At 62.7% G+C, this 43,444-nt stretch carries 36 protein-coding genes and 1 pseudogene; 25 read left to right on the forward strand and 12 right to left on the reverse strand.

All coding sequences use genetic code 11. From position 1 onward, the window contains the following. Positions 1-36: 36 nt before the first annotated feature. From K288_RS45845 to K288_RS45850, 4 genes are all read left to right on the forward strand, one after another. Positions 37-324, forward strand: a complete 288-nt coding sequence (locus K288_RS45845; RefSeq protein ID WP_051334597.1) for a hypothetical protein — start codon at positions 37-39, stop codon at positions 322-324. 204 nt (positions 325-528) lie between these two features. Continuing rightward, positions 529-1,899: an MATE family efflux transporter gene (locus K288_RS0118530; RefSeq protein ID WP_051334601.1), complete on the forward strand. Its 1,371-nt coding sequence runs from the start codon at positions 529-531 to the stop codon at positions 1,897-1,899. Beyond that, positions 1,899-2,372, forward strand: coding sequence for a DUF2867 domain-containing protein (locus K288_RS0118535; RefSeq protein WP_027580909.1), 474 nt, complete (start codon positions 1,899-1,901; stop codon positions 2,370-2,372). Before K288_RS0118530 ends, K288_RS0118535 begins: the two co-directional genes overlap by 1 nt. A 173-nt stretch (positions 2,373-2,545) precedes the next feature. Beyond that, the gene (locus tag K288_RS45850) at positions 2,546-3,469 is read left to right on the forward strand and encodes an ankyrin repeat domain-containing protein (RefSeq protein ID WP_160168983.1); all 924 of its coding nucleotides are present in this window, start codon (positions 2,546-2,548) and stop codon (positions 3,467-3,469) included. A gap of 44 nt (positions 3,470-3,513) precedes the next feature. On the opposite strand, the gene K288_RS0118545 is transcribed toward K288_RS45850, so the two are convergent. The 4 genes from K288_RS0118545 to K288_RS0118565 form a co-directional block, all read right to left on the reverse strand. Next, on the reverse strand, positions 3,514-4,107 hold the full coding sequence (locus tag K288_RS0118545; protein ID WP_064737333.1) for a c-type cytochrome: 594 nt from the start codon (positions 4,105-4,107) through the stop codon (positions 3,514-3,516). 78 nt (positions 4,108-4,185) lie between these two features. Beyond that, positions 4,186-5,898, reverse strand: a complete 1,713-nt coding sequence (locus K288_RS0118550) for a PQQ-binding-like beta-propeller repeat protein (RefSeq protein ID WP_027580911.1) — start codon at positions 5,896-5,898, stop codon at positions 4,186-4,188. A 386-nt stretch (positions 5,899-6,284) separates the two neighbouring features. Continuing rightward, positions 6,285-6,803: a septal ring lytic transglycosylase RlpA family protein gene (locus tag K288_RS45855; protein ID WP_027580912.1), complete on the reverse strand. Its 519-nt coding sequence runs from the start codon at positions 6,801-6,803 to the stop codon at positions 6,285-6,287. A gap of 304 nt (positions 6,804-7,107) precedes the next feature. Then, the gene (locus tag K288_RS0118565; protein ID WP_027580913.1) at positions 7,108-8,226 is read right to left on the reverse strand and encodes an FUSC family protein; all 1,119 of its coding nucleotides are present in this window, start codon (positions 8,224-8,226) and stop codon (positions 7,108-7,110) included. Between the two features lie 129 nt (positions 8,227-8,355). On the opposite strand from K288_RS0118565, the gene K288_RS0118570 reads away from it, so the two are divergent. Beyond that, the gene (locus tag K288_RS0118570; protein WP_027580914.1) at positions 8,356-9,726 is read left to right on the forward strand and encodes an MmgE/PrpD family protein; all 1,371 of its coding nucleotides are present in this window, start codon (positions 8,356-8,358) and stop codon (positions 9,724-9,726) included. Between the two features lie 7 nt (positions 9,727-9,733). On the opposite strand, the gene K288_RS0118575 is transcribed toward K288_RS0118570, so the two are convergent. After that, positions 9,734-10,618, reverse strand: a complete 885-nt coding sequence (locus K288_RS0118575; RefSeq protein WP_027580915.1) for a hypothetical protein — start codon at positions 10,616-10,618, stop codon at positions 9,734-9,736. Between the two features lie 4 nt (positions 10,619-10,622). Then, complete coding sequence (locus K288_RS0118580) at positions 10,623-11,984, reverse strand: MBOAT family O-acyltransferase (protein WP_027580916.1); 1,362 nt, start codon at positions 11,982-11,984, stop codon at positions 10,623-10,625. Positions 11,985-12,158: 174 nt separating this feature from the next. Between K288_RS0118580 and K288_RS0118590 the strand changes: the two genes are divergently transcribed. The 11 genes from K288_RS0118590 (at position 12,159) to K288_RS45870 (ending at position 28,891) form a co-directional block, all read left to right on the forward strand. After that, on the forward strand, positions 12,159-13,076 hold the full coding sequence (locus K288_RS0118590; RefSeq protein WP_027580917.1) for a pirin family protein: 918 nt from the start codon (positions 12,159-12,161) through the stop codon (positions 13,074-13,076). A gap of 65 nt (positions 13,077-13,141) precedes the next feature. Then, on the forward strand, positions 13,142-14,056 hold the full coding sequence (locus K288_RS0118595; protein WP_027580918.1) for a phosphoribosylaminoimidazolesuccinocarboxamide synthase: 915 nt from the start codon (positions 13,142-13,144) through the stop codon (positions 14,054-14,056). A 170-nt stretch (positions 14,057-14,226) separates the two neighbouring features. Then, positions 14,227-15,027 (forward strand): crotonase/enoyl-CoA hydratase family protein, encoded by an 801-nt coding sequence (locus K288_RS0118600; RefSeq protein WP_027580919.1) that lies wholly within the window; start codon positions 14,227-14,229, stop codon positions 15,025-15,027. Positions 15,028-15,947: 920 nt separating this feature from the next. Beyond that, positions 15,948-19,049 (forward strand): AAA family ATPase, encoded by a 3,102-nt coding sequence (locus K288_RS45860; RefSeq protein WP_051334599.1) that lies wholly within the window; start codon positions 15,948-15,950, stop codon positions 19,047-19,049. 416 nt (positions 19,050-19,465) lie between these two features. Then, positions 19,466-20,782, forward strand: coding sequence for a cytochrome P450 (locus K288_RS0118610; protein ID WP_160168985.1), 1,317 nt, complete (start codon positions 19,466-19,468; stop codon positions 20,780-20,782). Between the two features lie 78 nt (positions 20,783-20,860). Further along, positions 20,861-23,110 carry a hypothetical protein gene (locus K288_RS0118615; protein ID WP_152535579.1) on the forward strand — a complete coding sequence of 750 codons (2,250 nt, stop codon included), beginning with the start codon at positions 20,861-20,863 and terminating at the stop codon, positions 23,108-23,110. Next, positions 23,107-23,934 carry a hypothetical protein gene (locus K288_RS0118620; protein WP_027580922.1) on the forward strand — a complete coding sequence of 276 codons (828 nt, stop codon included), beginning with the start codon at positions 23,107-23,109 and terminating at the stop codon, positions 23,932-23,934. Before K288_RS0118615 ends, K288_RS0118620 begins: the two co-directional genes overlap by 4 nt. Before the next feature lie 234 nt (positions 23,935-24,168). Beyond that, a complete protein-coding gene (locus K288_RS0118625; protein WP_027580923.1) occupies positions 24,169-26,376 on the forward strand; it encodes a SulP family inorganic anion transporter in 2,208 nt (735 codons plus the stop codon). Between the two features lie 162 nt (positions 26,377-26,538). Next, the gene (locus tag K288_RS0118630; protein ID WP_027580924.1) at positions 26,539-27,420 is read left to right on the forward strand and encodes an alpha/beta hydrolase; all 882 of its coding nucleotides are present in this window, start codon (positions 26,539-26,541) and stop codon (positions 27,418-27,420) included. Positions 27,421-27,498: 78 nt separating this feature from the next. Then, positions 27,499-28,110 carry an HD domain-containing protein gene (locus tag K288_RS45865; RefSeq protein ID WP_201449693.1) on the forward strand — a complete coding sequence of 204 codons (612 nt, stop codon included), beginning with the start codon at positions 27,499-27,501 and terminating at the stop codon, positions 28,108-28,110. 232 nt (positions 28,111-28,342) lie between these two features. After that, entirely contained in the window at positions 28,343-28,891 is a 549-nt protein-coding gene (locus K288_RS45870) for a hypothetical protein (RefSeq protein ID WP_244443176.1), read from the forward strand. Between the two features lie 539 nt (positions 28,892-29,430). Here K288_RS45870 and ftsZ read toward each other — a convergent pair. The 4 genes and pseudogenes from ftsZ to K288_RS0118655 all read right to left on the reverse strand — a co-directional run. Beyond that, positions 29,431-30,486 (reverse strand): annotated as a pseudogene (gene ftsZ / locus K288_RS0118645) (cell division protein FtsZ); the annotation flags it as partial. A gap of 83 nt (positions 30,487-30,569) precedes the next feature. Continuing rightward, positions 30,570-30,731 carry a hypothetical protein gene (locus tag K288_RS53655; protein WP_160168986.1) on the reverse strand — a complete coding sequence of 54 codons (162 nt, stop codon included), beginning with the start codon at positions 30,729-30,731 and terminating at the stop codon, positions 30,570-30,572. Positions 30,732-30,996: 265 nt separating this feature from the next. After that, positions 30,997-32,493, reverse strand: a complete 1,497-nt coding sequence (locus K288_RS0118650; protein WP_027580926.1) for an NAD-dependent succinate-semialdehyde dehydrogenase — start codon at positions 32,491-32,493, stop codon at positions 30,997-30,999. A 179-nt stretch (positions 32,494-32,672) separates the two neighbouring features. Then, a complete protein-coding gene (locus tag K288_RS0118655; RefSeq protein WP_027580927.1) occupies positions 32,673-32,993 on the reverse strand; it encodes a hypothetical protein in 321 nt (106 codons plus the stop codon). A 303-nt stretch (positions 32,994-33,296) separates the two neighbouring features. Here K288_RS0118655 and K288_RS0118660 point away from each other — a divergent pair, with 303 nt between their 5' ends. Continuing rightward, complete coding sequence (locus K288_RS0118660) at positions 33,297-34,490, forward strand: serine hydrolase domain-containing protein (protein WP_027580928.1); 1,194 nt, start codon at positions 33,297-33,299, stop codon at positions 34,488-34,490. Positions 34,491-35,358: 868 nt separating this feature from the next. On the opposite strand, the gene K288_RS0118665 is transcribed toward K288_RS0118660, so the two are convergent. Next, positions 35,359-36,360, reverse strand: a complete 1,002-nt coding sequence (locus K288_RS0118665) for an adenosine kinase (RefSeq protein ID WP_027580929.1) — start codon at positions 36,358-36,360, stop codon at positions 35,359-35,361. A gap of 87 nt (positions 36,361-36,447) precedes the next feature. On the opposite strand from K288_RS0118665, the gene murJ reads away from it, so the two are divergent. From murJ to K288_RS0118705, 8 genes are all read left to right on the forward strand, one after another. After that, on the forward strand, positions 36,448-37,989 hold the full coding sequence (murJ, locus tag K288_RS0118670) for a murein biosynthesis integral membrane protein MurJ (protein ID WP_027580930.1): 1,542 nt from the start codon (positions 36,448-36,450) through the stop codon (positions 37,987-37,989). 66 nt (positions 37,990-38,055) lie between these two features. Beyond that, positions 38,056-39,108, forward strand: a complete 1,053-nt coding sequence (gene trpS, locus K288_RS0118675) for a tryptophan--tRNA ligase (RefSeq protein WP_027580931.1) — start codon at positions 38,056-38,058, stop codon at positions 39,106-39,108. 92 nt (positions 39,109-39,200) lie between these two features. Next, positions 39,201-39,695 (forward strand): universal stress protein, encoded by a 495-nt coding sequence (locus K288_RS0118680; protein WP_027580932.1) that lies wholly within the window; start codon positions 39,201-39,203, stop codon positions 39,693-39,695. A gap of 116 nt (positions 39,696-39,811) precedes the next feature. Continuing rightward, positions 39,812-40,381 (forward strand): NifU family protein, encoded by a 570-nt coding sequence (locus tag K288_RS0118685; RefSeq protein ID WP_027580933.1) that lies wholly within the window; start codon positions 39,812-39,814, stop codon positions 40,379-40,381. 175 nt (positions 40,382-40,556) lie between these two features. Next, positions 40,557-41,255 carry a tRNA (adenosine(37)-N6)-threonylcarbamoyltransferase complex dimerization subunit type 1 TsaB gene (gene tsaB, locus K288_RS0118690; protein WP_027580934.1) on the forward strand — a complete coding sequence of 233 codons (699 nt, stop codon included), beginning with the start codon at positions 40,557-40,559 and terminating at the stop codon, positions 41,253-41,255. Continuing rightward, the gene (gene rimI, locus K288_RS0118695) at positions 41,252-41,737 is read left to right on the forward strand and encodes a ribosomal protein S18-alanine N-acetyltransferase (RefSeq protein ID WP_027580935.1); all 486 of its coding nucleotides are present in this window, start codon (positions 41,252-41,254) and stop codon (positions 41,735-41,737) included. The genes tsaB and rimI overlap by 4 nt, the downstream gene beginning before the upstream one ends. A 52-nt stretch (positions 41,738-41,789) precedes the next feature. After that, positions 41,790-42,239 (forward strand): Fur family transcriptional regulator, encoded by a 450-nt coding sequence (locus tag K288_RS0118700; RefSeq protein WP_027580936.1) that lies wholly within the window; start codon positions 41,790-41,792, stop codon positions 42,237-42,239. Positions 42,240-42,298: 59 nt separating this feature from the next. Next, positions 42,299-42,973 (forward strand): HAD family hydrolase, encoded by a 675-nt coding sequence (locus K288_RS0118705; protein WP_027580937.1) that lies wholly within the window; start codon positions 42,299-42,301, stop codon positions 42,971-42,973. A 171-nt stretch (positions 42,974-43,144) separates the two neighbouring features. On the opposite strand, the gene K288_RS0118710 is transcribed toward K288_RS0118705, so the two are convergent. Then, positions 43,145-43,444, reverse strand: a 300-nt coding sequence (locus tag K288_RS0118710) for an IS5/IS1182 family transposase (protein WP_027580938.1), incomplete at its 5' end; no start/stop codon positions are given.

Below are 43,444 nucleotides of genomic sequence, written 5' to 3' on the forward strand. Positions count from 1 at the left end.
CGTTGCACTGCCGGTTCCCCACAGGCAGGTGCGTCCATGCGCGTTCGTCTGCCCAGATTTCTCCAGATCACCGGCGGCGACGCCGCCAGTCTCACCATTGCCGCGGCAGCCGTCGCGGCGCTGACGATTTCGCTCTGGCTCGCGCACGGCAACGAGAACCCGGGCGGTATCGCGGGCATCCCGGTCGTGATCCCGCACCATTCGGCAGCGCTACTGACCAGCGAGCCCGCCCACGTTCGCGACCCCCGTGTCGGACAGATCGCCGACGGCATCATCGAGGCCCAGCAGCGCGAAATCATCGCGATCAGGCAGGGCAAGCCGTAGCCCCAGACGTAGCCCGGGTGGAGCGAAGCGCAACCCGGGGACAGTCGCACCAGTACTCGCGGGCGGTTCCGGGTTACGCTTCGCTCCACCCGGGCTACGGCATTCGCGTTCCGGCTATTACAGTGGCCGTTCCGCCACCTTTTGGGCGCGTGGCGGTGCTAATCCGGTTCCATGACCTCAACCGAGAACATCGAACGCGCTTCGATGGCGCCACGCGTGGCCGCGCGTGCGCCTTCTCACCATTTGCGCGCCGAGCTCGCTGAGACCCTACGCCTTGCGGTGCCGATGGCGCTGACGCAACTCGGCCAGATCGCGATGATGACGACCGACCTCGCCTTCATCGGCCGGCTCGGCGACGAGGCTGTTGCCGCCGCGGCGTTGGCGGGCACGGTCTACTTCGTTAGCTTCACCTTCGGCATGGGCCTGATGTCCGCCGTCGCCCCGCTGGCGGCGCAAGCCTTTGGCGCTCGCGATCCGCGCATGGTGCGGCGCTCGCTTCGCGTCGGGCTGTGGGCCGCGCTGTTCATCACTTTGCCGCTGATGGTGCTGCCGTTCCGCGGCGAGCAGATCCTGCTCGCGCTCGGCCAAGCCCCGACGGCGGCGCAGCTCGCGCAGCAATATCTGTTCGGCCTCGCCTGGGGCATGCTGCCGGCGCTGTGGTTCATTGCAATCCGCGGCTTCATGAGCGCGGTCAACCGGCCCGAGCCGGTGCTGTGGATCACGCTCGCGGCGATCCCGGCCAATGCGCTGCTGGTCTATTTCCTGCTCTATGGCGCGTTCGGCGTCCCGCCGCTCGGACTGTTCGGCGCCGGCCTTGCCACCTCGATCGTCAATCTCGCGACCTTCCTCGCCGGACTGTGGTTCGCCTACCGCCGCCCGCCGTTCAGGAAATACCAGGTGCTCGGCCGTGTCTGGCGTCTTGACTGGCCGCTGATGCGGCAGCTCGTCATTGTCGGCGCACCGATCTCGGTCTCGTTCCTGCTCGAATATGGCCTGTTCGGCGCCGCGGGATTGTTGATGGGCCTGATCTCGACGGCCGCACTGGCCGCGCATCAGATCGCGCTGCAGATCGCGGCCATCCTGTTCATGGTGCCGTTCGGCATCGGCATGGCGGCGACCGTCCGTGTCGTTCATGCCGTCGGACGCGCCGATGCGCCCGCGGTCAGGCGCGCAGGGCTCGTTGCAACCGGGCTCGGCATCGCCTTCATGTCGGTGATGACGCTCCTTGTCATTCTCGGGCGATTCGCGATCGCCGAGATCTTCCTCGGCGAAGCGGCCGAGGCGACCGCGCAATTGACGGCCTCGCTGCTCCTGGTCGGCTCGACGTTCTTCATCGCCGACGGCGTGCAGACGGTTGCGGCCGGCGCATTGCGCGGCATGAACGATACACGCCTGCCGCTGGTGTTCGCCACGATCAGCTACTGGCTGATCGGGTTCACCTCCGCGTGCCTGCTCGGCTTCCTGACCACGCTCGGCGCAGTCGGCATCTGGATCGGGCTATCGGCCGGCACCGCGGCCTATGCGCTGCTGCTGATCTTGCGTTTCCGCCTGCTGACCAGCAGACTGGCCGTGTGATGAAAGCGCGCGAGGTCACGCCCGACATCGATCCCGGCCCGTTGCTCGCCGGCGCGGAGTTCATCGACGCCTTTCGCATCGCCGTCGACGGCACCGCGCTCGATGCGCGCAAGGCAGCCGAGAAGATGTTTGCGCGACGCCAGCGCTGGATTGAAGCGCTGTTGCGATTGCGCAATTTGATCGTCGCGCCGTTTGGCCTGAAGACATCGGGCGAAGCCGATAGGGCATCGCATGGCATGGTCGGACTCTTTCCGGTGCTCAGCGAGACTCCGGAGCGGCTGGTGGCGGGCTTCAACGACAGCCACCTCGATTTTCGCGTGGTCGTTGATGTCACCGCCCATGGCGGCGGCCAGGAGGTCACCACCACCACGCTGGTGCGGACACATAACTGGCTCGGCCGGATCTATCTTGCGATCATCCTGCCCTTTCACCGTCTGGTCGTAGCCGCGATGCTGCGGCAGGTCGCGCTTTAGCTTCAACGCAACCGCGTTGCGCGCCAGGCGCCTTTCTTCAGCAGAACACCTTCATCGCTCGGCCACGCGTAAGGATTGGGTAGCGAAAGTCGCTATTGGGACTGAGGCGGCTCAATCCACTTGGCATAGGCTGACCAACATGCCACTCTTCCAAAACATGCGGGAGAAGAGTGTTGCGCCGCCATCTCATTTTTTTATCCTCGGTGGTGTTCGCAATATTGATTGCCACTCCGCAAGGTTTCTCTGCCGAGTCTGAACGGTGCCTGGAGCTGGCTCGCCAGTTTCAAACCACGCAGCCGCAGATCACAGCCCCTGAGGTATCGCTGGCTCTGTTTTCTGCGGCGGATGCGAATTGCCTTGCGCTTGCGACGCAGTTGTTAGACTTCGGTGCTTCTGCCGATGCGCGTGACCGGCTCGGCGCAAGGCCTCTTAGCCATGCGGCAAGGTTCGGCCACCTCGAAATGGTCGATCTTTTTCTCTCACGCGGCGCTCCGATCGATGCACGCAATCTCTCGGGGGCGACAGCTCTGTATTTTGCTGCGGAGCGCGGCCACGCCGAAGTCGTGCGCCGACTCATCGAACGCGGCGCCGACGTCAAGCTTACGGGGCGCAGCGGGCTATCTCCCCTCGCCGCGGCTGCCTACGCCGGCAGCGATGCAGCCGTCGACGCCTTGCTGGCGCGTGGTGCAGACGAGCGCTTGCCAGATGCAACAGGCAAGCCGCCAATCCTCTATGCCGCTGCCGCCGGCCACCTCGACATCGTGAAGCGGCTGCTGGCCCGAAGCATCGACGTTAACGCCCGGTATCCCAACGACCTCACGCTGCTGATGTGGGCAGCCGGAGCCGACGAAAAAGTCGAAGAAGCGGAAGTCGTCAAGGTTGTGACCTATCTCCTGGACGGCGGCGCACATATTGACGACAGGGATGTGCGTGGGCGCACAGCCCTGATGACCGCGGCGGAGGGGGGACGCGCGGCGGTCGCTACCCTGCTGCTCGCGCGAGGCGCCGATCCATCGATAAAGGACAAGACCGGCAAACGGGCCGCGGACTTGACCGTATTGACATCGCTACGTGAAAAACTGGCGACACCTCATTGAGCTCTAACCCGCCGCCTCCGGTATCCATTTTTCCGGATCATGCTCTAAAGACCGGCCAGGTACTCCGAAAGTGCGGCGAGATCGTCGGTTGGCGTGGCGATCATCAGGTCGGACATACCGGGATTGTTGCCGCGTGCGCGTGTGCGGAAGTCGGCGATCGTCTTGGCGAGATATTCGCGGCTCTGGCCGGCAAGACGTGGCGTGGTGCCAGTGCCCTGAAATTGCTCGAGATGGCAACCGGTGCAGCCCACGGAGTGCTCGGCATCAACGGCCTTGCGCGCCACGTCCTTGGGCGCTCGCGGCTGGCCGAGATCCGGCCACGGCTTCTGAGAGAAGTAAGCCGCGATTGCCAGCATGTCGTCTTTCTCAAAGGACGAAGCGATCGGTTGCATGATGTCGCTCTTGCGATCGCCGCGCTTGAAGTCGCGGAGCTGAATGTAGATGTAGCCTTCGAGCTGTCCCCAGATGACCGGCGTCGCCTTGTCGACTGGCTTGCCGTTCGTACCATGACAGCTGGCACAGATTTCGACCTTCTCGGCGATTGTCTCTGCAACTGTGGGCGTGACGCCAACAGGAATTCCCAGGATAGTTCCGATGAGCAACCCGCTTGTAATCAACCAACGCAATTCGACGCCCATTAACACGATCCCATAAGCCCCAACGAAAGCGGGGCCGCGACCGGCCCCGCTGCGTGTCAGGATATGACGGTGGCACGCTCAATCAAGCGTAAAGGCGATGATGTTGTTGCCGCGCTTGAAATTGACTTGAGTGTTGCCGCCCGCGCCGACCACGATGTATTGCTTGCCGTCCACCATGTAGCTGGACGGCGGCGCATTCACGCCGGCCCCGGCGCGAAAGCTCCACAGCTCCTTGCCGTCGGACGAATTGTAGGCCGCGAACTTGCCATTGCCTTCGCCCGTGAACACAAGGCCGCCGGCCGTGGCGAGGATGCCGCCGATCATCGGTTCCGGTGTCTTGACCTGCCATTTGATCTTGCCGGTGTCGTAGTTCACCGCCGTGATGTTACCGGACTGCTTCTCACCGGGGATTGCGGTGAAGGCTCCGCCGAGCCACAGCTTGCCGTTCGGATAAGGCGAGTTCTCCACACGATAGGTCATGGGCTGGTGGAGGTTGATGGCATAGGCGAGCGCCTGACCCGGATCAGTGGCGATCGGCGACCATTCGACACCGCCATTTGCACCGGGAAGCATGCGAGCGCCTTCCTTGGTCGGGAGCACCCACATGTTCTCCTGAGCGACCATCGCCTCGGAGAAGCGGATCAGGCTGCAATCCTTGCGATCGTGCACGTAGATATGCCCGGTCTTGCCGGCGTGCAGCACGCCGGGAACCGTCTTGCCGCTCTTGTCCTTCACGTCGACCAGAACCGGCGGACTGACCGCGTCGAGGTCCCAGACGTCGTGGGCGATATACTGGAAGTGGCAGACATACTTGCCGGTGTCGAGATCGAGAGCGACTAGCGAGTTCGTGTAGAGGTTGTCGCCAGGCCGGTTCGAGCCGTCGAGGTCCGGTGAGGGATTGCCGACCACGAAATAGATGCGGTTGGTGGCCAGGTCGACAGCGGGGTTCTGCCAGACGCCGCCGCCGAGCTTGGCGAAGGGATCGCCGTTCTTGGCGAGTACGTCCTTTTCGCTCGCGATGTCGCGATGCATGTCGCGGCCGGTTGCGTCCTTGGTCGCCCAGACGCCGACCGAGTTTTCGGGAATCGTATGGAAGTTCCAGATCTGCTTGCCGGTCTTGGCGTCATAGGCGCGCACGAAGCCGCGGATGCCGTACTCGCCGCCGTTCGTACCAATCAGCACCTTGTCCTTCACGACGGTCGGCGCCATCGTCTCGCTGTAGCCAAGCTCGGGATCAGCGATGTCGGTCTTCCAGACGACATCGCCAGTTTTCGCGCTCAGTGCCACCAGCTTGGAATCCAGCGTTGCGAGATAGACCAGGTCATTGAGGACCTGGACGCCGCGATTGTTCGGACCGCAGCAGTAGGTCGTGATCGGCCCCATCTTGTGATTGTAGTGCCACAGCTCTCGGCCGGTTTTGGCGTCGAGGGCATAGACATGACTGAACGACGTCGTCACGAACATCACGCCGTCGACCACGATTGGCGAGGTCTCCAGTGACTCCTTGACGTCGGTCTGGAAGATCCAGGCGACGTGGAGGTTCTTGACGTTCTTCTGATTGATCTGCTTGGCCGGGTAAAACCGGGTCTGAGCATAGTTGCCATTGGTCAGCAGAAAATTGGTCGCACTCTTGTCGGCTGCGTTGAGCAGGGCCTGCGTCACCGGCGTGACCTTGGCCTGACCAACCGGGCCAATCGCGTCCTGCTTCACTTCCTGTTGCGCGAAAGAGGTGCCTGATAACAAGTAGGCGGCACCAAACAATGCGGCGTATCCGCTCGAAAATCTATTCATTCGTTCCGCCCCAATTTTTTCTAACCGGCCAAAGGTCGCGCGGTGTGATGGAACTCTGACTCGGGATGGGCCGATTTGACAAGAACTCAGCGATCAGCCGAGCTATTTTTTTGAAGGTGCACCGACCGTTCGCAGCCGCGAGAGAGGAGCCGCGCTGCATTGCAAGATTAGGCAACGCCTTTACGAGTACACGCCCTGATCTTCGGCCGGCTCCCTCGCCGCCGCCGACGTCTCCGACCACTCGCCGGCGACGCGATCGAGATCGAGCAGGTTCTGCCGCATCTGCGCCCGCGAGAATCCGAGCGCGAAGAAGCGCTCGCCTCCTCAGAACTGGTGGCAACGCAAATTGCGCCGGCCGGCGCCTTGCCGCCAGAGGCGGCATCGCCTCAAGAATCAGCGGCGAGGAGGCCATCGGGGACCGGTCCGGGGATCCAATCGTCCCCTGCGAGCGGCTTAACCGTTACGCCACTAATGACCCCGAGTTGCAGGCTTGGATCGAAGTGGCGCATCGTCCGCTCATTCAGGTCAATGATACGACCAGGCGTCAGTGGCCCCACGTCATTTATCTTGACGATGACCTTCTTTCCTACAGCCTCGACGAGGGCAAACTTCGGCCTCGCGCCATATTGGACCCCACCGAATTTCTGACGCAAGCTTGTCTTGATGGCAGCCGCCCAGACAGAGGGATCATAGCGCTCGCCGGAGGCAGTGTTCGGGCCGCCCTCACGCCATCCGGGCCGGAACGGATTGTACATGGAGGCTGCGCCAACGATCGCATCTCCAGAAGCGGCATCGATGACGGCGCTTGAATGAACTACGCTGATTTCACTGCGAGCAACGGTAACAGAAATGGCAAGTGCGACTAGGGCGCCGCAAATTGCGGCGCTCGAGCGGAAGAGCATCATAACTCCTTGACTGATTTTCTTCGATCGTTCGGTTCCCGATCCCGCAAGGCATGGACAAGCGAACGCGGAGGCGTTGACGGACTCGTGCCAATTTTTTGCGGATTCGTGCCGATGCTGGCGATGGAACCGTTGTGGGAACCTAGGCGGTCCTCACACAGTGTTTTTAGTTCTCACCGACTAAGCCAGAGATTGCGTCAGCAACATGACTGAATAGGGCTTCTTTGATAGCGCGTTGGAGCAAGCGTTCTGGCCGATGAGCCGACATCTACGCCTTTAGACATCTACGCCTTTATGAGTACACGCCCTACTCTTTGACCGGCTCCCTCGCGGCCTCCGACCTCTCCGACCATTCGCCGACGACGCGATCGAGATCGAGCAGGTTCTGCCGCATCTGCTCCAGCGAGAATCCCAGCGCGAAGAAGCACTCCGCCATGCCGCCGGGAAGGCCGCGGATCAGGCCTTCGCTGCGAACGGCGGCGACTTCTCCCGCATAACGCTGCAGGGCGGCATGAACAGGCGCGATCGCCGGCGCGCCCGCGCCCGTGCGCAACGCTGCGGCTGCCGAACGGAGATAGAGCGTGATCGTCTTGCTGACTTCGGACAAGGGCCCGGCAAGCCGCGCCTGCACATTCGCCGGCAGCGGCACCACGGTGGCGCGACCGATCATCACGACATCATGGCGCAGCCGCAAAATGGTGCGCAGTAGCGGCCCGGTGTCCGGGCCGGACGATAGATGGGCGGAGCGCTCGCGCTCGGCCTCTGCACCGATCGCGTCCAGCCCAACCAGCGCGGCGCCAATGCCGTCCTGGAGGCGGTGGAGGGCATCATTGTCGCGCCCGCGCGTCAGGCCGGCGAGCAGTTCGGCGAAGGCGGCCGCGATCAATTCCAGCACCCGCGCCGCGTTGACGCGAATCTGGCTCACGGCGCGCGATGGCAGCACCAGGAACGACACCAGAAGCCCGGTGACCGCGCCGACGGCGACCTCGCTGACGCGATCGATTGCTGATGCCAGCGGATCGGCGTGATGCAGGGTCGGGACCAGCAGCACGATCACGGCGGTGACCGTCGCCGCGCTGAGGCTGGGATTGATGGCGGCGATGAAGGCCAATGGCGCAACGGCCAGCACCAGCAAGCCGAGCAAGCCGCCCTCCCCGGAATACGGGATCAGCACCGCGATGGCGCCGCCATAGATCGCGCCGCCGATGGTCCCGAGCATGTAGTCGCGGGTCGCCTTCAGCGACCGGCCGACACTCATCTGGGTCACGATCAGCGACGTCAGCACCGCCCAGAGCGGCAGCAGGAGGTGCAGCGCGACGGCCACCGCATAGGCGATCGCGGCCGCCACCGTGACCCTGACTGCCAGCGCCAATTGGCCCTTTCGGCTACGAATCCAGCCGAGCACATGTTTCGCAACGGCTGTCATGCGACCGAATCTCTGCTGCTCACGACGATCCTATGGCTGACGTTCGGCATGGCTGGTGCCCGCGGCGTGACGGCGGCTTGAAACCTGAAACCGGCCCGCCTACCCTGTGAGCCAATACGAGGAAACACGATGGCCAACGAAACCGCAACGCTTGCCGCCTATGTCGCTAACCTGAAATTTGCAGATATTCCACCGGAAGTATTGCAGCGCGCCAAGGTGCTGACGCTGGACTTCCTCGGCAGCACGATCCGGGCGCGGCGCGAAGCCGAATCGACTCCCTCGCTTTTGAAGATGCTGGAAGCGCTGGCGCTGGACGGCAAGGGCGAAGCCACCGTGTTCGGCGACGGCAAGACCTGGACGCCGGCGGTCGCGGCACTGCTGAACGGCGCGCTTGGCCATTCGCTCGACTTCGACGACACGCACGCTGATTCCTCGCTGCATCCGAGCGCACCCGTGGTGCCGGCCGCATTCGCGGTCGGCGAGATGGTCGGCGCCTCCGGCCGCGACGTGCTGACCGCGATCGTCGCGGGCTATGAGGTCTGCTGCCGGCTCGGCAACGCGCTCGATCCGACCTCGCATTATGCGCGCGGCTTCCACCCGACCGCGACCGCCGGCACCTATGGCGCCGCGGCGGCGGCGGCGAAACTGTTCGGCTTGCCGAAGGAGCAGATCATCGCAGCCTTCGGCGTTTCCGGCAGCCAGGCTGCGGGCTCGCTGCAATTCCTCGTCAATGGCGCCTGGAACAAGCGCTACCAGGTCGGCGCCGCCGCGATGAATGGCGTCATCGCCGCAACGCTGGCGCGCAACGATTTCGTCGGCTCGGTCGAATCGGTGGAGGGCAAGCATGGCCTGCTCGTCGGCTACAGCGACGATGCGCACCCGGACAAGGCGATTGCGGGACTTGGCAGCATCTTTGAAACCATGAAGATCGGCGTCAAACCCTATCCGAGCTGCCGCTACACCCATGCCGCGATCGATGCGCTGATCGCGATGCGGCGCGAGCACAATCTGACGCCGGACCAGGTGAAGCGGGTCGAGATCGGCCTGCACCGCAACGGCATCACCCTGACCGGCGATGCCGCAACCAAGCGGCACCCGACCTCGATCGTCGGCGGCCAGTTCTCGATGTTCTTCACCGGTGCGATCGCCCTCGACCAGGGCCGTTTCGGCTGGGACGATTACGGCCGGCTTGGCGATGCCGCGATCGATGCGCTCGCCGACAAGTTCGACGTGGTGCAGGATGATCGGTTGGAGATCGGCCGCACGCACCCGTTCGGGGCGCGCGTCAGCATCACCACCGAGGACGGCGTGCATGAGCGGCTCAATGCCGATCCCTCCGGCGAGCCGACCTCGTTCCCTGATGCCACGGCGATGCAACAGAAATTCCTCACCCTGGCCCGCCCGGTCCTGGACGGTCGCGCCGACCAGTTCGCCGATGCGATCCTGTCGCTGGAGCGTTTTGACCGGGTGGAAAAGGCGACGCAATTGGGCCGGCAGTAGTGTCGCGTCAATTGGCGATCTGCCTGAAGCGTTCATCCAGGTAGCGGCTGACCAGCACCGCCGACCGCGCGTCGAGGTGCACGCCGTCGTCCCATCTGAGTTCGCTGCGGTCGACGTCGATCGGCAGCCAGCGGCTCTGATCCGGAAACGCGCGATGGACCATCTCGCGCGTGGTCCTGACATAGAGCGATGTCTCTATCGGCGCGGCGTAGGGCATTTCCATCAGCAGCACACGGGCGCCGCGCTGTTCCAGCACCTCGATCAGCCGGCCGATCGCCTCGATATTGACCTTGGTGGCGGCGCTCGGGTCTTCGGACTCCATCTCTCCGATCGCCCGCTGCAGATAGACGTGGTTGTCGAAATTGCCCGGCGGCTGCGCGAGCAGGCTTTTCAGCCGGGCCGCGATCTGGGCATGGGTGACCGGGGCATGCACCCGGTTCTCATATGCCGCAACTGCAGTCCGGATCGGGCGCAGGAACAGCGCCTCGTGTCCCTCCTTGGTGGAGAAGCGCTTCACCAGATCCGCATCCGGTGCCCGGGACAAGATGTTGATCTCGACGACGATCAGCTTGGGGAGCTGCCGCTGATTGGCGAGGATCTCGAGCGCGGTGACGGGCGAGCCGCCGGCGAATGCCAGATTCCGCACGCGCGGCGTTTCGAAATATTCCTCCCGGAGCCGGAAGGTCAGCGAACTGCCCACGAGCACGACATCCGGAACGGGATTGTCGACATAGCGGTTCACAATGACGAGCGCGCCATCGCGCGCGGTCGTCGCCGGCAATTGCAAGGTGTGTCCGAACCGCGCGGTCGCGATGCCGCAGGCGATCAGCAAGAGCGCCGCCGCAACGGCGCTCTTGATCAACCAGGCGGTGGGTTTCTGCTGCTTTTCCATGCGATCAGAACTGGAAATAGATGAACGCGCTCTCCGGCCCCGCCTCAAGATAGGCGAGCGCAACCAGCGCTCCATAGGCATACGGCTCCCACCGCGTCAGCGCGGTCTCGAACAGCGACGTGATGCGCATATGCTGCAGCAGGACCGGAAGCGCGTAGAGCAGCGCAAGATTGTAGAACAATTTTGGCGGATTCGGGTTGGTGGTCGGCGTGAACATGCCGGTGAGATAGGCGAGTGCATGCTCGAAATTCGGCAGCTTGAAGAAGATCCAGGCCATGGTGACGCAGAAGAACACCACGCCCATGCGCAAGAGGCGCAGCGGCACGGAATCGATCGCCTGCAGCACATGCAGGAACGGCCGCTCGATCACCAGGAACAACCCGTGCAGCACTCCCCACGCCAGATAGCTGAAGCCTGCGCCGTGCCAGAGGCCGCCCAGACCCATCACGATCATCAGATTGAGATAGGTTCTGATACGTCCATGCCGGTTGCCGCCCAGCGGGATGTAGAGATAGGTGCGCAGCCAGGTCGACAGCGAGATGTGCCACCGGGTCCAGAATTCCGAGAACGACAAGGACGTATAGGGCAGATCGAAATTGATTGGCAGGCGGTAGCCGAACAGAAGCCCCAGGCCGATCGCGATCGCCGAATAGCCGAAGAAGTCGGCATAGATCTGGTAGCCGTAGAGGAAAACGAGCAGCCAGCGGTCCTGCGTCTGCAGCGTCTCGTAGAGCGGGAAGTCCATGTAGGCCGTCATCTCGTTGAGATTGTTGGCCACATAGAGCTTGAAGAAGAAGCCCGCGATGATCCATTTGGTGGCTTCCACGAACGGCACGTCGGCAAGCTGCTTCGGCACGATCTGCGGCATGAACATGCCGGCGCGCGTGATCGGCCCGGAGACGAGCTGCGGAAAGAAGATGATGTAGAGGAAGACGTCGGCCAGAGGCGGCCGCAATGCCTTGCTGCGGGTGAGATCGACCAACAGGCTGATATTGTGGAAGACGAAAAAGGAGATGCCGATCGGCAGCGGCAGCCTCAAGAGGAAGTCGATCGCCGCATTGTCGACCAGTGCCGGCGCCTTCGGATCGAGAAACAGGAATTTGTATTTGAAGAAGGCGAGCAGCGCGAGGTTGAAGACGATGCCGGCCGGCAGCCAGCGGCGGTCGTGCAGCGAAAGCACCAGGAACAGATAGGTCCCGCCGACCGCGACCGCGAGCAGCGGCAGCAGCTCGGGCTGGCCGTATCCATAGAAGAACAGGCTCGCGACCACCAGGAGAAGGACCTGGAACCGCCGGACCGGCGGGAGGTAGTAGGTCACAAATACGATCGCGGCAAACAGGCCGAATTGCCACGACGTGAAAGTCATGTTCCGGGAGCCTCGCAGGAACCTTGGAGCCCATGCCATGCCCCATCGGCGATTCCCGAGTCAAGCCACGATGACGCAAAACGCCGGCGGCTTGCAGGGCGGCACGGCCGGGATGATGGCGTGCAGGCGGCGAATTCCTGCTATCATTAAGGCCACGAAATAAGGAGTCCCCTCATGAGCTGGCTTCCCTCCAACGATCCGATCCTCGGCGATCCCAAGACCTGCGACGCGCTGGAGCTCGTCATCGTGCCGCGCACCCGCGATCTCGGCGACGGATTTGCCGTGCGGCGCGCGCTGCCGCATGGCAAGCGGCAGATGGTCGGCCCCTTCATTTTCTTCGACCATTTCGGGCCGGTGCAGTTTCTCGCCGGCAAGGGCATGGATGTGCGGCCGCATCCACATATCGGGCTTGCCACCGTCACCTATCTGTTCGACGGCAGCATCATGCACCGCGACAGCGAGGGCAACATCCAGGAGATCCAGCCGGGCGCCATGAACCTGATGACCGCGGGCCGTGGCATCGCGCATTCCGAGCGCACGCCTGATGTCCAGCGCCGCGACGGCCAGAAGATGCTGGGACTGCAGAGCTGGATCGCGCTGCCTCAGGCCAGGGAGGAGATCGCGCCGTCGTTCCAGCATTACGCCGCCGGCGACCTGCCCATGATCACCGAGCGCGGCTTCACCGCGCGCGTCATCGCCGGCTCGTCGTTCGGGATCTCCTCGCCGGTCGAGATGGTCTCGCCATGGTTCTACACCGAGGTCACGGCAGAGGCCAGCACCAGCGTGCCGCTCGACCCGGATCACGAGGAGCGCGCGATCTATCTCGTCGACGGCGAAGTCGAGATCGCCAACGAGCGTTATGAAGGTCCGCGCCTCCTGATCTTCCGGCCCGGCGACCGCATCACGGTGAAGGCGATCCAGCCGACGCGGATGATGTTCCTGGGCGGTGACGCGCTGGAAGGCCCGCGCCACATCTGGTGGAATTTCGTCTCGTCCAGCAAGGAGCGGATCGAGCAGGCCAAACAGGACTGGAAAACCGGACGTTTCGCAGCCGTTCCGCAGGAACATGAGTTCATTCCGCTGCCGGAGTGAGCTATCTCCCAGTCGCTTTATGCCGCCCGCAATGTCGTGGGCGGCTGCTTTGAAGGTCTGACCAGATGAATGCGATGCGCGCGAGCGACCTGCCCTTGCCACGGATCGGCCGCGGCAAGGTCCGCGATATCTATGCCGTCGGCGACGACCGCGTGCTGCTGCTCACCACCGATCGCATCTCGGCGTTCGACGTGGTGATGGCCGAGACCATCCCGATGAAGGGCGCGGTGCTGACCCAGATCAGCGCATGGTGGTTTCGGCAGCTCGAGAGCACCGTGCCGCATCACATGATCAGCGCCGATGCCGATGAGATCATCCGCGACGTGCCCGCGCTGAAAGACCATCGCGCCGAGATTTTGGGCCGCGCGATGCTGTGCCGCCGCACCACCGTCTTCCCGATCGAATGCGTGATCCGCGGCTACATCTCCGGCTCGGCCTGGAAAGAATACGCAGCGCACGGCACGCTCGCCGGAGAAAAGCTACCGGCAGGCCTGGTCGAGAGCGCCAAGCTCGAGCCGGCGATCTTCAGCCCGGCGACCAAGGCCGAGACCGGGCATGACGAGAACATCACCGTGGCCCGCGTGCGCGAGATCGTCGGCCGCGAGGTCGCCGACACGCTGGAGCAGATGGCGCGCACGGTCTATGCCTATGGCGAAAAGGTCAGCCGCGAGCGCGGCATCATCATCGCCGACACCAAGTTCGAATTCGGTCGCGACCAGGACGGGCGGATCATCCTGATCGACGAGGTGATGACGCCGGACTCCTCGCGCTTCTGGGCCGCCGATGTCTACAAGACGGGCCAGCCGCAGCCGAGCTTCGACAAGCAGCCCTTGCGCGACTACCTCGACACTGAACGCCACGCCGGCCGCTGGAACGGCGACGCCCCGGCGCCGCCATTGCCGGCCAGCGTGGTGGAGGCGACCAGCAAGCGCTACCTCGAAGCCTATCGGCGCGTGACGGGGGCCGACCTCAAAATCTAGCCTATCGTCATTGCGAGCGGAGCGAAGCAATCCATCTCCCCGCTTGTGGAGGCATGGATTGCTTCGCTCCGCTCGCAATGACGCTTGTGGCACGCGCGCTGCTCTTGTTGCATCAGAGGTATCCCCGGTGCCAATCTCCTCACCAGACAAAATCCCGGGAGGAGCGAAACATGAGCGAGGCCGACAGCGTGCTGGTCGAACGCGATGGTCCGGTGACCATCGTCTCCATCAACCGTCCGCATTGCCGCAACGCCGTCGACGGTGCCACGGCGCGCAAGCTCTATGACATCTTCCTCGCCTTCGATGCCGATGAGACTGCGTCGGTGGCGGTGTTCACCGGCACCGGCGGCACGTTCTGCGCGGGCGCCGACCTGAAAGCAGTTGCCGCGGGTGATCCCGAGCGGAAGCGCGAGATCGGCGGCCATCGGTCGATCGCGCCGATGGGCCCGAGCCGGTTGCGTCTGTCAAAACCCGTCATCGCCGCGGTCGAAGGATTCGCGGTTGCCGGCGGCCTGGAGCTGGCGCTGTGGGCCGACATGCGCGTGGCAGCGGAAGACGCGACGTTCGGTGTGTTCTGCCGCCGCTTCGGCGTGCCGCTGATCGATCTCGGCACAATCCGCCTGCCGCGCCTGATCGGCCATTCCCAGGCGATGGACCTGATCCTGACCGGGCGCGCGGTCGAAGGGCCGGAGGCGTACCGCATGGGCCTCGCCAATCGCCTGGTGCCCAAGGGCGAGGCCCGCACGCAGGCGATTGCGCTCGCCAGGGAAATCGCGCGCTTCCCGCAACAATGCCTGCGCGCGGACCGCCTGTCGGCGCTGCGGCAATGGGACCTCGAAGAGGAGGACGCAATCATCAATGAAGTGCGCGGCGGGCTCGAAGTCATCGCGTCAGGCGAGGCGCTCGCCGGCGCCACCCGCTTCGCCTCCGGCGCCGGCCGCCATGGCGCCTTCGGCGGCGAGGACGATTGACCCTGGCGCAACCCGGGACAGCTCGATCCGCCGGCAAGACAACCCCCGGATTGCGCGTCGCGCCATCGGGGTTAGCCGTCACTGCAAGGAGCGAGGCGACGATGATTTCGGCGCCGGCAGGCGCGATTTTGCAGAATAACGCTAGAGCGTTTTCAAGCGAAGTGGACGCCGGTTCGCGTGAAGAAAACGCGTCAAAACAAGAATCTAGAGCTTCGGTTCTGATTCAATCAGGACCGAAAATGCTCTAGCCGGTTCAGGCTGGCACCAACCGGCCTTGTGATGGGGGCTTGGTGCCGGTGGCCAGGCCGCCAGCAACACGGTGCCCGGCGACATTTATCAACCCAGGGCTGGACGTCGTGTCCGGCCAAATCTACACTATCGAAAGCGCGGCCGGGGCGATGGGGCGGGCGTTGGCATGTCCGGTCTTCCAGTGACAAAGGGGAGCGGGTCTGGATGGCGAGCGCGGCGTGAGCCGGAAGCCGCTGCTCCTCGTACGGCCGGCATGCTCGACCACGTCAGACCCCGCCCTGAGGCGCATGCTGCGTGTATCGTCCAAGCTCTGCTTCTATCGGCAATTGGCACGCCTGCTGCACTGATTAGCACCTACGAATTTTTCTATCGAGCGTCGAGCGATGAGCGAGCCAATACTACGGCTCGGCCGGAATTGGCTATCGCCGCCATTACTCATCAAGAGTGCGAGTCGGGTTCACCCCAAGATGAGATTTCGCGAAGATAGACCGCCAGGAACTGAAACCGAAACTCGCTGTCCTTCGTGCGGTACGGCACATCGGCCAGATGCGAAGTTTTGTTCGGAGTGCGGCCATCGCTTGAGCGGAAATGGTGCCCAGAAGCTGACCAGGACTCCAGCTGACAGACTGTCGGCGTCTTTGCAGATCGGTGGATCAATCCAGCGAAGACAGATGACGATCATGTTTTGCGACCTTGTCGGGTCGACGGCGCTTTCTCTTCAACTCGATCCAGAGGATTTGCGCGAGGTCATCGATACCTGCCATCGCTGTATTTCGGATGTGGTAGCGCGGTTCGAAGGAGTCGTGGCCCGTTATATGGGCGATGGTGTCCTCGTATATTTCGGTTATCCGCAGGCGCACGAAGATGACGCGGAACGCGCGATCAGAGCCGGGCTGCAGGCCGTGGATGCGATATCCGGGCTTACACTGCTGTATGGCTACAAGCCTCAGGTACGGATAGGAGTAGCAACGGGTCTGGTTGTCGTGAGCGATCTGGTGGTCGATGGCACGCCACTCAGCCAGGAGGTTGCGGGAGAAACGCCAAATCTTGCCGCACGTCTGCAAGCCCTGGCTGAGCCCGACACGGTGCTGGTCTCGTCCAGTACACACCACCTCGCCGGAGGCGTGTTCGAGTACAGGAATCTCGGGCTCCGAGCGATCAAAGGCTTTGACGACCCCGTTCAGGCCTGGCAGGTGGTCGGCACAAGCGACGTTGAGAACCGTTTCGAGGCCAAGCGCAAGGCAGGCATATCACGGCTGGTGGGGCGCGAGGGGGAGTCGGAGTTTCTGCTGCGATGCTGGCAGCAGAGCAAGGCGGGTCATGGCCGCGTGGTGTTGCTGACGGGCGAAGCCGGCATCGGAAAATCGCGCATCCGACGCGCCTTGCAGGAGCAATTGGCCACCGAACAGCACATTCTCCTGGACTATTATTGCTCACCCTACCACCAGGATAGCGCCCTGCATCCGATTATTGACCAAATTCAGCGCGGGGCTGGCTTATCCCATTCGGACACGCAAGACGAAAAGCTCGTCAAACTCGAAAGGGTCCTCTCTGGACTCAACGTCGGGCCGGCAGACGTTGATCTTGTCGCCGAAGTCATGTCGCTGCGGAACCATCGGCGCGCATCCTCGGCGGAACTCAGTCTGGAGCAGCGTCAGCAGAGAAGCATGGAAGTGTTGCTGGATCTGGTTGCGCGTCATGCCGCAAAACAACCAGTTCTGATAGTGCTCGAAGATCTCCACTGGATCGATCCAAGCTCATTGGAGCTGGTCGGGATGCTGGTGGAGCGCGTAGCACGCCTCAGGGTGCTTGTGATCTCCACTGCGCGTCTTGAATTTGCTGCCGACTGGTCCAACTATCCCAGCGTCACGGTCATGCCGCTCCGCAAACTGAGCCGCGGTGCGTCAGCCGCCCTGGTGGAGCAAGTGACGGGCGGCAGAACACTGCCGGATGAACTGCTGGATGAGATCCTGGATCGCACCGATGGCGTGCCGTTGTTCGTTGAGGAGCTGACGAAAACCGTCCTTGAGAGCGGTCTAGTTCAGATGCAAAGAGGGTCCCTCGTGCTGGAGAGGCCTGCTCGACAAGCAGCAATTCCATACACCCTGCAGGATTCTCTCGTGGCCCGGCTGGACCGACTTGGCGAAATCCGTGAGATCGCCCAAATCGGCGCTACCATAGGCCGCGAATTTTCAGTCGAAGTCCTGGGTGCGGTATCCGGACTGTCAAACGCTCAGCTCGAGGACGGATTACAGCAACTCCTGCGCTCGGAATTGATCGTCCGTCGCAATGACCCCTCCCAGGAAATATACGCTTTCAAGCACACTCTCGTAAGAGATGCAGCGTACTCGACATTACTTCGGAGCAAACGCCAAGCATGGCATGTTCGCATCGCCAACATACTCGAAGAGCAATTCCCTGCCATTGCAGAGCAGCAGCCGGAGATGCTCGCCTATCACTGCAGCGAGGGCGGGCTGATAGAGAAAGCCATCAACTACTGCGAAAAAGCCGGTCGGATGTCCGCCGCGCGATACGCGAAGCTCGAAGCGATTTTGCAACTGAGTAGAGCGCTCCATCTGTTGTCAAGCCTGCCGTCCAGCGCAGACAATCTGCGCCGGGAGCTGGGACTGCAGTGCGCTTTAGGGAGGGCGTTGATAGTTGCGAAGGGCATCGGAGCACGGGAAACCGGCGAGGCTTACCTGCGCGCTCGCGAACTGTGCGAGCATCTTGGCGACACCTCGATGTCGCTCCGGGTGCTGGGTGAACTGGCTCGATATTATCTGGGCAGAGGCGAGCATATCAAGGCGTGCCAAGTGGCCGAGGATTTAATGCGTGTCGGTCACTCGCAGCATGATCAGTTCAGTGTCGTATCTGGCCACCTGTTTAAGGGCATCAGTCTTTTTTGGATCGGCGAGTTTCTGCAGGCCAAGGACAATCTGGAGAGTGTCCTCGGCTTTTCGGCCCCCGAAGAATTTCAGTCCAACGCCGCCATTGCGGCCTGGGACATGAAGATAGGCGCCTCGTCCTATCTTGCTCTTGTTTTGTTCGTCCTTGGCCACCGCGAACGAGCCCTATCGACAAGTGGGGAGGCGCTGGTTCGCAGCCGCGCCCTGCGTCCGCCGCAAATCTTGATCCGTGAATTGACTTTTGCTGCTTTGGTGAACCTGCTGTGCGGTGAGGAAGGGACAGCACTCGCGCGCACGGAAGAAGCAATTTCATTGGCAACCGAGGAGAGGTATCCCTTCTGGCTTGAAGTGGCGCATATGTTGCGCGGCTTTATTCTGGCGGCCGATGGCGATGCGGCAGGAGGACTGCAGCTCGCCCAGAAGGCGCTAGCCGATCTTGCCGCGACCGGATCAATTGGAAATCACACTTACTTCCTGGGCCTGGTTGCCCAAATATGTGAGCGGGCCAATCGGATCGAAGAAGCGCAGGCTCTGGTCAGCAGGGCCCTGGATATGACCGAAGAAACCGGCGAAAGGTGGTTCGAGGCCGAACTGAGCCGACTTAAGGGACGCTGGCTGGTCGTACATCATGGAGCGCGGGAAGCTGAGGCGGAGCAATGCTTTCGCCACGCCCTGGCTGTCGCAAAGCGGCAAGGTGCAAGAACCTGGGAATTGCGGGCAGGGATCGATTTGTGCCGGTTGCTCGACCAAAGCGGCGACCGAGAGCAAGCACGCCAACTCCTTGTGCCAATTTTCGAACGATGCCTGGAGGGCTGTGGCACAGCAGAGCTCACGGAAGCGAAGATGTTGCTCGAGACCTGCACCTAGAGCATTTTCGGTTCTGATTGAATCAGAACCGGCCGGTTCGTTTCACCTCTCCCGCTTGCGGGGGAGGTCTGCGCCTGGCGCCGGGTGAGGGCTCTCTCCCCACGGCAAGTCCCATCGCGGAGGCACCCTCACCCCAACCCTCTCCCGCGAGCGGGAGAGGGAGTGCAGCTTCCGTCGTGAATACATTTCGACCTGATCTCATCATGCTTTGGGGCGTTCTCGAGCGAAGCGGATGCCGATTCGCTCGAAAACGCTCTAAGCCACGTTCGAAGACTGTGAACTGGTTCACATGCGAGGAAACTTAATTGCAGTAGGTTAATATCCGAGAAGTTCGGTCAACACTGGGAGCGCGTCGTCGTTCGGGCAGGCCGGCTGTGCTTCGGTCCGTTCTACGATTTCGCGGGGCGGACATGGCGATGAGCGAGCTGACAACCGAGGCTGCGACCGAGCCGGTCGTACGCGAATCCCTACCTGGTCAATTCAATCTGCAGGATCTCCAGCCTACCGGCTGGTCCAAGTGGCTGCAGTGGATCTACGATGAGCCGCATTGGCTCTTTTGGTTGCTGAGAGAATTTTGGCCCATCCCGCAGCTCAAGGGATGGGCTTTCGTTACGCGATACGATGATGTCGCAGAAGTTCTCGAGAACGATGTCGTTTTTCAGGTACCGTTCGGGGACAAGATACGGAAGCTTAACGATCATCCAGGACCCGGCCCTAACTTTCTGTTGGGTATGCAGCGAGGCGACGACTACTGGGAGTGCCAGCGTCAGGTGATGCAGGCTTTCCAACGTGATGATGTGGCGAAAATTGTTACGCCGCTCGCCGCGAAATTCTCGAACAAGATCGTTGCCGACGCCGCGAAAATCAACGATCAGACGATGGAGCTCGATGCCATCGAAGGGTTGATCACGCGCGTCCCGATCCTGATCTGCAGGGATTACTACGGCCTTGAGATTCAGCAGCAAGAGGAGATCGATTTCGGTCGCTGGCTGATAGCCATGAGCCTGTACACGTTCGGCAATCCGCTCGACAACCCTAGCTATGAAAGAGCTGCGATTGCCGCCGGGATGCGCGTCCGGGCGATCGTCGACAGGTCGATCCAGCGCGCCCGAGCGCATTCGCGAGCACCTACCGTGCTTGCCCGGCTGCTTGCGATGCAACACAAAGAGCCAACTCTCACCGACAAGGTTATCAGCGCGTACCTTATCGGCATGATCACAGGCTTTGTCCCGACCAACACAATGGCGGCCGGGCATATGCTGGTCATGCTGCTCGGTCGCCCGAAGTTCATGGATGCAGCAAGAGAGGCAGCGCGCGCTGGCGATGACAAACGGCTGACGCGTTGCCTGTTCGAGGCCATGCGTTTCATGCCGCTCAACCCTGGGCCGTTCCGGATCTGCGCCGAAGATTATGTTGTTGCCGCCGGAACCGCGCGCCAAACGACGATCAAGAAGGGAACGAAGCTGCTGGCGGGAACGGAATCGGCGATGTTCGACAATCGCCGCGTGGTGCGACCGCGCAGCTTCAATCCGGACCGGCCGCAGACCGACTACATGCTGTTTGGCCACGGGCTTCATTGGTGTGTTGGTGCCTACATCGCTGAGGCGCAGATCACGCAGACCTTCAAGGCCCTGCTGGTGCAGAAGCGACTCCGGCTCGCCGACGGCAGGAATGGCAAGCTGAAGACGCTAGGGCCGTTCCCGTGGCATCTATCGGTCAAGTACGACGTCTGAACCCAGAAAAGGGGAAGTGCCGTGCCCCACTCGTTCGTAACGATAGCAATTCCATTCGATGTTCGTTGGTCGGACGCCGTGGAAAAATACCTGGACACGATTGGCGCTCCCCTTTTGGAGGACCACGTGACGTCCGCGCTTTCTCCGCGGCAGGCAAACGGCGGCAAGAGCATACTGCGTGCCGGGCTCGACGATACTCAGATCATCCATTTTTTGAGCATCACCGTCGTGCGCGGCGATGACGCGCGAAGCATCGGGGTGCAGGGAGAGTACCGGCAACCCGAGAACTCCTTCATCATCATAGAAGCGAGTGTCGATGGGGGCACGGATCGCGCTATCGATGCAATTGCAGCGGCGATGAGGACAGAACTTGAAAAAATGCTGACGGAAGCCAAGGTGCCATACAAGGGCGTCTCTGAGCTTCTTCGCAAGCACCATCATGATGTCGGCCAGGGATGGTTCTCCACACCCGGCCTGAACTATGACGGCACGCCCGGAATGACTGTTCAACGTATCAAGCAAGAAGCGGCGCTGGCAGAACAGATAGAGGATATGCTCCAGAACAGGCCCCGCGGAAGCAATGCCTTGAGCGTGATCGAGAAGGTACGTTCAAAGCTTTGGGACACAGGCGAGAAATGGGCGTTTGTCGAAGAGCCGGCTCCCTGCCTCCAGGCAAACGGATTCAGCAGCTGGGGCTACTACTGGGGTTTGGCCAAGTCCGCGATTGCCAGTCTGGCGTGGCCATTTCTGCTGGTTCTCGCCGTCCCGGCTCTGATCTTCCTGCTGTCGCTCGCAATGCCCGAGTTCAGGGCGCGCTGGTACGAACATATCCTGACGACGGGCCTGATCACGCTCGCTCTGTTTGTCATTGTGCTTGCCGCAGCGGCCGCCGGCTATGCCTGGCTGCGCCGTCGCGAGAAGATCGACGTTTGCGACGACATCGCACCGACGACAGAGCACGTCGAAAAGCTCATGAGGCGTGAAACCTTCGGCGCGCAAAATCACCTGGCGGCGTCCTCGATCATGAAACCTGGCTGGTTCCGCTGGCTGACGCTAAGAATCGGATTTTGGGGGGCCGGCGCCATCGCGACGTACGGCTCCCGGCCGAGCTTTCTGGGATCGACAGGCGTCATTCATTTCGCACGCTGGATTCTGCTGCCCGGAACTAACAAGCTGCTTTTCATGTCGAACTACGACGGGGCTTGGGAAAGCTATTTGGAGGACTTCATCGAGAAGGCACACGATGGAGTGACCGGCATATGGAGCAATACGCAGGGATTCCCAAGAACCGAGAGACTATTCTCAAAGGGCGCAACCGACGGCGACCGGCTCAGGCTGTGGACGCGCCGCCAGCAACATCCCTCCTGGTTTTGGTACGTTGCCTATCCGAAGCTGTCGCTGGCCAGGATCCGCACCAACGCCGCCATCCGCCAAGGCATCGCTGCAGCCCGGACCGAAGCCGACGCCGCCGATTGGCTGTCGTGTTTCGGATCGTCGCCACGACCCGCGAATGCGCTGCAACTTGAGGAGATATCAACCCTCATTCTCGGCGGGCTGGGCCGACTGCGCTTCGGTACATGCCTGTTCCTGCGACTGCCGCATGACGAGGAAGAGAGTAGAAAATGGCTCGCCGGCGTCAGCAATGACATTAGTTATGGCGACCATCGGAACGCATCCAACGCGCTGGTGGTAGGGTTCGCGCCGAGCGGACTGCGGAAACTCGGTCTGACCGGAGAACATCTGGCAACATTCCCGGTGGCTTTTCAGCAAGGGAATGCGGCACCCTGGCGCGCGCGTACCCTCGGCGATATCGGCGTTGATGATCCCGAACACTGGCTTTGGGGTGCGGGCAATCAGAGCACTGATAGAACCGCGGCAATGAGCGCCGGCACTGACGCCGGGAAGCAGGTCGATGCCGTGATGCTGATCTATGCGCGGGACCCGGAGCAGCTGCGTAAGCTCGAGCAGGAGCGCATTGATCAAATCGAAGGACACCATGGGCGCGTTGGTTTCCGGATCGGATTCAAGGAGATCCCCGAACCGAAAGCCGCCGCGCAGCGGCTGCAAAGAGAGCCGTTCGGCTTTGCCGACGGTATATCGAATCCCATTATCCGCGGCACCCGACCTACAACATCGGAAGACGCTCCGCACCTGGTGGGTCCGGGTGAGTTCATTCTGGGCTACCCCGACAACCTCGGGTACACTCCGCCATCGCCTACGGTTGCTCCCGGCGACGATGTATTCTCCCCAGCGCCGGCGCGAATCTGCTGCGACAACGTCCGGACTTTTCTGAGCCCTCGGCAACGGACCGGCACGACCTGGGGATGAACGGTACGTTTCTTGTCGTGCGGCAGCTCGAACAGGATGTCACCGAATATCACAAGTTCCTTGACGCAGCCGAGCAACAGCTGATCAGCAGCAGGCGCGAGCCGACAAACATCTCCGCAACGCTTCGCGAGTGGATCGCCGCAAAAATGGTGGGCCGGTGGCCCGATGGGACGTCCCTGGTACGCTATCCGGACGGTCCCGGAACGACGGCAGGCGCCTCGCGGTCCAGAGGGCGAGGTGGGCGGGCGGATAACGACTTCAGCTTTCGTATCGAAGATCCGAGCGGGCTGCGATGTCCGCTCGGCGCTCACATACGCCGCGCCAATCCGCGCGACAGCTTTGTCGAAAAGGAGCCTGAGGGAGCCACAACGGAGCAAGTCCAGCAACAATTTGCCGAGCAGATCAACGAGCAGCTAAGAATCGTAAATCGCCATCGCATTCTCCGCGTGGGACGCCCGTATGAGGAGCAAGGCGCGCTGGACAAGCCCGGGCTTGTATTCATGTGTCTGAATGCTGACATCGAACGCCAGTTCGAATTCATCCAGCAGAGCTGGGTGCTGGGGCCGAGCTTCCACGGTCTTCAGAATGAGATCGATCCCCTGGTCGGGAATCGACAAGGGTCGGAGATTTTTTCGATCCCCACGCCGGACGGCCCCATGTGGATCAAAGACATCCAGGACTTCGTCAGGGTCCGCGGGGGCGGCTATTTCTTCCTGCCTGGCAAGCGAACCCTTCGGTTTCTTGCCAACCTGCAAGAGCCTGGAGAAACAGCACGTGGCGATGGCGCTGCCCCGGAGAGGCTCCCTCAAACTGTCGGCTCCTGAAACTGGAGCAAAGATCGTCCCGGCCTTGCGCGCGCCTCGGCGCAGCCAGGGAGCCGGACCTATAACCACTCCTGCACACTGCTTGAGCGCTGATGCTCCAGCTTCGCGCAACATGACCGCCTATGGTTATGAGTTCCCGCTTTCGCGGGAACGACGAATGCACGCATTGACACAAAAATCCTGTTGTAGCGCCGTGCTGCGCTCGTCTACCACTGCGGTGGCTGTTGAGGGCAAATGCACGGCGTGGTTCATCGATCCATCAATCTCGGTCCGCGGCTTGGTCGCGCGTTCAGCGACGTTCTTGGCGGCGGCGCGGCCAGCGTGCTCTCGATCACCTTCGGCCTGTCCTATGCGCTTCTGATCTTCGCGGGGCCGCTGTCGCCGTATCTCGCCTACGGCGTCGCCGCCACCTTCATCTCATCCGCGGTGCTGGCGCTGGTGATCGCGCTCGGCAGTTCGCTGCCATTTGCGATCGCGGGTCCGGAGAGTTCCACGGCGGCGATGACCGCGATCCTCGCCTCCGCGCTGGTGGAGCGCGTGGCGGCCGCCGATCCGGCCGCGCCGATGCTGGCGCCGGTCCTGATCACGCTCGGGCTTGCCACCATCGTCACCGGCATCGTGCTGTGCGGCTTCGGCGCGACGCGGATGGGCCGCGCCATCCGCTACGTGCCCTATCCCGTCGTCGGCGGCTTTCTCGGCGCCACCGGCTGCCTGCTCGTGCTCGGCGCCATCAGAGTCATCACCAGCCTGGAACTCCGGTTTACGACGCTGGCTCACTTCGCGAACGTCATCACCATCGCAGAACTGTCGGCCGCCTGCGCCATGGCGCTGATCCTGTACCTGACCTGGCACCGCTCGCGCAGCCCGTTCGGGCTGCCGGTGATCCTGATCGGTGGCGTGCTCGTCGGCCATCTCGCATTCTGGATCATCGGCCTCACGCCCGCCGAGGCGCAGGCCGCGGGCTGGACCTTTCAGCCGCCGCCCCCGACCAGGTTCATGCTGCCCTGGAGCACGCAGAATTTCGCAAATTATCCCTGGTATGCCGTACCGGACCTGCTCGGCAACCTCGTCGCCGTCGTGTTCGTCACGGCAACCAGCACCCTCTTCAACACCACCGGCATCGAGGTCGCCGCGCATCGCGAGGCCAACCTGGAACGCGAGCTCAATATCACGGGCCTCGCCAATATCCTGACCGGCGCCCTGGCCGGCTACGCCGGCTGTATCTCCACCACCCGTTCGCTGCTCAATCTGAACAGCGGCGCCACCGGCCGCCTTTCCGGCATCACGGTTGCGCTCGTCTCGCTCCTGATGCTCGCGGTCGCGCCGGAATTGCTGGGCTATATGCCGAAATTCGTGCTCGGCGGCCTGTTGATCTATCTCGGCGCCGACCAGCTTCACAAATGGATCGTCGAGTCGCGGCGGCGGCTGTCGAAGACCGAATATGTCTCGCTGCTCGCGATCATCCTCATCATCCTGCAATGGGGCTTTGTCGCGGGGGTCTTGATCGGCGTCGTGATCGGCTGCGCCACCTTTGCCTTCAGCGCCGCTCGGATCGAATCGATCAAATATGGCTTTGACGGCACCGAATATCGCAGCTCGCTGGACCGCTCGCGCGACGACCTGGAACTGCTGGCGGATCATGGCAGCGAGATCCAGGGCCTGAACCTGCAGAGCTATTTGTTCTTCGGCTCGGCCAACCGGCTCTACCAGCACGTCAAGGCGCTGCTCGCCCGCCATCCGGAATGCCGCTATCTGGTGTTCGACTTCAAGCTCGTCACCGGCATCGATTCATCGGCGGCTTACAGCTTTGCGCAGATCAAGCGCAGCGCCGACGAGCGCGGCGTCAAGCTGCTGCTGGTGCATCTGGCCCCTGGCGCCGAAAAGACGTTGCGCTCGAGCGGTTTCATTTCCGGCGAGGTCAGGATCGAGCCGGAGCTCGATCATGCGCTGGAATGGTGCGAGAACGAGATCATCGCCGAGCACCGTGGGCTGGAGCAGGAGGAAGCGAGCCTGCGCGACTGGTTCGCCGGGATGCTCGGCTCCGAGCGGGAAGCGGGCGCGCTGATGCGTTACTGCGAGCGTGTCGAGGTCGATGCCGGAGAGACCATCGTCCGCGTCGGCGACGCCGCCGATTCCATGCACTTCATTCTGGACGGGCGCGTCGGCGTGATGGTCGCGGCCGACGATGGCCGCCCGACCCGGGTGCGCAGCCTCGGCCGCTACACCACGGTCGGCGAGATGGGCCTGGTCTCGCAAACGCGGCGCAGCGCCACCATCCAGGCCGAGGTTGCGAGCGTGCTCTACGTCCTGAACACGCATCAGTTCGAAGCGCTCAGGGACGCCGACCCCGCGCTCAGCCACAAGCTCCTGACCTATTTCGTCTCGATCATGGCCGAGCGGTTGAGTTTCGCCAACCGCACGATTGCGGTGCTGCGGCGCTAGACAGCCAGGGCGCTACGATCCCGCAGGTGGGCTGCAACGAAGTTTTGATTACGCCAGCGGCCCGGCGGCGTCCCCTCACGCATACTTTGATGGACAATGCCGGCACAGGCCGTCTGATGCGCCGAGACAATCAACTCCCGGCACCCTGCTCCAGGAACCTGAATGCGCGCGAAACTCAACGGCACCGAGATCTATTTTGATGTGGACGGCACAGGCCTTCGCACAACAGAAAGGCCTTTCACGGAAAAGCCCGTGATCGTCGCACTTCACGGCGGGCTCGGTTTCGATCACGGCTACCTCCGGCACGGCCTCGGACCGCTGCGCGACCATGCTCAGGTGATCTTCGTCGATCTGCGCGGCCAGGGGCGTTCGGGGCGCCCGGATCTCGCCTCGTGCACGCTCGAACAGATGGCCGACGACGTGGCCGCTCTATGCGATTCGCTCGGTATCGACAGCGCCTTCATCTTCGGTCATTCCGCCGGCGGCTTCGTCGCCCTGCATGCGGCGTTGCGCCATCCGTCACTCGTTGCAGGCCTGATTCTGTGCGGCTCGTCGCCGGCCATGCGGTCGTTGCCCGACGATGAAGGCGACCCTGCGCCCAAGCTGGACGCTCGCGCGACCCCGGACGAGCTGGCGATCGCGGCGCGCATCTTCAGCGGCGACATCACGCTCGAAAACGTCACCGCATTCATCGACCGGATTGGACCGTACCATTTCGCGCCAATGCACATGCACCTGTCAGATCAGGTGCTCAAGGCGTCGAGCTTCACGATCGAAATGATGCAGCATTTCATGAGCACGATCGCGCCGTCCTACGACCTGCGTGCTTCGCTCGCGCAAATCAAGGCGCCGACGCTCGTGATGGTCGGCCGTTACGACTGGGTCTGCCCGCCGCGCGCAAGCCGCGCGATTGCGCGCGGCATACCCGGTGCGCAGCTTGTCGAGTTCGACGATGCGGGGCACTGCGTCTTCTCGGAACAACCTGCACAGTTTCTCGAGGCGGTGACGCACTTTCTCGCAGCCCACGGCTCGGCTCATCGATAAGCACGCTGCACATCATCGGCAGAGCCGTAGGGTGGTCGCCTGATATCGCCGCCTGCGGAATCAAGATCGCGAGGGTGAATGGCTCCTGAAATGCTCGAAGTCCCGGTCTGCCGCCGCCTGGAACGGCGTGTCCGCGACCTGGTGGAGGCTGACCAACAGTCGGTTGCGCACCGGATGGATCACTTGAACCGCGTGGCGCGCAACGCAAAGGCAATCCTGGAGTTCTACCCCGAGGCGGATGCCGAAATACTCTATCTCGCAGTGCTCCTGCATGATGTCGATCAACCGTTCAACGACAAGGCAAATCATGTCGCGCGGAGTGCCGCGCTGGCCGAGCGGCTCCTGACCGAGATTGCCTACCCGCCGGCTCGAATTGCGCGCGTATTGGATGTGATCCGCGAGCACTCGACCGAGCATATCGGCACGGTCCAGCCTTCCACCATCGAAGCCAAGATCCTGTTCGACGCCGACAAGCTGGATGGGCTCGGAGCGTTTGGCATCCTGCGGGTGTTCGCCCTGTCACGGCAGGTGGGAAGGTCACTGCCAGACACAATCCGCTGGTATCGAAGCAAGATCGCGGTTGCCACGCCGAACGTCCAGACCCCGGAAGGGAAGGCAATGATGGAAAATAGGCTGCCGCTGGTGGAGGCCTTCCTGTCCGACCTGGAATCGGAGCTCGAAGCGGGCTGATCAATTCAAGTGAGGCTTCCGCTCTCGTCCGGTGGACACCGTTACCTCAGATATTGGAAATTAATCACTTGTTAACCATACGGTCGCCTAATGCGAAATGATTTGGAGGGAATTTGGATCCACCGCCCCCGGGCGACGCGAGCGAAGTCGGTGCCTTTGTAGGCCGATCTTACTGTTCGTTCGTTTGCCTGGCTGACGGTTCGCGCTACGGCTGTCTTACGCGGAGCAAAAAATGTCCGGAGAGAACGATCTAGTGGACACTCTCAGCCGCGATCTCGATCGCGCACGCGGAAAACGCGACGCACTTGCATCCGATGTCACGACACTGACGGCTCAGATCGCCGAAATCGAGGCCCGGCTTTCCGAGGAAAGAGAACGGCGCGAACGCAATCACGTTCTGGGCGAAATCGAAGCGATAAAAAAGCGAATCGCACAAACTGGCAAAGCGTTTACACCTGTCGTCAGTGAGCTGTGCGAGGCGACCGAACTGGCGGCGGCAGTCGTACCCGAAGCTCGCGAGCTTAACAATTTTCTATCTTCCGTCGCGAGCGAAGTCGAAGCCGTGATCGATCCCTTATTGCGCGAACTGGACCGACGCGCGGATGCAGTGCGAGCCGGCCACGCAGCACTGGATCTCCCGCGCCTGGCCAATGGGGCGCCGAGCGAGCTGCCGAAAGACCATAATGATCGCCTGCTTGGCTTGCTCCGTCTTCCAGCATGGCTGGCGCGCAGCAAGGAGATTGGAAAAGAAGCGGAGAACCCGGACAGCACGGCAGCGTAGAACATCGGCGCGCTGCACACCCCAAAGAAGACCCTCGACGCTCGTGCGACGGACTTTTTGCAATCGCGTCGCACCGCCTACTTCCGGCACCTGGAGCATGACGAGATTGGTCGAAATGTATCCACGACGGAAGCTGCACTCCCGTTCCCGCTTGCGGGAGAAGGTTGGGTTGAGGGTGCCTCCGCGATGGGACTTGCCGTGAGGAGAGAGCCCTCACCCGGCGCCAGGCGCCGACCTCTCCCGCAAGCGGGAGAGGTGAAACGGACCGGCCGCCGATTCAACCAGACAACATCGCGCTCTAGAGAAGAGCTGTTCTGGTTCCGACGAGGTCCTCAGGTGGCCTTGCGACGCAGGAAGGCCGGGATATCGAGAAGATTCTCCTCGATCAAATTCCGCTCGGCAGAGGAGCGGCCGTACGGATCGAGGCCTTGCGGAGCGGCATGGCGCGCATGTTCCGAAATCGGCGCTGCCGGTCGCCCTTCAGGGTGGCGGGTCGCCGGGCGGAGCGGCGGGCTGTCTGATTGAGGCGCCGGTGCACTGCGCTCGATCCCGTTGGCAACGCGACGGTTGTCGTTCCGCAGCCTGCCCGCGAGTTCGGTAAGCGCGCTTTGCGCCGGTTGGGTTCGTTGCGCCGGGCCAAGATTATCGATGCCGGTCGCCACCACGGAGACGCGGACGATGCCTTCCAGGCTTTCGTCGAAAGTGGCGCCGACGATGATGTTGGCGTCCGGGTCGGCCTGTTCGCGAATGCGAGTAGCAGCTTCGTCGACCTCGAACAACGTCAGGTCCCTGCCGCCAGAGATGGAGATGATGAGGCCACTGGCGCGCTTGATCGAGGGGTCCTCGATCAGTGGATTGGAAATCGCGGCCACAGCGGCGTTGAGCACGCGCTTTTCGCCGGAAGCCTCGCCCCTGCCCATCATGGCTTTGCCCTTCTCGCGCATGACCGAGAGAACGTCGGCAAAATCGAGATTGATCAGACCTTCCTTGACGATCAGGTCGCTGATGCATGCCACGCCTGAATAAAGCACTTGATCGGCCAGGACGAAGGCATCGGCGAATGTCGTTCTCTCGCTGGCGACCCGGAACAGGTTCTGGTTTGGGATGATCAGCAGCGTGTCGACTGCCTTCAGCAGTTCGGCAATACCTGCTTCGGCAACGCGCATGCGGCGCTGACCCTCGAAGTGGAATGGCTTGGTGACGACGCCAATGGTGAGAATGCCAAGCTCGCGCGCGGTCCTGGCTATAACGGGCGCCGCCCCAGTGCCCGTACCACCGCCCATGCCGGCTGTAACAAACACCATGTGCGCGCCGGCCAACTGATCGCGGATTGCATCGATCGCCTCTTCGGCAGCCGCGCCGCCCACTTCAGGCTGCGCGCCGGCGCCAAGACCCTTGGTCACCTGGGTGCCCATCTGGACGAGGCGCTTGGCCCTCGACATGCTGAGCGCCTGCGCGTCGGTATTGGCAACGATGAAGTCGACGCCTCTCAGCCCGCTCGCGATCATGTTGTTGACGGCATTGCCGCCGGCGCCGCCGACCCCAAACACGACGACGCGCGCCTTCATCTCCCTGATATCGATGGTGTCGGTCATTTTTGCCTCACGTTGCTCCGCCAAGTCGGGGAATGAGAGGGTGGTCAGCTATCTTCGAGTCCTGCGGTCTGTTTCCACTTTGGTCACGGCTGGATGTCCCAGTCGGTCTGCAGCCTATCCGTGGCGCCCACCGGGCCGCAGAGCCGCCGCGGCGTCGGGCGCCACCTGGCAAGCGAACGAACAGCCTCTGACGGGACTGTCAGGCGGGCACCTGGAACGGCATATGTCAGCGCCTCAACGGACATCGGCTGTTCTCCTAGAACGAACCGGGCGGTTAATCGGCTGATGATGACCGGGCGATGACCGAAGGCTAGGCTGCGTTGGTTAACAGAGTGTTAACGGGCGCGTGTGATCCCATAACGAACCTCAGCGTCGCAGGGTGGGCAAAGCGGCCTCGCGCACCGTCATCCAACTAGACGCAGGTGTAAGCGTGCCCACCATTGTGCCTCGAGTGCGTGGCGGACACGGCGTTTTCGCGCCCACCCTACGCGACTTCGCTCCGACGAGAGACTACACGCCCGCCATCATGACATATTTGATCTCGACATATTCTTCCATGCCGTGATGCGAGCCTTCGCGGCCCAGGCCGCTCTCCTTGACGCCGCCGAAGGGGGCGACTTCGGTCGTGATCAGGCCGGTGTTGACGCCGACCATGCCTGATTCCAGCGCCTCGGCGACGCGCCACACACGCCCAAGGTCGCGTGAATAGAAGTACGAGGCGAGGCCGAACGGCGACTTGTTGCACATCGCAACCACGTCGGCTTCATCCTTGAAGCGGATCACCGGCGCGAGCGGGCCGAACGTCTCTTCCTGCGATACCAGCGCATCCGGCTTGACGTCGGAGAGCACCGTCGGCTCGAAGAAGGTGCGGCCGAGCGATGAGCGCTTGCCGCCGGTTATGACCTTGGCGCCGCCCTTCACCGCATCGGCAATATGCCGCTCGACCTTCTCGATCGCTTCCATGTTGATCAGCGGCCCCTGCACCACGCCCTGCTCGGTGCCGTCGCCGATCTTCATCGCGGCAACCTTCTTCGAGAGCTTCTGCACGAACTCGTCGTAGATCTTGTCCTGGGCATAGAGGCGGTTGGCGCAGACGCAGGTCTGGCCCATGTTGCGGTATTTCGAGACGATCGCACCTTCGACCGCGGCATCGATATCCGCATCGTCGAACACGACGAAGGGCGCATTGCCGCCGAGTTCCAGCCCGAGTTTCTTCACGCCGACGGAGGCCTGCCGGTACAGGATCTTGCCGACCTCGGTCGAGCCGGTGAAGCCGACAAAGCGCACCGCAGGGTGCTCGCACAGTACCTTGCCGATCGGCGGCGCATCGCCGGTGATGATGTTGAACACGCCCTTCGGCACGCCGGCCTTCTCGGCCAGCGCCGCCAGCGCCAATGCCGACAGCGGCGTTTCGTTGGCAGGCTTCAGCACCACGGTGCAACCGGCGGCGAGCGCCGGCGAAACCTTGCGGGTGATCATCGAGTTCGGGAAGTTCCACGGCGTGATCGCGCCGCAGACGCCGATCGGCTGCTTGATCGCGAGCAGCCGTGCATCCGGCCGCTGGGTCGGGATGGTCTCGCCATAGACCCGGCGGGCCTCCTCGGCAAAGAACTCGACATAGGCGCCGCCGATATCGACCTCGCCGAGCGCCTCGGCCAGCGGCTTGCCCTGTTCCGAGGTCAGGATCAGCGCCAGATCCTCGCGGTTGGCGATGATCAACTCGAACCATTTGCGCAGGATATTGGAACGCTGCTTGGCGGTCAGCTTGGCCCAGGCCGGAAAGGCGCGTTCCGCGGCCTCGACTGCCTTGGTGGCGTCATCGGCGCTCATCTGCGGGATCTTTACCAGTTCGGCGCCGGTGGCCGGATTATTGACGGAGAAGACGGCCGTACCGACCCAGGCGCCATCGATGTAGCAGCGGTCGCGCAGCAGCGAGGGGTCTTTCAGGCGATCGCGAAGTGAGGTCGCTGCGGATTCTGAAGCGCGTGCGGCAACGGGCGGGTTCATGGCGTCACTCCTGGAATTTTCTGGGTTTGCCGGCCAAACATAAGTCGAAACCGGCCGCAATGCACGGTCCGCCGATAGCGGATGCGTCAAGCAATTTTGCGGGGGTTCGGTAGCCGATCAGAGCGTTTTCGAGCGAAGTGGACACCGGTTCGCGTAAAGAAAACGCGTCAAAACAAGTTCTAGGCCGCGCCGTTCAAATAGGTGTCGCGACGCCCGATCATGCGCTCCGCCGCCGCCTTGGCATCGGCCTTCGAGGATGTCGCGCAGGTGCGGTATTCGAGATCGGGCAACTTGGCCGGGTCAGGGCGGCCGAACCACGACCTGGGCGCGACCTGCAGCAGCGCGAGTGCCTGCGCGACATTGTCGACCGCCTCGAAGGAATGCAGCGCACCCGTGCCGGCGTAGCGGACCTCGTAAAGGCCGGGGCTGATCGGGGCTTCGATGTTCTCACTACGCCCGGGCCGGGGATACCGTTTCCACTCACTCCAGGTCGAGATCATCGCCACATCCTCACAACTTCAAAAGCAACCATTTGCCTCAAAACATCCAGTCCAGAAGCATGGTTTGCCTTGGAATTAGAATGCGTTGCATCACGAAATCATTGACGCGAATCAATACCAAATCACGTTATCGTGGATGACTTCTGCAATCGGCGGGATCGGCGGCCGCTCCATCTTAAATCTGCGTGATGCAGTTGCAATTCGGTGTCGCGCATTGCCGCATCCCCTGACGAGATCGCTTGCGGGATGCGACGCGCGGGAGGAAGATCATCGTCTCCACAACAATGATCAGGAGGCGCCCCCATGCAGAGCAAAGCTCAGATCGATCAGCTTCTGCGTCAGAAATGCGATGCGAAGGAAATCCCCGGCGTGGTCGCGATTGCCGCGACCGGCAATGAAGTCATCTACGAAAACGCATTCGGCAAACGCGACCTCGGCAAAGACGATGCCATGACGACGGACAGCGTGTTCTGGATCGCCTCGATGACCAAGGCGGTGACGAGCGCGGGTGCGATGCAACTGGTCGAACAGGGCAAGCTCTCGCTGGACGAGCCGATCGGCAAGGTGCTGCCTGATCTCGCTTCACCGCAGGTGCTCGAAGGCTTCGATGCCAATGGCGAGCCCAAGCTGCGGCCCGCCAGGAAGCCGATCACGCTGCGCCATCTGATGACCCACACAGCGGGGTTCTGTTACAGCATGTGGAACGGCGACGCCGCGAAATATCTGGAGAAGACGGGGCAGCCCGCGGTCACTACCTGCAAGAATGATGCGCTGAAGGTACCGATCATGTCCGATCCCGGCACGCGCTGGGAATATGGCATCAATATCGACTTCATCGGCAAGGCCGTCGAAGCGGCAAGCGGCAAGCGGCTCGATGCCTATTTGCGCGATCATCTGTTCGCGCCGCTCGGCATGACCGACACCGGCTTCAAGATCAGCGATGCCATGCGCAAGCGCCTCGTCGGCATGCATGCCCGCACGCCCGATGGATCGCTGATGCCGATCCCGTTCGAACTGGAGCAGGAGCCGGAATTCCACATGGGCGGCGGCGGTCTCTACTCGACCGCGGGCGACTACATCAAGTTCACCCGGATGATCCTCAACAAGGGCCGCGGCAACGGCAACCAGTTGCTGAAGCCGGAGACCGTGGCGCTGATGGGCCAGAACCACATGGGCGATCTCAACGTCACCAAGATGGTCTCGGCCGATCTCACGCTGTCCAACCATATCGATCTCTATCCGGACATGGACAAGAAGTGGGGCCTGAGCTTCCTCATCAACACGGCAAAGACGCCGGAAGGACGCCGCGCCGGCAGCCTCGCCTGGGCGGGACTGGCCAACACCTACTACTGGATCGATCCGACGAGCGACATCACCGGCGTGATCCTGATGCAGCTGTTGCCGTTCGGCGACGGCAAATGCCTGGAAGCCTTCGCCGGCTTCGAGCGCGGCATCTATGCCGGCCTCGATGCTGGCAGCGGCCAAAAGGCGGCATGAGCCGCCGCCTGCTCGCCACAACCACCATCGTCATTACGCGGCGATGAAGTCGCCACTTCCTCTCATTCCGGGTCGCGCCGCTTGGCGCGAACCCGGAATGACGGGTGCAGTTGGGATCAATTTCTTCAATCCAATCAACCTGATTTGCCCCGTCCAGCCCTCGCACAAAAAACATTCCGCTTTCGCCGTCAGGCAAATCAGCACTATGAATCCGCGCGTCTCACCCGGATGAGGGGCGGCTCGCGATCGTCACGAACGTTGCGGTGGGATGCGGTGGACGCAGGTGTTGCGACAGACGAACGCAACATCAGCGGACGGCGAAGTCGTGTGGTCCTGGCGCCCCGACGCTGGCGCTAAGCTTTTTCGCGCGAACAAGTTCGCGCGAGAGGTGATGGTGGCAAGAAAGCCCGGTCACCAAGGAGAGCACGAAGTAAGCCGTAAAACCATCGCGCAGGGAAAGCCGGAATGCTCCGGTTGAACCTGTGGTCCTACCCCCGTGCTTTTTGTTGCACGGGACCCACGGGTGCAACCAGCACCCGGCTTTCCCTGCGCCCTCTATTCAATGAGAGGGTGAAACGAGATGCAAAGCTCGGGCGCAACGCGTCGCGAGAACGCGCTCTCACATCCGCTGTTTGACTCAGACGTAGGATGGGTAGAGCGAAGCGAAACCCATCATTCGCGCCGCCTGCTCCATCGCGATGGGTTTCGCTTCGCTCTACCCATCCTACAGGTCCGCTGTTTGAAAATTGAATCAGGCCGTAGGGTGGGCAAAGCGGAGCGTACCCACCATCACGAGCGAAGTGTTGATGGTGGGCACGGCGCAAGCGCGCCTTTGCCCACCCTACGGCACTGCGGCGATAGAGAAGCCTTAAACCGGCAATCGGTTCTGCTGCGCCAGCTCCTTCAACGACACCTGCGGCCGCGCGCCGATATGCTGGATCACTTCGGCGGCCGCGAGCGCGCCGAGCCGACCGGCGTTTTCATGACCGGCGTCGCGGACAAGGCCGAACATGAAGCCGGCGGCGAAGAGATCGCCGGCACCCGTCGTGTCCACCAGTCGCTCGATCGGGAATGCCGGCACGGCGGTGACGCCGTCCTGCGATGCCACCACGCAGCCCTTCTCGCTGCGGGTGACGACGCCAAGCTTCGCGTCGACGCGGAACTGCTTCAGCGCGCTGTCGAAATCGGCGGTCTGGTACAACGAACGCAGCTCGGCTTCATTGGCGAAGACCAGGTCGACCGTGCCTTTGCGCATCAATTCGAGAAATTCGTCGCGATAGCGATCGACACAGAAAGAATCCGACAAGGTCAGTGCAACCTGGCGGCCCGCGCCATGCGCAATCGTTGCCGCCTTGACGAAGGCCTGCTTGGCGCTCGCGGGATCCCAGAGATAGCCTTCGAGATAGACGATGCGGGACGCCGCGATCTGCGCTTCATCGATATCGGCTGGCGTCAGATCCTGCGCAGCGCCGAGATAGGTGTTCATGGTGCGCTCGCCATCCGGCGTCACCAGGATATACGAGCAGCCGGTGGCAGGGCCATCGGCGGCAGGCCCGGTCTCGAATGCGACGCCCGCGGCGCGGATGTCATGGGCATAGAGTCGGCCGATCTGGTCGTCCTTGATCTTGCCGACATAGGCCGCGCGGGCGCCGAAATTGGCGACGCCGACGATGGTATTGGCCGCCGAGCCTCCGGACATCTCGGTCGCCGGGCCCATGTCCTGGTAGATTGCACCAGCGCGGGCTTCGTCGATCAGCGTCATGCCGCCTTTGGTCATGCCGTGACGGCTGAGAAACGCCTCGTCAGTCCTCACCAAAACGTCGAAAATCGCGTTGCCGATCCCGAGAACGTCATATTTTGCGGCGGCCATTATCCATCCTTCCAGCGATGCAGGAAGTTGCCGCCTACCAGATCAACATGGCGCCAGCAAGCCAAGCGGCTGTTATATAGAAGTCATATGATCCGCTCTTTCCTCACCGTCTCCTCGGGAACACTGGCCTCTCGGCTGCTCGGATTTGCCCGCGATTCCATCATCGCTGCGCTGCTCGGCGCCGGCGGGGTTGCCGACGCGTTCCTGGTTGCCTTTCAGATGGTCAATGTGGTCAGGCGTCTCCTGACCGAGGGCGCGCTGAACGCCGCGCTGATACCGGCGTGGCTCCGCTTGCGCGAGACCGAAGGCGCTACGGCCGCCGCGGCCTTCGCCGGCCGCGTGCTCGGCACCCTCAGCGCCGCGCTGATCGTGGCGTCCGTCCTGATCGGCTTGCTGATGCCATTGGTCATCGCGGCCCTGGCGCCGGGATTTGTCGGCCGCGAAACGCTGGAGCTTGCCGTCAACAATGCGCGGCTGATGCTGCCTTATCTCGCCTTCGCAGGACCCGTCACTGTCATGATGGGGCTCATGAACGCGCAAGCGCGCTTTGCGCTCACCGCATTCTCGCCGCTCCTGTTCAACATCGCGCTGATCGCGGTGATGGCCGTGCTGCTGGTGTGGCGGGGGGATGCGGCGCATGCCGCGATGATCGTCGCTGCGACCGTCGGCATTGCGGGACTGCTGCAATTGTCGATCCTGGTGCTGCGCGGCGGCAACGCGGCAACGCCGCTCAGCATCTCCTTCGACAAGGACATGCGCGGCTTTCTCGGCAAGGCCGTCCCCGGCATGATCGCAAGCAGCGCGCCGCAATGGCTGATGGTGGCGGGCGCCGTGATCGCCTCCGCCTCGCCATCGGCGGTGTCCTGGCTTTATTTCGCCAACCGCCTGATCGAACTGCCGCTCGGCATCGTCGGCGTCGCCATGGGCACGGTGCTGATCCCGGAGATGACCCGCGCGCTGCATAGCAATGACCGAAGCGCCATCGCGCGAACCGAATCGCGCGGCCTGGAATTGGCTGTCGGCCTCGCTTTGCCGGCGACGCTGGGCCTCATCGTATTGAGCGACCCGGTCGTGCGGATCCTGTTCGAGCACGGCGCGTTTGCCGCGCACGACGCCACGGCGACCGCGCATGCGCTGACCTGGCTTGCGCTCGGCCTGCCCGCGCATGTGCTGGTGAAGGCGCTGTCGCCGGCCTTCTTCGCCCGCGAGGATACCCGCACGCCGCTGTTGGGCGCGCTGGCCGCCATCCTGGTGGCGATCGTCGCGGCGTTCCTGCTCCGCCATTGGTTCGGCACGCGCGGCATCGCCGCCGGCATCACGCTCGGAGCCTGGAGCAACGCGCTCTATTTGATCAGGAAGGGGGGCGCGACGTTCGGCTTCTCGATCGATACCGAGGCGCGCGATCGGCTGCCGCGCATTGGCCTGGCGGCGCTCGCCATGGGCGCGCTGCTGTGGCTGCTGCAGGAGCTTTCGCCGCTGGCCGCCGGATCACGCGGGCTGGTGCAGGTCGTGATGCTGTTCGCAGTGATTTTCGCCGCCATGGCGAGCTACGGCCTGTTCTTGAAGCTGTTCGGCGTGATCGGCTGGCGCGAGGCGGTCGCCGCGATCAGGCAAAACCGTGCCGCCTGACTTGCGCAGATAGCCCCAAAATGGCAAACGACCCCGCCAAAGCGGCATTTTCCGGGAATTGAGACCATGGCGTTCGTGGAACGGGTTTTTTCAGGCGTCCAGCCGACGGGCAATCTGCACCTCGGCAATTACCTCGGCGCCATCGTCAACTTCGTCAAGCTGCAGGAGACGCACAACTGCATCTACTGCGTCGTCGACATGCACGCGATCACGCAAGGCGTGGACGTCTGGGGCGGCCCGGCGGAGCTCGCACGCAACACCCGCGAGGTGACCGCGGCGTTCATCGCCAGCGGCATCGACCCGAAGAAGCACATCGTCTTCAACCAGAGCCAGGTCGCAGGCCATGCCGAGCTGGCCTGGATCTTCAATTGCGTCGCCCGCATCGGCTGGCTGAACCGGATGACGCAGTTCAAGGAGAAGGCCGGCAAGGACCGCGAGAACGCCTCGGTCGGTCTCTACGACTATCCGGTGCTGATGGCGGCCGACATCCTGCTCTATCGCGCCACCCATGTGCCCGTGGGCGAGGACCAGAAACAGCATCTCGAACTGTCACGCGACATCGCGCAGAAGTTCAACAACGACTTCGGCGATTCGATCCGCGGCCACGGCATTGCGGACGGCCTGTTCTTCCCGTTGCCTGAACCGCTCATCACGGGACCGGCAACGCGCGTGATGAGCCTGCGCGACGGCACCAAGAAGATGTCGAAGTCGGAGCCATCGGACAATTCGCGCATCAACCTGACCGACGATGCCGACACCATCGCGCAGAAGATTCGCAAGGCGAAGACCGATCCGGAGCCGTTGCCGTCAGAGGAAAAGGGGCTGGAAACGCGGCCCGAAGCCGACAATCTCGTCGGCATCTACGCAGCGCTCGCCGGCATCGGCAAGCAGGAGGTGCTGAAGGAGTTCGGCGGCGGCCAGTTCTCCAACTTCAAGAACGCCCTGGTGGACGTTTGCATTGCGAAACTGTCGCCAATCGCAGCCGAAATGAAGCGGCTGGTCGCCGATCCCGGCCATGTCGATCAGATCCTGGTCGACGGGGCCAACCGGGCCCGCACGATCGCCGATGAAACCATGCGTGCCGCGAAAGACGTCGTCGGCTTCATCCGGCAGCGCTAGGCGATCAACATCGATTGCTCTCGCACCCTCTCCCAAAAACGGAGGGGGTGTGGCAGCATGAGTCTGCTTGGCAATAATGCACCGGGACATGCATGACCACCCAGCGACGAAGCTACGAATCTGGTCACAAGCCAAAATGCCTTGTCATCGTTGACGACAGCGCCGAATGGGACCGCGCCGTCTACTACGCCAGCCGCTGGGCCATCCGGGTCGGCGGCGGCGTCGTGATGCTGCGCGTCATCGAGACCGAGGACCAGAACCAGCAATGGCTCGGGGTGGCCGACATCATGCGTGCGGAGGCCGAGGAAGCGGCCAACGAGGCACTCGACCGCGCCGCCGGGCGCGCCAACGGCCTTGCCGCGATCACGCCCGAGCGGGTGATTCGCGAGGGCGACCCGACCGAGCAGGTCCTCGACGTCATCGACAAGGACGAGGACATCTCGATCCTGGTGCTGGCGGCCAGTCCGGGGCCGGAGGGACCGGGTCCGCTCATCACCACCATGGCCAAGATCATGGGCGCGTTCCCGATTCCCGTCACCATCGTGCCCGGCGGCCTGACCGACGAAGAGATCGATTCGCTGTCGTAACCCCTTGATTGACCGTCGGAACCGGCGGTTCGCGCCTTGATCCGTGCGTTCGCCGTCGCCATCTGCTAAGGGAACCCCACGCGCCGGCCTTGAACCGGCGACGCCGGAGAAAACCAATGTTCATCCAGACTGAAGCTACCCCCAACCCCGCCACCCTGAAGTTCATTCCGGGCCGCAGCGTGCTTGCAAGCGGCACCATGGAATTTGCGTCTCCTGAAGCCGCCGCCCGCTCCCCGCTCGCCGAACGGCTGTTCGCCGTGCCGGGCATCACCGGGGTGTTCTATGGCTCCGACTTCGTCACCGTGACCAAGGCCGACGGCGACTGGCAGCATCTGAAGCCCGCGATCCTCGGCGCGATCATGGAGCACTACATGTCCGGCGCGCCGCTGCTCGCTGACGGCAGCGTCGACGGCGATGATTCGCTCGACGAGGAAGACGAGTTCTTCAACGAAGAGGACGCCGACACCGTGGCGCAGATCAAGGACCTGATCGAGACGCGGGTGCGGCCGGCGGTCGCCAACGACGGCGGCGACATCACCTTCCGCGGCTTCAAGGACGGCGTCGTCTATCTCAACATGAAGGGCGCCTGCTCCGGCTGCCCGTCATCGACCGCGACGTTGCAGCACGGCATCCAGAATCTGCTGCGGCACTTCGTCCCCGACGTGGTCGAAGTCCGCCCGATGTAAGTGGTATAGGGTGGGCAAAGCGCAGCGTGCCCACCAGCAATGTCGCAAACCGGTCAGATGTGGGCACGCTGCGCTTTGCCCACCCTACGACAAGGGAGTGCGTGGTGAACTGGCGAATGCGGATTGGGATTGTCCCTGATCTTCCATTCGCCACTCGCCATTCGCCATTCGCTCCATGATCATTCTCGCCATCGATACCGCGCTCGACGCCTGCTCCGCCGCGGTGCTCGACACCGCCGCAAACAAGCCGCTCGCGCTGGAATCGCAACCGATGAAGCGCGGACACGCCGAGGCGCTGATGCCGCTGATCGCGCGGGTGATGAAAGAGAGTGGCATCGCCTTCACCGCGCTCGATCGCATTGCCGTCACCACTGGCCCGGGCAGCTTCACCGGACTACGCGTCGGCCTGTCGGCGGCGCGCGGCATCGCGTTGGCGGCTGGCAAGCCCGTCGTTGGCATCACCACGCTGACCGCCTATGCCGCGCCTGTTGTCGCCGAAAACCGCGAGCATCCGATCATCTCCGCGATCGATGCGCGGCACGACCATGTCTATTTCCAGGTGGTGAGCGGCGACGGCAGCCCGCTGGTCAAGCCGAAAGTGGCGCCGATCGCGGAGGCGATCGAGGCCGCGCAGCTTGGCGGGCCGCATCTGGTCGGCAATGCCGCAAAAATCCTAGCCGACCGCTGGCCGGCCGAGACGACGCCGCCCTCCACGGTCGATACCCAGGCTGCGCCCGACATCACCTGGGTCGCCTGGGTCGGCGCGGCCGTCGATCCCGAAGCGGCGCCGGCGCGGCCGTTCTATCTGCGCGCGCCCGACGCGAAGCCGCCGGCCAACCCGCTACTCGACGTCGCGCAATCGACGGCGTCATGATGGCCTGGCTTTCCGAATGGTTCGGCCGCGGCACGCCGGCGGTCGAAGCCGCAACTGTGCGCGACGCACCGCGGCTGGCGCAGTTGCACGGCGCCTCGTTTCATCGCGGCTGGGGCGAAGGCGAGTTCGAGATCATGCTCAGCGAGCGCAACACGCTGGTGCATCGGCTGCGGCTCGGGCGCAAGGTCATCGGCTTTGCGGTGTCGCGGATGGGAGCCGATGAAGCGGAAATCCTGTCGATCGCGATCGATTCCAGCCAGCGCGGCCGCGGCCTGTCGCGCAATTTGTTGCTGACGCATCTAGGCCATCTTGCCGGCCGCGGCGTGCGCACTGTTTTCCTCGAGGTCGAGGAAAACAACCAGCCGGCGCGACGGCTCTATGAACGGGCCGGATTTGCCGTCGTCGGTCGTCGCGAACGCTATTACAAGCAGCCCGGTGGGGAACATTTGAATGCGCTTCTGATGCGCCGTGACTTGTCGTAACATGCGGGCAGTGGCAGAACAGTCTTGCCCTGCCCTTCAAGGCTGAAGAAACATGGCTCCGCTGAAATCCCCGTCTGCGATGAAGAACACCGGCATCGAGGCGCGCTGCGCCGCGACCGGCATGCGCATGACCGAGCAGCGCCGCGTCATCGCGCGCGTGCTGGCCGAATCGGTGGATCATCCCGACGTCGAGGAACTTTACCGGCGCTGCGTCGCGGTCGACGACAAGATCTCGATCTCGACCGTCTACCGCACCGTCAAACTGTTCGAGGATGCCGGCATCATCGAGCGCCACGACTTTCGCGAGGGCCGCGCGCGCTATGAGCAGATGCCCGACAGCCATCACGACCACCTGATCAATCTGCGCGATGGCAAAGTGATCGAATTCACCTCGGAAGAGATCGAGAAATTGCAGGCGGAGATCGCCCGCAAGCTCGGCTACAAGCTGGTCGACCACCGGCTCGAACTGTATTGCGTCCCGTTGGACGAAGATAAGTCGTGACATAGCGTTTTCGGGCGAAGTGGATAGTGGTTCGCGTGAAGAAAACGCGTCAACGAGAAATTCCCGATCTCATCATTTTCGATTGCGATGGCGTGCTGGTCGACAGCGAAGTCATTTCCTGTCGCGCGCATGCCGAGGTGCTGACGCGTCACGGCTATCCGATCACGTCGGAACAGGTCTTCCATCGTTTCCTCGGTCGCTCGACGCGCCAGGCGAATCTCGAAATCGAGGCCGAACTCGGCCGCGCCCTTCCGGATGATTTCCACACGCAATTGCAGGACGAACTGTTCCGTTCCTTTGAGGCCGATCTGCAGGCGGTGCCGCACATTCACGCCGCGCTCGACCGGATTGCGCAGCCCGTTTGCGTGGCATCCAGCGGCTCACCGCAACGCATGCGAGTCAGCCTTGGCCGCACCGCTCTCCACGAACGATTTGCGCCGAACATCTTTTCGGCCGTACAGGTCAAGAACGGCAAGCCGGCGCCCGATCTGTTCCTGTTCGCGGCCGAACAGATGAAGGTGGCGCCCGCGCGCTGTCTCGTGGTCGAGGACAGCCTCCCCGGCATCACAGCCGCCAGCGCCGCCGGGATGATGGTGCTCGGCTTTTGCGGCGGCAGCCATTGCGGGCCGGGCCATGCCGAGGTGCTGCGCGCGGCCGGCGCCACGATGACGTTTGCGGACATGCGGCAACTGCCCGCGCTGATTGAAAGCGGCGCCATCGCAGCCACAATTTGAACCGTCATTCCGGGGCCGATGCGCAGCATCGAACCCGGAATCTTGAGATTTGGGGGGCATTTTCGGTTCTGATTGAATCGGAACCGAAGCTCCAGATTCTTGTTTTGACGCGTTTTCTTCACGCGAACCGGTATCCACTTCGCTCGAAAACGCTCTAGGTCGTGTGGACAATTACCTTAGCCAGAGCAGTGTTGCGGCGATAGCGACGACGGCGAAGTAATTTCGTGCCGTTTTTTCGTAGCGCGTAGCAACGCGCCTGAAACGCTTCAGTTTCGAGAAGCAGCATTCGATCAGATGACGCTCGGCATAGAGGGGTTTGTTGAGCGGATATTTGATTGCCCGTGAGGGATTGTTCGGAATGACGGCTTGAGCGCCTTTTGCGGCGATCGCGGATCGCAACGCATCGGAATCGTAGGCCGCATCGCCCATCACGACCTCCGCTGGGAGCCCCTCGATGAGCGGCTGGGCCTG

Source organism: Bradyrhizobium sp. Ai1a-2, from assembly GCF_000426245.1.
In the GTDB taxonomy this organism is placed as follows: Bacteria; Pseudomonadota; Alphaproteobacteria; order Rhizobiales; family Xanthobacteraceae; genus Bradyrhizobium.

What these genes read in the sequence shown, in the direction of transcription:
- K288_RS0118650 (WP_027580926.1), bottom strand. Translation starts at nt 32,493, where the DNA reads ATGAACCCGCCCGTTGCCGCACGCGCTTCAGAATCCGCAGCGACCTCA.
- K288_RS0118600 (WP_027580919.1), top strand. Translation starts at nt 14,227, where the DNA reads ATGAGCGAGGCCGACAGCGTGCTGGTCGAACGCGATGGTCCGGTGACC.
- trpS (WP_027580931.1), top strand. Translation starts at nt 38,056, where the DNA reads ATGGCGTTCGTGGAACGGGTTTTTTCAGGCGTCCAGCCGACGGGCAAT.
- K288_RS45865 (WP_201449693.1), top strand. Translation starts at nt 27,499, where the DNA reads ATGGCTCCTGAAATGCTCGAAGTCCCGGTCTGCCGCCGCCTGGAACGG.
- K288_RS0118610 (WP_160168985.1), top strand. Translation starts at nt 19,466, where the DNA reads ATGAGCGAGCTGACAACCGAGGCTGCGACCGAGCCGGTCGTACGCGAA.
- K288_RS0118550 (WP_027580911.1), bottom strand. Translation starts at nt 5,898, where the DNA reads ATGAATAGATTTTCGAGCGGATACGCCGCATTGTTTGGTGCCGCCTAC.
- K288_RS0118665 (WP_027580929.1), bottom strand. Translation starts at nt 36,360, where the DNA reads ATGGCCGCCGCAAAATATGACGTTCTCGGGATCGGCAACGCGATTTTC.
- K288_RS53655 (WP_160168986.1), bottom strand. Translation starts at nt 30,731, where the DNA reads ATGTCCGTTGAGGCGCTGACATATGCCGTTCCAGGTGCCCGCCTGACA.
- K288_RS0118580 (WP_027580916.1), bottom strand. Translation starts at nt 11,984, where the DNA reads ATGACTTTCACGTCGTGGCAATTCGGCCTGTTTGCCGCGATCGTATTT.
- K288_RS45845 (WP_051334597.1), top strand. Translation starts at nt 37, where the DNA reads ATGCGCGTTCGTCTGCCCAGATTTCTCCAGATCACCGGCGGCGACGCC.
- K288_RS45855 (WP_027580912.1), bottom strand. Translation starts at nt 6,803, where the DNA reads ATGATGCTCTTCCGCTCGAGCGCCGCAATTTGCGGCGCCCTAGTCGCA.
- murJ (WP_027580930.1), top strand. Translation starts at nt 36,448, where the DNA reads ATGATCCGCTCTTTCCTCACCGTCTCCTCGGGAACACTGGCCTCTCGG.
- tsaB (WP_027580934.1), top strand. Translation starts at nt 40,557, where the DNA reads ATGATCATTCTCGCCATCGATACCGCGCTCGACGCCTGCTCCGCCGCG.
- K288_RS0118700 (WP_027580936.1), top strand. Translation starts at nt 41,790, where the DNA reads ATGGCTCCGCTGAAATCCCCGTCTGCGATGAAGAACACCGGCATCGAG.
- K288_RS0118590 (WP_027580917.1), top strand. Translation starts at nt 12,159, where the DNA reads ATGAGCTGGCTTCCCTCCAACGATCCGATCCTCGGCGATCCCAAGACC.
- K288_RS0118530 (WP_051334601.1), top strand. Translation starts at nt 529, where the DNA reads ATGGCGCCACGCGTGGCCGCGCGTGCGCCTTCTCACCATTTGCGCGCC.
- rimI (WP_027580935.1), top strand. Translation starts at nt 41,252, where the DNA reads ATGATGGCCTGGCTTTCCGAATGGTTCGGCCGCGGCACGCCGGCGGTC.
- K288_RS0118570 (WP_027580914.1), top strand. Translation starts at nt 8,356, where the DNA reads ATGGCCAACGAAACCGCAACGCTTGCCGCCTATGTCGCTAACCTGAAA.
- K288_RS0118655 (WP_027580927.1), bottom strand. Translation starts at nt 32,993, where the DNA reads ATGATCTCGACCTGGAGTGAGTGGAAACGGTATCCCCGGCCCGGGCGT.
- K288_RS0118625 (WP_027580923.1), top strand. Translation starts at nt 24,169, where the DNA reads ATGCACGGCGTGGTTCATCGATCCATCAATCTCGGTCCGCGGCTTGGT.
- K288_RS0118680 (WP_027580932.1), top strand. Translation starts at nt 39,201, where the DNA reads ATGACCACCCAGCGACGAAGCTACGAATCTGGTCACAAGCCAAAATGC.
- K288_RS0118685 (WP_027580933.1), top strand. Translation starts at nt 39,812, where the DNA reads ATGTTCATCCAGACTGAAGCTACCCCCAACCCCGCCACCCTGAAGTTC.
- K288_RS0118545 (WP_064737333.1), bottom strand. Translation starts at nt 4,107, where the DNA reads ATGGGCGTCGAATTGCGTTGGTTGATTACAAGCGGGTTGCTCATCGGA.
- K288_RS0118575 (WP_027580915.1), bottom strand. Translation starts at nt 10,618, where the DNA reads ATGGAAAAGCAGCAGAAACCCACCGCCTGGTTGATCAAGAGCGCCGTT.
- K288_RS45860 (WP_051334599.1), top strand. Translation starts at nt 15,948, where the DNA reads ATGACGATCATGTTTTGCGACCTTGTCGGGTCGACGGCGCTTTCTCTT.
- K288_RS0118630 (WP_027580924.1), top strand. Translation starts at nt 26,539, where the DNA reads ATGCGCGCGAAACTCAACGGCACCGAGATCTATTTTGATGTGGACGGC.
- K288_RS0118660 (WP_027580928.1), top strand. Translation starts at nt 33,297, where the DNA reads ATGCAGAGCAAAGCTCAGATCGATCAGCTTCTGCGTCAGAAATGCGAT.
- K288_RS45870 (WP_244443176.1), top strand. Translation starts at nt 28,343, where the DNA reads ATGTCCGGAGAGAACGATCTAGTGGACACTCTCAGCCGCGATCTCGAT.
- K288_RS0118620 (WP_027580922.1), top strand. Translation starts at nt 23,107, where the DNA reads ATGAACGGTACGTTTCTTGTCGTGCGGCAGCTCGAACAGGATGTCACC.
- K288_RS0118595 (WP_027580918.1), top strand. Translation starts at nt 13,142, where the DNA reads ATGAATGCGATGCGCGCGAGCGACCTGCCCTTGCCACGGATCGGCCGC.
- K288_RS0118565 (WP_027580913.1), bottom strand. Translation starts at nt 8,226, where the DNA reads ATGACAGCCGTTGCGAAACATGTGCTCGGCTGGATTCGTAGCCGAAAG.
- K288_RS0118535 (WP_027580909.1), top strand. Translation starts at nt 1,899, where the DNA reads ATGAAAGCGCGCGAGGTCACGCCCGACATCGATCCCGGCCCGTTGCTC.